We start from the raw sequence: 54636 nt of genomic DNA, 5'->3' as shown, positions 1-54636 counted from the left end.
TTACGCATCATCATAAAACCTCATTACTATCAGGAGAGTAAGTCGATCGCTATACGGGCCAGAGCCTGTGTGCCAGCGTGAATGCTGCGTTCGTCCGGCTGATAGTCGGAGTTGTGCAGATGGTCGTCGCGCCCCGGCGCGCCAGAGCCGATATGGATTTGACAGCCCGGCACACGCTCAGTAAACAGCGAGAAATCTTCCGCGCCAAAGCTGCTGCTGGGTTTTGCCACCACCGGCTTGCCGAACTGGTGCGAGAGGATCGGCTCCAGTGCATCAATCAGCGCATCATCATTCATCAGCGGCGGTACGCCTCGCTGATAATTGACCTCAATCCGCGTATTGAGCGACAGCGCGACACCGGCACAGATGCGGCGGAAAGCGTCTTCCATGTGAGCGCGCGCCTGCGGTGATTTAGCGCGGATGGTGCCCTGAATCAGGCAGCTGTCGGAGATGATGTTATGGGTGGTGCCGCCGTGGATATGGCCAATCGTCAGCACAGCAGAGTTCGCCGGATCGAGCTCGCGCGACACAATGGTCTGCAGCTGAGTCACCAGACTGGCGGCGGCAATAATCGGATCGGTACCCATGTGCGGCCGGGCGGCGTGGGTGGATTTGCCGTGGATCACCAGGTCGAATTCATCGCTGGACGCGGTGCTGGCACCGCGCGTCAGGGCGATTTCCCCTGCGGCCAGCTCTGGCTTATTGTGCAGCGTGATTGCCACATCAATGCCGTCCGCTGCGCCGGCAGCAATCATGGCTTGCGCGCCGCTCTCTGGCGTCTCTTCCGCCGGCTGAAAAATCAGCCGCACCGTACCGCGCAGCTGGCTGCGCAGGTCCGTGAGGATCGCTGCAACGCCGAGCAGCGTAGCCGTGTGGATATCGTGGCCGCAGGCGTGCATTTTACCCGGCCAGATGCTGCTAAACGGCAGGCCGGTTTGCTCATGAATCGGCAGCGCATCCATATCGGCGCGCAGCAGCACGGTCTTGCCCGGCTGCGCGCCGGCAATGTCCACCATCACGCCGGTGCGGCCCACGCCGGTTTGCGGCGTCAGCCCGAGGCGCAGCAACTCCTGCTCCACAATGGCTGCAGTGCGGATGGTGTCGAAACCAAGTTCCGGATGTGCGTGAATATCGCGCCGGATGGCGATGAGGTGCGCCTGCATGCTTTCACTTCTGGCGCTGATATCCCTGGCTAAAAGAATTTTATGATCGGTCATGGTGGTAATACGGTTATGCAGGCTGTCGCCTGGCCGTTATGGCATTTTTATGAAATTCAGCGTTTTATTTATTCACAGCCCTCAGCAGATTGCAACGCACAATTCCTTCCCTTAATTGCTGAATTTGCGTGATATTTTTCTAAAACCCTGCCTGGGCAGGATAAACCTTATAAAATGCATGCTCAGTCAGTTATAACATTCATAATTCGCAGGCGATCATCAGTTTTACTGATTTTGTTATTGAACATAAAAGCATCGCGTTGCTCAGCCATCAATCTTTGCTCTGCTCCGCCTGACTGAGTAGCCACGCACGAACCGCACTCACCGTTGCCTGCTCACGCGGACGACGCGGAGCCACCAGATACCAGCCGGCATCAACGGGCATCTCACGATGCCAGGCGGGAACCAGCCGACCGCTGGCCAGATCGTTCTGCACAAAATGCGGGCTGGTCAGAGCGATACCCTGACCACTCAGCGCCGCTTCCAGCGCCAGCGCGGTCTGGTTGAAGCGCAGATGATGCTGATGCTGCAGCGACTGGCCGGGGAACATAAACGCCAGGAACGCTGGCCACAGGTGATGGCCATCGTGCAGCAGCGGATAGCGCAGGCAATTTTCTGGCTGCGCCGCATCGCCGTGTTGTGCCAGCAGCGCCGGGCTGACCACCGCCAGCACCGTCTGGCTAAACAGCAGCGTGGCCTCCAGCCCGCTACCAAACGGCGGCCGGCCATAGCGCACAGCCAGATCGACGCCTTCATGGTGAAACTGCACCAGCCGTTCAGAGGCCAGCACGCGCAGGTCGATATCCGGCCAGGCCGCGGTAAATGCCGGTAAACGCGGCAGCATCCAGCGGCTGGCAAAGGTCGGCGTTACGCTCAGCGTCAGGCGATCCGGCTCCGGGCGCAGCGTGCGCGTCGCCTCATCAATCAGCTCAAATGCCTGGCGAATGTGCACCGCATAGCCTGCACCGGCAGCGGTCAGCGCCAGCGAACGCGGCAACCGATCGAACAGTTTCAGGCCAAGGCTGGCCTCCAGGCCGCGAATATGCTGCGCCACCGCACCCTGCGTCACGCCGAGCTCTTCAGCGGCGAGGCGAAAATTAAGGTGCCGCGTCACGGCTTCAAATACCCGTAGCGCATTCAGCGACGGTAATGCCTGAAAGCCCTGATTCATCCTGTAGTTTTCCTATCGTCAATTGCCAGCTGAGCTGACTCTCTGCGGCATCTCCCGGCCATTATACTGGCATGACAGGATATTTAATTGATGAGGTTACTCACATGACAGTAGAAAAAGTTGCGGTGATTGTCGCAGGTGGCAGCGGTATGGGCGCAGCGGCAGCGGAGAAGCTGGCCAGCGAGGGTTTCAGGGTCGCGATTCTTTCCTCCTCCGGCAAAGGCGAGCTGCTGGCGAATCGTCTGGGCGGGCTCGGCATTACCGGTTCGAATCAGTCAGTAGACGATTTGCAGCAATTGATTGATGCCACACTGGCGCGCTGGGGACGTATCGACGTGCTGGTTAACAGTGCCGGTCACGGTCCGCGCGCGCCGATCCTTGAATTAAGCGATGATGCGTGGCAGCAGGGAATGGAAACCTACTTCCTCAACGTGGTGCGCGCTGTACGCCTGGTCACGCCGATCATGCAGCAGCAGGGTGGCGGCAGTATCATTAATATCTCATCGGCATGGACGTTTGAACCCACCGACATGTTCCCGACCTCGGCCGTGTTCCGTGCCGGTCTGGCTTCTTTCAGTAAAATCTTTGCCGACACCTACGCAGCTGAGAATATTCGTATCAATAACGTCCTGCCAGGCTGGATTGATAGCCTGCCGAAAACGGATGAACGGCGCGACAGCGTGCCCATGCAGCGCTATGGCACGGCTGCAGAAGTGGCGGCTACCATTGCGTTTCTTGCTTCGCCCGGCGCGGCTTATATCACCGGGCAAAATATTCGCGTGGACGGCGGCGTCACGCGCAGCGTGTAACCGGCTTTGCTGTGCCTGATGGTCACAGCGGCATCTGATGTCCGCTGTGGGTATTGCCTGCCTGCTAAGGAATTTCTCAGCCTGTTTTCAAGACTGGTCTTGTCGTTTCGCGGCCTTATAACACGTCAGAATGTGCTTATTCGCTGACAGAATTTTCTGTTCTCAGCTGCCGGATATTCCCTGTAAAACTTTCTGATTTGAGGTCGCTATGCCACTGCTTCTTCGTATGCGTCTGCACACGGTGCTGACTCCCGAACGCCATCTGATCTGGCGTTTCCTGCTAACAGGTTGTGCATTTTTCTGGATTCTGCTGGTGGTTGCCGTGATGGGGCTGCGCTGAACAGTTGCTGGCTGTTGTGAGGGATGATTATGGTATTAATGTTATCGCCGCGCCTCAGTGCGCTGCTGAGTTTTTCCCGCCGGTTACTGTGCCAGCTGGCACTGGCTGCCAGCCTGCTGTTCTGGATTGGCGTAGTGGCAGCAATCTTCATCGCGTACTGACCTAATGTGCCTGTAGCCGCGCGGATAATTGTTCCGGCGGCAGCAGCGCAAAGGCGCGTTTCATCACCCGCGCCTCGTCAGCCGGGGTGCGACCAAACATCCGCTTAAACTCCCGGTTAAACTGTGAATCACTTTCGTAACCGACACGTGCGGCGGCACCGGCGGCGGTGAGATTATCGCGAATCATCATCAAACGCGCCTGATGCAGCCGCAGCGACTTGAGATACTGGATCGGCGAGGTCTGCGTGACGCTTTTGAAATGCAGATGGAAGCGCGGAACGCTCATGCCCGCTTCGCTGGCCAGATGCGGCACATCCAGCGGCTGCTGCCAGTCAGCATGAATACGCTGCAATGCCCGCGCGATGCGGCCAAAATGCCCCTGATAGGTCAGCGCTGCGCGCACCGCACCGCCCTGCTCACCCAGCAACACACGAAAGCAAATCTCTTCTACCCGTGCTGGGCCTAAAACCTGCGCTTCCAGCGGATCGCTCAGCGCCTGCAACAGGCGCAGCGTGCTGTCCGCCAGCGTCTCATTTACCGGCGTCGAAATAATGCTGGCTGGTGTCTCCGCCAGCGGAATGTCTGCCGCTGCGACCTGCGTCACCAGCCGTGCCAGCGTGGCCGCATCCAGACGGATAGCCAGTCCCAGCAACGGTTCGGCGGAGGTCGCTTCAGTCTCAGCGGAGAACGGCAGCGGCACCGACAACACCCGATAGTGCTGTGCGTCGTAGCGATACATTTTGTCGGCAAGAAACGCCCGCTTCGAGCCCTGACAGATAATGATGATGCTCGGCTCATAAAGAACCGGCGTGCGCGCCCACTGCCGGTCGGCACGCATAAAGCGCACGCTGTCGAGCAGTGAAGCAGTATAACCTTCCTGCGGTGCCAGCTGGCGCAGCAGCGCGCAGGTCTGCTGTTGTACGGTTTGCGACATAACGGGTTTCCGGTGAGAGGTTCAGGCAAAGCATAGCCAGGTTTCTTCCCTGCTCACAACGGTGACGAGAGAATCAGGCAATGATACGCCACAATCCGGTCTGTTCGCTTTAGCCGGCGTTTTCCACAATAGCCTCGTCAACCAACACGAGGAAACCATCATGGCTCATTCTAATGCGAAAGTGATTATTCTGACCGGCGCCAGCAGCGGCATCGGCGAAGCGATAGCGCGTCTGCTGGCCAGTCAGGGGCATAAACTGGTGCTCGGCGCGCGCCGTACCGATCGGCTGGCGATACTGTGTGATGAACTGCGTGCCAGCGGCGCGCAACTGGATTATCTGGCCACCGACGTAACGCAGCGAGCCGATACGCAGCAGCTGGCCGATTTTGCCCGCGATAAATATGGTCGGGTTGATGTAATGATCAACAATGCCGGCGTTATGCCGCTGTCGCCGCTCAGTTCGCTGAAGGTGGATGAATGGGATCGTATGCTCGACGTCAACGTGCGTGGCGTACTGTACGGCATCGCTGCCGTGCTGCCAGTCATGGAATCGCAGCAAAGCGGCCATATCATCAATATCGCCTCGATTGGTGCGCTGGCGGTATCGCCGACGGCAGCGGTGTATTGCGCCACAAAATTCGCCGTTCGCGCCATTTCGGATGGCCTGCGTCAGGAATCGCGCCAGCTGCGGGTGACGGTCATTAATCCCGGCGTGGTGGAATCGGAACTGGCGGACACCATCACTGACGAGACCGCACGCGTGGCCATGCAGAGCTATCGTCAGATTGCGTTAAAACCCGAAGCCATTGCGCAGGCGGTGAGCTGGGCCATTAATCAGCCTGGCGAAGTTGATGTCAATGAGATCACGGTGCGCCCTACTGCCAGCGCGCATTGAGGCTAATGGAGCGTGGCGATTTCAGGCTGAAATCGCCCTGGCCTGCGCGTCTGGTGACAGCGCGCGCAGGCCATCACGCTTACAGCCAGCCCGCTTTTTTCAGCCGCCACCACATAACGAAACAGATCACCAGCGTGACCGCCAGCGCCGCCGGATAGCCAAAGTGGCTGTGCAGCTCTGGCATGTCAGAGAAGTTCATACCGTACATACTGAAGATGATGGTCGGCACAATCAGGATTGCCCCCCAGCCGGCCAGCTTTTTATTCACCTCACTCTGCTGTACCGAGACCAGCGCCAGATTCACCTGCATGGCGCTGGCCAGCGTTTCACGCATGTCTTCGGCATCAATCATGACGTGGTGCGCGTGATCCTGCACATCGCGCAGATAGGCGCGCAGATTTTTCGGGATGATATCTTCATGGAAGCGCACCAGCTGCGGGCAGATCTCTGTCACCGGCATCGCCGCATTGCGCAACGACAGCAGCTGACGCCGCAAGTGGTAGACATTCTCCAGCGTGACGCTGTCAAAGCGGGTGGTGAACATGCCGTCTTCCAGGTCAGCAATACGTTCACTCAGCGATTCGGTGATTTTGCTGTAGTTATCGACGATAAAATCGAGGATGCAGTAGAGCGCATAGCCGGGTCCCTGGCACAGCATGGCATGATTTTTTTCGGCTTTAGCGCGGATCGCTTTATAGCCCTCAACCGAACCGTGACGCACGGTAATCAGAAAATTTTTGCCGAGGAAAAAGTGGGTTTCGCCAAAGCTGATGCGCTGGCGATCTTCCATGTGTGCGGTTTTCACCACGATAAATACCGATTCGCCGTACTGCTCAATCTTAGGCCGCTGATGCGCCACCAGCGCATCCTCAATCGCCAGCTCATGCAGGCTAAACTCCTCCTGCAGCGTTTGCATGAACGCCGGATCGGGTTGATACAGGCCAAGCCAGACGAACGATTTTTCCTCTTTCAGCACTTCGCTGATTTGATCGACTTCGACATGCTCTTCGCGTTTGCCGTGGCGATACACCACGCAGTTAATCACCATTTTCGCGTTGTCCTTGTTGTACTCACTATCCCTAATCATAGCTGCAAAGCAGGTGCCAGTGCGCCGTCATCTTTGCGCCGGTCGTCTCGCCGCCGCTTACGGTACGCCAAAATAGCGCAGCAGCGCCGTCATCACCGCCGCACCGATGATTACCAGGATCAATGGCGCGCGACGCCAGGCGAGAAACACCGCGAACAACACGCCGGTCAGTCGCGCAACGCCGGCGAAATCGGTGCCCTCAAACAGCGCGGTGGTGACAGCGACAGCCAGCAGCAGCACCGTTGCCGCGTCGGACAGCATGTTGCGCACCCGTTCCGACATGTGCATCCGGCTGCCCAGCCGGTAACCGGCAAAGCGAATCGCATACGTGCCTGCAGCCAGCAGCGCGATGCCGGCAATCACTAAACTATTTTGCATCTTTGCGCTCCCGCCAGCTCAGCAAACCGAGTAAAGAAAACAGCACCGGCATACCGGCTGGCACAAAAGGCGTTGCCAGCACGGAAAGTAGCGCCCCGAGGGTGGCCGGAATGCGCGTGCGACGCTGGCGCAGCGCCGGGAAAATCAGCGCGATCAGGATGGCCGGAAACACCGCGTCCAGGCCAATCGCCGACACATCAGGAATAAAGCGTCCAATCACCGCACCGGCAATCACCGTGAGCGGCCAGATGGCAAAAATACCCAGTCCGCAAACCCAGTAAGCCGCCCGACGCTGCGCCAGCTTCGGCTGTGAAATACCGAACACCACGCTCTCGTCATTCATGATATGGCAGCCCAGCAGACTGCGTCCGCCCTGCCCGACCAGGTCTTTCACCGCAATGCCAAACGGCAGATGACGTGCGTTGACCAGTAAACCGGCTGCGGCAGCGGTTAGCGGACTGCCGCCGCCTGCCACGATGCCGATAAATAAAAACTCGGATGCCCCCGCCAGCACCAGCGTCGAGAGCGCAATCGGCACCCAGAGCGGAAAGCCGTCGGCAGCGGCGAGAGAACCATAGGAAAGGCCAACGATGCCGTCGGCCAGACAAACAAGGAAGATCGCTTTCAATACGCCGCGATCAAGCGGTACGGCACCCAGACGCATCACAATTTGATCTCATAACGAACAAGAAAGACGTTATAATGAACGCACCGTACGTGTTTTACAAGATGAACAAAACGTTCGATATAAAGAACAGGAGTAATTGTGACCCCGCCCATTGCTATCATTGCCGCCGGACTGGTGCGCGAACGCCAGCGTGCCGGACTTTCGCTGACAGAAGTGGCGCGCCGCGCTGGCATCGCCAAGTCAACGCTGTCGCAACTGGAGGCAGGCAACGGTAACCCCAGCATTGAGACGTTATGGTCACTGTGTGTGGCGCTGAATATTCCCTTTGCACGGCTGATGGAGCCGGAAGTGAAAAAGATGCAGGTGATTCGGCGTGGCGAAGGCATGGTGGTGTCAGCAGAGTTAGCAGACTTTCAGGCCGCGCTACTGGCCAGCTGTCCGCCGGGCGGCCGCCGCGATCTGTATCTGATCACCAGCCAGCCCGGCGCACCGCGCGCCTCTAAACCGCATCCACCGGGTTCAGTCGAACACATCATCCTGGCACGCGGCCGCGCGCGGGTTGGCCTGATGGAAGCGCCGGTCGAACTGTTCCCGGGCGATTATATTTGTTATCCCGCCGATGAACCGCACATCTTTGAGGCGCTCGAAGCAAACACCATGGCGGTACAGTTGTCAGAGCAGAATTAAAGAAATTTCGCTGCGCCTGACTATCACAATTTCCTATGACTAATTCGGATGATTGCGCTGCGGCGCGGTGGCATGCTGTCAGCATCATTGGCAGAACAGCAGGAACATATGGACATTATTCCCGCGCAGCCGCATCACGCGGCGGCGATACAGAAGATTTACGCCTGGCACGTGCTGCACGGCACCGCAACATTCGAAACGGAACCGCCGGCGGAGAGTGAAATGCTGCGGCGCATTAATGACGTGCATGAGCGCGGCGGTTACTGGCTGGTGGCTGAGGAGCAGGATCAGGTGCTGGGTTACTGCTATCTCGCGCCGTATCGTCCGCGTTATGCCTACCGCTTCACGCTGGAAGACTCTATCTATCTCGACCCGCAGCAAACCGGACGCGGCATCGGTAAGGCGCTGCTGCAAAAAGCGGTGGCGCTGGCCGAAGCCGCTGGCTTTCGCCAGATCATCGCGATTATCGGTGACAGCGCCAACCAGGGCTCGCTGGGAGTACACCGGGCGCTCGGTTTTGAGCACACCGGCGTGATGAAATCGGTGGGTTACAAACATGGCCGCTGGCTGGACACCGTGGTAATGCAGCGGAGTCTCGGGCCGGGTGACAGCCAGCCGCCCGATCGCTAAGCCGCTTCCATGGCGATCACCCGATGCGTGCCTTTCTCCAGCAGATCGCGGTCATGACTCACCAGCAGCACCGCGCACTGCTGCTCACGCGCCAGTTCCACGATCAACTGCCATGTTTGCTGCTGCACCAGCGGATCGAGGCGTGACGTCGGCTCATCGGCAAACAGAAATACCGGCCGCAGCAGCATCACCCGCAGCAGCGCGAAGCGCTGCAGTTCGCCGCCGGAGAGCGCCTCTGGTCGCCGCGTCAGCAGCGCGGGATGCAAGGCCAGCCGCGTCATGAGCGCATCGCGCTGTGCCGGCGGGAGAGCGTGACGCCGCAGCACATCGTTGATGCTTTGCCCCAACGTGCGCTGTTGCGGAAACAGCGCGGAAGGATCCTGATAGATTTTCTGATATTTCAGCGCATCCGCATCAGCGTGGTGCGTTACGCGGCCCTGCTGCGGCGCGAGCAACCCCAACAGCACGTCGCCGAAGCTGCTTTTGCCGCTGCCGCTGGCACCGTGCAGGCCAACGATTTCACCGGCGTGCAGCGTGAAATCGCGTGGCACACCCAGCCTTTTGCCCCCGCGCGCCAGCACAATGTCATGGGCGCTGATCACCGGCCTGGCACCGATCACCGTTTGTTGTCGGGCGGGCCAGACGGCCGGATCGGCAGCCAGCAGCGCGCGCGTGTAAGGCTGCTGCGGTGACTGCAACACCTGCTGCGCCGGGCCCTGTTCAATCACGCTGCCTTTATGTATCACCAGCACGTCGCCACCCAGCTGGCGTGCCAGGGCGATGTCGTGGGTGATGGTTAACAGCATGCCGCCATCGGCCACTTCACGCTGTAACAGCTGGCTGACTTCATCGCGGCGCGCCACATCCAGCCCTTTGGTTGGCTCATCGGCAATCAGAACCTGCGCGCCACCGGCACGGGCTGCCGCAAACGCGGCGCGCTGTGCCATGCCGCCGGAAAGCTGCCACGGATAACGCCGTGTCGCCGCGGCCAGGCCAAGCTGCTGCAGATCCTGCTGCGCCGCTGCAGCGCTGGCGGCGGTTGGCAAACCGCGCACGAAGCGATGCCCTTCCGCCACCTGTTGCTGAATCGCCATGGTCGGATCGAGCGATAGCCACGGCTCCTGTGGCAGCGAAGCCAGCGTATTGCCCCACAGCCGACGCAGCTGCGCCGTATCCTGCGGCAGCTGATAGCGTCTGCCGTTGATCATCACCTCACCGCTGGCCAGCAGCGATGGCGGCAATATCCCCATGATCGCCTGCGCCAGCAGACTTTTCCCCGATCCGGTTTCGCCGAGCAGCGTCAGCGGCTGACCGGGTTGTAGCCGCACATCCACCGGCTCAACCAGTGTTTCAGTCGCTGTGGCAACGCTCAGCCCGGTGATCTGTAATCCCTTCATCATCGCTCCTTTTTCATCAGCAGATTGAGGCTGATCAACAGTAAAAACAGTGCGGCTACCGGCTGCATCAGCAGCCACGGCGCTTCCCACGCAAACGGCAGCAGTTCGGTCATCATCAGGCCCAGCTCCGGCGTGGGCGGACGCACGCCAACGCTGATAAAACCGAGCGCCGACACCGCCATGATGGCGCTGCTGAAAGAGAACAAGGTTAGCGTCAGCAGCACCGGTGCCAGCGCAGGCCACAGATGATGACGAAAACGATACCAGGCAGAGAACCCGAGCAGTTTGCTGGCCTGCATACCGGGCGCCTGCACAATTGGCCGCAGCGTGGCACGCGTGACGCGGAAAAATTCCACCCACAGCACCAGCGAAATGCCCAGCCACAGCATCTGGGGCGCGTCTGGCGCAATGGCGGCCAGTAGCAGTACCAGCAGCAATCCCGGCAGCGCGAGGCACATATCGCCAACGATGCTCAGCAATCGCTCAGGCCAGCCACCGTACAGTGCACTGAGCACACCGGTGAACACGCCCGCTATCAGCGCACTGATCACGCACAGGGCTGCCAGCCCGAGTGACAGGCGCAGCGCGGCGCTGAGGCGCGTTAACATATCGCGACCGAGATGGTCGAAACCGAGCAAATGGCTGCGGTTCGGCGTCTGCAGCATCTGCAGCAAATCCTGCTGTAGCGGATCGCCGTGCTGAATCAGCGGCAGCACAAACGCGTAAGCCAGCAGCGCCGCCAGCAGTAGCAGACCCACCCAGCGTGAAAGCGTCATCTTCATGCGCGCGCCCCCGGGGATCGAGCAGATGACAACCGGCATCCACCAGCATGTTCAGCAGGACAAACAGCAGGCCGAGCGTCATGGCGCTGGCCTGAATCACCGGTACGTCACGCGCAAAAATGGCGTGCACCAGAGCGTGACCGATTCCCGGCCACGCAAACAGGGTTTCCACCACCACCACGCCTTCCACCAGCCAGACAAACTGCATGCCAAACCATGTCAGCACCGGCGCGCTCAGATTACGCAGGCCGTGACGCAACAGCAGGCGCGCGGGTGCCAGTCCTTTTTGCGCTCCCCAGCGATAGTAGCCGGACGACACCACCTGCCAGGTGGCTTCGCGCACCACGCGCACGCCGACGGCCGTCAGCGACAGTGCCAGCGTCAGTGCCGGCAACAGGAAATGGCGCAGCTCGCCGTGACCGGCGCTCGGCAGCCAGTCGAGTTGCAGCGCGAACAGCAGGATCAGCAACATGCCGAGTGCAAAATGCGGCACCGATTTCAGCAAGGCGGTCAGCCAGAACAGCGCACGGTCAAGCCGGCCGTTGGCGTGGCAACCGGCCCAGATGCCGAGCGGCAGCGTCAGCAGTAACGCCAGCAGCAGCGAGACGCCCGCCAGCGCCAGCGTCTGGCCCAGCTGCCAGCGCAGCTCATCCATCACCGGCTCACCGGAAACCAGCGAGCGGCCAAAATTAAACTGCAGAAGATCGAAGAGCCAGTGCAGCAGCGCACTGCCGCCGCTAAGCGCTCCATCCAGCTCCTGCTGTACCCGCGCCACCGCTTCGGCATCGACGCGATCGTAACCATAGCGCCCCGAGGCGATGCGCCACGCCATGTCGCCCGGCAGCGCCTGCACCAGCAGCCAGGTCAGTAATCCTACCGCCAGCACCACAAACAGCGCCTGCGCCATGCGCCAGCTGAGTTGTTTAATCATGGCTCCCCCAGTGCATCTGGCGCAGGCCGAAGTGGCGTTCAAACGGATCGAGTTTGACGCCCTGCAGCTGGCTGTTAACCGCCGCCGACTGCTGATACCAGGCCAGCGGAATCACCGGCAGATCCTGTTGCAGCGCACGGGTGATGACGCTGCGCGCCCCGGCGCGGGCTGCGCCATCGGTGGATTGCGTCAGCGTGTGGAGCGCCGCGTCGAAGCCTGCCGCATGCCAGTTCATCGCCCCCCAGTCACCGCCGTGGGTGCCATAATCCTGCAGCAGCGTTCCGGTCGGATCGGGCGTCAGGGCAAAGTTGCGCGCAAACAGCGCCAGCTGCAGACGGTTATTGTGGTGCTGCGCCGGGATCTCGCTGGCGTTGGTCGCGTTGATTCGCACGTCTATGCCGACCTGACGCAGCTGCTGCTGAATCACCATCGCCATCAGCGGCAGCTCAGGGCGATCGGGATAGGTCAGCAGCGTCAGGCTGAAGCGCTGGCCGTTGCGCGTCAGTACGCCATCCGCGCCGCGTTGCCAGCCGGCCGACTGTAATAACTGAGCAGCCTGCTGCGGCTGATAGTGCAGCGGCGTGAGTGCCGGGTTGTGCCACTCTGCCATGTTAGGGGGAAACAGCTGGCTGGCTGCGCCCGGATAACGCAGCACCGCCTGCGCCAGCGCGTTACGATCGATCGCCATGCTGATCGCCTCACGTACCGGCTGTTCCGCCAGCAGCGGATCGGCCAGATTAAGCTTCAGCATCAACGTGCGCGGCACCGGAATCGCCGGGATGTGCAGCGACGCTTTGCGTGCCAGCCGCTGCCGGCTGGCGGCATCAAGGTTAAACACGTAATCTGCATCACCGCTCTCTGCCAGCAGCGCTCGGGTTTCCGCGCGGCCGGTCGCCAGATAGCTGGCGGCGGCAATCGCCGGTTTCTCGCCCCAGTAATCCGCGAAGCGCGCCACCGTCAGCGACTGCGGCGGCTGGAAGGAGGTAAGCTTAAACGGTCCGCTGCCAATAATGCGCGTGATGTTGCCCTGCGCATCCCAGCTGGCCAGTGCGAGGATTTGCGAGCGGCTTTCCGCCAGGACTGACAGCAGCGGCGTGAAGGGTTCACGCAGCGTGATGGTGACAAGCTGCCCTGCCCCGCTGATGTCGGCGATTGGCGTTTTGTCCAGTAAGCCCGCTTTGCCGCGTGCGGTATTGAGTGATTTCACCACGGCAACCGCATCCAGCAGCGAGCCATCGTGAAAATGCACGCCGTCGCGCAGCTGGAACTGCCAGCGCAGCCCATCGTCAGAGACCTGCCAGCGCTGCGCCAGCGCCGCCACTGGTTCACCGCGTTCGTTCACTTCTACCAGCGTTTCAACCACATCCATGCGCAACAGAATGTCGCCGGAGAGCGCCGGATCGCTGCCTTTAATTTCAAACGGTGCGGCAATCCGCACCGGTTTTTCGGGGGTGGTCGCCGCCACAACGACGCAGGAAGCCAGGCCGAGCGCCGCAGCGATCAGCAAATTTTGCATTGATTTCATTAAATTTTCCGAATAAACCGTTACACTATCATCGAATAAATTACGTTATAACATAACAATTCACACTTTAACACACGGCGTTTGCAGGGAATTCGTCAGCCGCTTGTTGCCTTTTAACCTTCGCGACAGGTTAACGCTGCGCGCGGCAGCGTGGCTGAGGTATGCTTGAGAAGAACTCTAACCCGTGAGGAAACGCCGTTATGCCAGAGATTGTCGTTTATGCTGCGGAAGGCCGTAGCGTTGAGCAGAAGAAAAAATTACTCAAAGCCATCACCCAGGCGGTGGTGGATTCGTTTGAGATCGATGCTGATGTGGTCACCGTGTCGATTATCGAAACGCCGAAGCATCATAAATCCAAGGGCGGCGTGCCGTTCGACGAACGTTAAGATCAGCCCGGTTCAGGCGTACTGAATATTCATGGTGCCGCGCTCGCTGCGGTTGACGATGGCCTCGACCTGCCACGTCCGCTGAATCAGGGCAGGCGTCAGCACGGCGGCGGGCTCACCGCTCGCCACTACTTGCCCGTGCTGCAGCACCACCAGATGCTGGCAAAATTTTGCCGCCAGATTCAGGTCGTGCAGGGCCACAATCACCGTGACCGGCAGTGCGGCAATCAGCCGCATTAGCTCAAGCTGAAACTGAATATCCAGATGGTTAATCGGCTCATCCAGCAACAGGATATCCGGTTGCTGCGCAAGCGCACGCGCGATCTGGCAGCGCTGGCGTTCGCCACCGGACAGCCGCTGCCACGACCGCCCGGCCAGCGCATCCAGTTTCATCAGCGACAGCGCGTGCTGCACCGCCGTTTCATCTGCCGTCCGCCACGGGCTGAACGCGTTGCGATGCGGCGCCCGCCCCAGACGCACGATGTCGCTGACGCACATCTCAGCTTCCATTTCGGCATGCTGCGGCACGAAGGCCAGCGTACGGGCACGCTGCCGCCGGCTGAGTTGGTTCAGCCGCGTGCCGCCCATTTCCAGCCCGTTATAAGCACAGGGCTGAACGCCCGCCAGCGCACGGATGAGCGTCGATTTGCCCGAGCCATTAGGGCCGAGCAACCCGACCGTTTGTCCCCGCTGCGCCGCAAAACTGATGTCAGATAACACGCTGCGCGCCTGTAGCGTCACGCTCAGTTTATCCACCGCGACATACTTCATGATTTCTCCCGGTTGCGATACAGAATCAGGGCGAACACCGGGGCGCCGACTAACGCCGTCACCACGCCTATTGGCAGCACCTGATGGGTGATTAACGTGCGCGATACCAGGTCGGCAATCACCATGAAATGGCAGCCGCCCAGGAATGCGAGCGGAATCGTCACCAGATGACGCGGCCCGGCAATCATGCGGGTGATATGCGGGATCACCAGCCCGACAAAACCGACCGCACCAATCGCGCTGACAATCACCGCCGTCACTAACGCAGTGGTCAGCAGTAATACGATGCGCACCGCTGAAACCTGCGTGCCGAGTGTCGCGGAGACTTCCGCGCCAAATGAGAAGGTATCCAGCGCGCGCGCTTGGTAGAGCACAGTCAGCAGACCGGCGAGGGTTACGGCAAAACACAGTAATGCATCTGCCCAGCGTACACCGCTCAGGCTGCCGAGCAGCCAGAACATCACGCCGCGCGACTGCTCTGCATTGGCCGCCGTGCTGACAATGTAAGCGGTCAGCGCATTAAATAATTGCGTCCCGGCAATACCGGCCAGAATGATGCGCGCGGTGTTTTCCCGCATGCCGCCGGAGAGCAGAACAATCAGCATAAATGCAAGACAGGCACCGCCAAACGCGCCGGCACCGGTGGTGATGGCCCCGCCGCCGATGCCAAGCAGCATCACGCACACCGCGCCGGTTGATGCGCCGGCGGAAATCCCCAGCAGATAAGGGTCGGCCAGCGAATTGCGCAGCAACGACTGCAACACCAGCCCACACAGTGCCAGCCCGCCGCCGCTGCTCGCCGCCATCAGCGCGCGGCTCATGCGGTATTGCCAGACGATGCCGGCTTCCAGCGCCGGCAGGTCGTAATGCGTGATGCCAAGACCATTGGTGATGGCCTGCGCGGTCAGGGTAAAGCTGATCGCGACATCACCGGTCGCCGCGGCCAGCATCATCATCACCGGCAGGCTGAGCGCGCCCGCAGCAATCAGCAGGCCGGTGCGCCAGTAACAGACAGCGTGAGCGCTCATCGGGCAGGTGCGAAAGCAGCGATCTGCTGACCGATCAGCTCCACGGCCTCTACGTTGCGCAACGAGGGATTCAGTGACATGGCCGGTACCACCACAATGTGGCCGTTTTTCACCGCTGGCATTTCACGCGTCACCGGATCGCTTTGCAGAAAGTGTTTTTTAACCGCGACGTCATCGGCGGGATAGAGCCGCCGCGCCATGCTGGCAATAACGATGATGTCCGGCTGCGCGGAGACGATGTGTTCCCAGGTAACCGCCGGCCACTCTTCGTCTGAAGCGATAATGTTAGTCAGACCGAGCGTCTGGCTGATCCAGCCCGGCGCCCCTTTATTGCCGGCGACCCAGGGATCGCCTTTCAGGCGCGGGCTGGAAAACCAGTAAACCACCTTCAGCGGCGCTGACGGCGATTTGTGCAGCTGCTGCTGAACCTGTGCTATACGAGCGGCCAGCTGCTGTTTGAGCGCATCGCCACGCGCCGGCACATCAAAAATGCGCGCCAGCGCGCTGATTTCCGCAAAGATCACCTCGATCCCATACGGTGTGGTACGTGCACCATCGCTATTGGACGTGGTGGTGACGGCTTTGCCGATGCAGTCGGCAGGCGAAATCCAGGTTCGGATGCCGAGCTGTTCAAACTGTTCACGCGTGGCGACTTCACCCTGCGGCCCGACGTGCCAGCTGTACTGCGCCAGCACCAGTTCAGGGCGCTGCGCCACCACCGCTTCAAAGCCTGGGGCGTTATCGGCCAGCCGTTTAAGCTGGCTGCCCTGCCCTTGCAAATCGGCGGGCAGCGCGCCAAACCACACCGAGGTTGCGGCAATTTTATCTGCCAGACCGAGCGCCAGCAGCAGTTCCGTTTCATGCTGGCCAACGGTGACGACACGCGCAGGCGGATGAGCGAAGGTCTCCTGGACACCGCAGTTATCAACGGTGAACGGATAGTTACTGGCATTAGCATTGAATACAGGAAGCGACAGCAGCGCCGCAATAATCAGGGAGAGCGAGTTTTTCATTATGGTACTTTCATTGTTACGTTATAACATAACAATATGCATGACCAGGTGTGGACTGTCAATAAACAGGATTGGGCATACCGACCGGGACTGCGCGCATCATGAAGAGGATGACGTTAGGGTATGAGCAGGGCTGCAACAGCAGCCCGCCCAGTTCTGATAATTAAATCGGCTCTGATGATGTCATCGAATGAAGTAGTAGCTGAAACAGAGATTTTATTCAGGATGTTGTGCGGCTGGTTTTAAAGTCCGGGCCACATACCGCCATCAAGCCTTAAATTGGAACCCGTTATGTAACCCGACAACGGGCTGGCCAGAAAGGTGATGGCGTCCGCTATTTCTTTGAGCGTCCCTACGCGCGCCATGGGCACATTGGCATACAGGGGCAATACGGCCTGTTCAATATCTTCCCAGGGCGCGTCAGCTGAAAGCCCTGTATCTTTGGCCGTTTGACGAAACGCTTTTTCCAGGCTTGCACTATGAATAGTACCCGGTGAGAGAGTATTTACGGTTACGCCATCGTGTGCGACCGCTTTTGCCAGCGATGAGGTCATGGCAATAATCCCTGCTTTAGCAGCAGCATAATCCGGACGCCTGGCGGGAGGCATCAACGCTGCCAGGCTCGAAATATTAATGATTCTGCCCCACTTTTGTTCACGCATCCCAGGAAGAAAAAGATTAATGACACGTAAGGCTGAAAGGACATTTTTATCATACCCAGCCGCCCAGGTTTCTGGCAAAGAAGACGTCCAGTCCTCTGTGGGGCCGGAGCCACCCGCATTATTAATAACAATATCAACGGATTGTACAAGCGAACAGCCTTGCTGATAAAGCAGTTGAATATCTGCCTCACGGGTTAAATCTCCCGTTACTGCGTATGCTTGTCCACCTTGCTTTATGATATCGCTGGCGATATTTTCAGCTTTAGCTGGATCCCGGCCATGTATAATAACGCGGGTGCCCTCTGGCTACCGCTTCTCCAATACCTTTGGTGCTACCCGTTATCAGAGCACTTTTGCCGTCGAGTTTCAGATCCATTACTGTTCTCCAGAATACGTGAAAAATCTATTGGAAAATAAACTGATGAATGAATCAATTACGCACCTGAAAGTGCCTGTAGGCGATGAGGAGAAAACACGTTGTCTCGGACCAGAAGGTTCGGTCGCTTATGTCACGCAATGTTTAACTATTATTTCCGGCAGATGGACACTGCAGATTTTATTCAGATTATTTGCGGAGCCTGTGATGCGTCACTCGCAATTCATGAAGAGTATGTCGGAGATATCGCATAAAGTACTGACTCAACATCTGCGCAAGCTTGAACGTGATGGGCTGATAACCCGCACTGATTTTGGTGAACAGCCCCCGCGTGTTGAATACGCACTCACGCATATAGGCCATAATCTGATGCCCGTGCTGCTCTCAATGCGTGAATTCTCACGAGACAACCTGCCAAAACCGGGACAGGATTAATAGTGCAAAAAAAATTGCACTATTGGCAGCAGGGAAATAATCACGCATTCTCAGCAAGGTCGTCATCATGCAATTTAATGCCATTACTGATGAGGAGTATCAAACGTGATCCTGCTTTGCTTAAAATAGTCGGCCGACGAAATAATCCACGCCCAGAGCGGCATCATTTTCATCATCATTTCTTCGCCCGCGTCCGTGGCCGTATAGACGACACGCGGTACTTTTTCCTGATAATCACAACGGGAAATAAGGCCGTCACGCTCAAGCGTACGCAGTGTGCGCGTCAGCATTCGTTGTGTGACACCATGCAGTAAACGACCCATTTCTGCATGGCGCAACGGTCCATGGGTGACCAGAATATGCAATATACCCAGCGACCAGCGATTGCCGGCGTGTGAAAGAATTTCACGCTTTAATGTTTCATCATCGTGACTCAACGCCTCACAAAATTGTCTGGAAAACTGCAGCAGGGCTTCGCGATTAGGTTCCATCTCTCCTCCGGTATCACGGGTGTACCTGATTGAATCAGGGTTTGTCCGCTGTCAGGATGACGGATATAACCTAAGGAGACAAGCATGCTACCCGTTGATCAACATGTCGAAAATATTCTTATCCTCGGCGCAGGAGAATTAGGCATGGCGGTGTTAAACGCCATGGCTAAAAAAGTGCAGCAACATCCTCTGATCAAAATAAGTGTATTACTCAGAAGCGAGGCTGCGCATGCCACGTCCGGCCCACTTAAAACCCGGCTGGATGCGCTGCAAAAGCTAAATATCACCGTGGCGGAAGGCGACCTGCAGAAAAATAGCCTGAGCGAACTCTCAGCATTATTTCGCACTTATGATGCCATCATTAATTGCAGTGGTTTTGTCGGCGGGCCGGGAACGCAGCTCAGAATTACTCAGGCCGTGCTGAAGGCGGGTGTCGCCCGCTATTTTCCCTGGCAGTTTGGCGTGGATTATGACGTTATCGGCAAAGAGAGTGGGCAACCGGTGTGGGATGAGCAGCTTGAAGTGCGCCACCTGCTGCGCGCCCAAAGCAACACTGACTGGGTAATTGTTTCGACCGGTATTTTTACCAGCTATCTGTTTGAACCCGATTTTGGCGTGATCGATGCCGGGAATAAAACGGTTTATGCCCTCGGTGACTGGAACTATGCCCTGACACTCACCACGCCAGACGACATCGGGCAGCTGACAGCCGATATCTTCTTTCATCAGCCCGCTTTTCAGAACGACATTGTTTATATCGCTGGCGATACGCTGACTTACGCAGAGCTGGCTGACCTGATGCAATCTCACTGGCAAAGCGCGGTCAGGCGAGTATTACTTAGCCGGGAAAGGCTAAGGGAAGATGCAGAGCGTCATCCCCATGATACTGGCGCGGCCTACCGGCTGGCCTTTGCCCGTCCGGACGGTGTGGCATGGTCTAAACAGGAGACGTTTAACTACCGCGAGCACATTGCCACCACCAGCGCCGCTCAGTGGCTGACGAACCAGCCAGCGGAGTCCTGAGGATTTCAGGCGTAGCGGAATGTCCTCAGGCGCAACGCCTGGCCTGAGGGCTATCGGGCCCTTCGCCTGAAATCCCGGCGCTTTGACAAACCGGCAGGTTGCGTCAATACTTTCCCCCGCACCGCTATCCGCCAAAATCAGTACCAGTCTAAAACAGAAAACCCGAGCTCCACGCCTGCCCTATCGTTGCAGCCCTTCCCCAAGCATAGCTCATCTAATAAATTTAGGTGATTATATGTTTTTTAATTATTTTAATTGAAATTAATCATCTTCCTGCCGATAACGCCATTGCCATCAGGCAAAAGCGTGGACAACAACAACCAGGGAGATTCACCTTAATGAAAAAAATACGTGTTTTTTTGGAAGATATCAGAGTCAGCAGAAAACTCATGCTCGGGTTTGGTGTGCTGCTTATCCTCAGCATTGCTGTAGCTTCCTGTGGCATCAAAAATCTGCACGACATCGCGGAACGTGCGGAAAAACTCAGCCAGTTGAAAGGCATTAACGATCAGTTCGCGCAGGCTAAAGATGCCCGCCTGCAATACGTTAAAACCCACGATGAAAAATTCATTGCCGACAACGAATCGCGACTGCAGGCGATTGAGGGCAGTATCAACCAGCTGAAAACCTGGCAATGGGATAGCGCGCAGACCGCGCTGATTGCCTCTCTGCCAGCTGCGATGAACCTTTATCGTCAGCATCGTGCAGAAACGGTGAACGAAGTGCATAAGCGCCAGAGCATTCTGCAGGCGCTGCGCTTCAGTGACGAAACCACGGCGGTTGCCGCGCTGGCCAGAAACTACGTCAGCACACAGCAGGATACGGCAGCTGCGCTCAATGAAATCGCTAAATATCTGAATGGTATCAGTATTCGTGTAAAGCTGATGGCGCTGGACAACAGTGAAGAAAACCGTCTGGCTTTGTCAGGCTTTATAGCTGAAACGATTCAACTCATTGACCAGGCTCGACCACGCCTGAGCGCTGATGACAGCAACGCGCTGGATAAAATTGCCGTAACGCTGGCGGCCAGACGCGACAGCGTGCAGGACTACAACGCCTCCGCGGAAGAAGAAGTGGAAGCGACCCGCCAGCTTGCCATCGCGGGCCTGCATCTGACCAATACCAGTAATCAATTATTTACCCAGCAGCTGGCCGCCACGCACCAGGATATCGCCCGGGCAATTCTGTGGATGTCGCTGATCCTGGCGGCGGCTGTGGTAATCAGCATTCTGATTGCGGTGTTTATCACCCGGCAGATTACCCGTCCTTTAGCGGTAACACTGAACGTCGCGCGGCAGATTGCGCAGGGAGATTTGAGCGTACAGCTGCAAACTTCGCGTAAGGACGAACTGGGCGAGCTGATGCAGGCGGTCGGTGAGATGAGCAACGATCTGCGCGGCATCATTGGTAACATTCGCAGCGGCGTGATGCAGGTCAGCCACGCTTCCGCAGAAATTGCTGCAGGCAATAACGATCTTTCCGCCCGCACCGAGGAGCAGGCGGCCGCGCTGGAGCAGACGGCAGCCAGCATGGAGCAGTTAACCGCTACCGTGAAGCAGAACGTGGAAAACATTCATCACTCCAGCGAACTGGCGCGTGCCACTTCGGAGAAGGCTAATCAGGGCGGCTCGCTGGTCAAAGGCGTGGTTGAAACCATGGACCAGATCAGTGCCAGCTCCGGCAAAATCGCCGAAATCACCACCGTCATTAACAGCATTGCTTTCCAGACCAATATCCTGGCGTTAAACGCAGCAGTAGAAGCAGCGCGCGCCGGTGAGCAGGGACGCGGCTTTGCCGTGGTCGCCAGTGAGGTGCGCAGTCTGGCGCAGCGCAGCGCTCAGGCGGCCAAAGAGATCGAAACCCTGATTGGCGAATCGGTCGCGCGTATCAGCAGTGGTTCACAGCTGGTGGGTCAGGCCGGTAAAACCATGGATGAAATTGTACATTCCGTTGGCAACGTAACCAGCATCCTCGCCGAAATCGCGCAGGCATCCGATGAGCAGAATCGCGGCATTTCGCAGGTCGGCGTCGCTATCGTTCAGATGGACAGCGTGACGCAGCAGAACGCCGCGCTGGTGCAGGAATCATCGGCCGCCGCCAGCGCACTGCGCGATCAGGCATCGACACTGGAAGGCTCAGTCGCGCGTTTCGTGGTGCAGTAAGCGGATTTTCACTGACAGAGAGAGCGGGCGGGATGCCCGCTCTTGTCGGATCACGGCTCATCAGCGGGCTGCTGATCACAGCGAATCCGACTGCGGATGAAATAACGTTTGATGCGTTGTCCATACAACCCAACCGCCAGCCCGGTAATAATCAGTACCAGCGCCAGGATTTTCATCGGAGAAATAACTTCACCAAATATCATCATCGAACCGAGAATGCCGAATACCGGCACCAGCAGCGATAATGGCGCGACGGTGGAGACAGGATACTGTTTGAGCAATGAATTCCAGATCCAGTAGCCTAATAACGTATTGGGGTAGACCTGAAACAGAATGGATAATATCGCACGGGTATCCATATGGCTGATTAATGCGCTATAGCCCGCGCTGCCATTAATTAATCCGTCCAGCAGAAAAAGCGGAAGCGGCGAAAAGGCGATCGACCAGACCAGAAACGCGAATACCTGCTTCGTGCCGGCTTTTTTCATGATGATATTGGCAATACTCCAGGCTATGGCGCCTGCCAGCACCAGCAGCAACCCGGCAAACGTCACCGAGCCGTCGGTAATAAACACAATGCTCATCAATCCGCTGCACGCCAGCACAAAGCCAGCGATCTGATAGCGGCTGAGCTGTTCTTTAAACACATAACTGCCGAGCAGCAGAGTGAAAAAGGCACTGAACTGCAGCACCAGCGAGGCGATCCCCGCCGACAAGCCGGTTTTTATCCCCAGATTGACCAGGCCCCACAAGCCAATGCCGAATACCAGTCCGTAACCAATAAGGTAGCGCCACGGGACGTCAGGCTTTTTAATAAAGAAGAGCGCCGGGATGGCACACAGCGTAAAACGCAGCCCTGCCAGAATAAACGGATCGATGGCGTGCAGCCCTAATTTAATCACCGAAAAATTAATGCCCCAGATGGCGGTAATACCGATGGCCAGCAGCAGGTGTGATAATTTCATGATTGACGTGTTCCATACCAGAGAATAAGTGCGCAGGCACTGACCAGTGCCCCGCCGCCGCACACGGCATACCATCCCCAGTGCGCATAGAGTTGGGTGGCAGCAATAGCGCCTAGCGCGCTGCCTGCCGCATAAAAACACATATAGGCTCCGATAAGCCGGCTGGTGATAGCGGGTTTGCCGGCAATCAGCATGCTCTGGTTGATGACATGCACCGTCTGCACGGCGAAATCCAGCATGATCACGCCAATAACCAGCAAGAATAAAGAGGCCTGCGCGAAGGCGATGGGGAGCCACGAGAGCGTTAATAAAGCCAGTGCGCATCCGCTGGCGCGCTGCCCGATTCCCCTGTCAGCCCAGGCGCCACTTCTGGAAGCCGCCAGCGCTCCGGCTATTCCAGCCAGACCAAACAGCCCTGTTTGCGTATGGGAAAGCGACATGGCCGTGAGCGGCAAAACCATGGAACTCCACAACATGCTGAACGCGGCAAAAATCAGCAGAGCCAGCGCGCCGCGCTGACGCAACAAAGGCTCGGTGACGAAAAGACGCGGAACAGACCACAGCAGCCCGGCCACGGAAGTGGCTGTGTTCTGCGGACCGGCAGCAGGTATCACTTTCATCAGCAGCACGGTAATCAGCAGCATCAGCGCCGATGAGGTCATATACACCGCCCGCCAGCCGGCGATATCGGCGATGATGCCAGAGACCAGCCGCGCCAGCAGTATGCCCATCACGATGCCACTGGTGACGCTGCCTACCACCTTGCCACGCTGAGCCGGTGCCGAAAGGATAGCGCCCCACGCCACCACGGTTTGCGTCACCACCGCCATCACCCCCACCAGCAGCATCGCCACCAGCAGCGCCAGCAAACTCTCTGCTAACGCCGCCGCGATAAGGGCCAGCACCGACAGCAGCAGGTGCGTGACTACCAGCTTTTTGCGATCAAAGCGATCGCCGAGCGGCACCAGCAAGAACAATCCTATGGCATAACCCGCCTGCGTTGCCGTGATGACCAGGCCGATGGTGCCGGGCGAAACCTGCAGCGTTGCGGAGATGGATTCCAGCAATGGCTGGGCAGAATAGACATTGCCGACAGCCAGCGCGCAGGTCAGTGAGAACAGAAAAATGATGTGAGGCGACAGCACTGAGGTCGTCGCCGGCGAAAGAGGCGCCTCAGAGGTTGCAGGGGTATCACTGGTGCAAGTCATGTTGCATCCTTGTGTGGTTTTTTTTGAAACCGATTTATTCAATAAGTAGCAGCGGTAGTTTTTTTTTGCAACTTGTTTTGCTGAAGGCTAAGCTGCCGTCAGTAAATCAGCAGAGTGAGAGAGAAGATGGCCAAACAGGAAGCGCTCAGAACCAGCGAATGCCCGGTCGCCCGGACCGTGGAGGTGATTGGCGAACGCTGGTGTCTGATGATCATCCGTGAAGCGTTTGATGATGTGCGCCGCTTCAGTGATTTCCAGAAAAACCTTGGGCTGGCAAAAAATATCCTGGCGTCACGGCTGAAACTGCTGGTTGAGGTCGGCGTGCTTGAGAGTTGTCCGGCGTCAGATGGCAGCGCCTACAAGGAATATTTGCTGACCGAACGGGGACGAGCCGTTTTCCCAATCGTCGTGGCGATGCGCCAGTGGGGAGAGCGTTATCTGTTTGAAAAAGGCGAGACACACTCGGTTTTGCTGGATAACGCCAACGGTGAACCGTTAGCTGAACTGGCCGTGTATTCTGCCCGGGGAGAACGACTCGATCCCGCCGACTGTCATCGCCGGCGCGTCATAGCCGGTAATCGCGCCGAGCAGGCTTCGTCGATCGTGAAATAACCGGGGCTGAGGCGTCGCATCAAACCGATCCCGCTTGTTCAATCACCAGTACCCGGGCTACGCCCTGCGGATGTGCGACGTGTTCAGTGCCTTCGCTGGCATAAAAAATATCGCCGGTGGTTAATCGTTGGGTTCTCACTTCGCCCGCTTGTTTGTAGAACATGTCAACGCAACCATCCATAACGGCAAACACCTCTTGTCCATCATTGATATGCCATTTATAGGGTTGATCGGTCCAGTGCAGTTTAACGCTGGTGTTATCGAAGCTGGCAATATGCTGAGACTCCCAGGCTTTGGAACCCGTAAATTCTCTGCTGCTGTAAAAATTCATGTTTGCGTCCTGTGTGCTGCTGCGGTGATAGCTCACACATGAAATAGCAAAAGGCAGCGCCACGTACCAGATTCAGGGATTGGTTTGTCCTGATTTGGCACCAGCGCGTCCCGTTTTTGCTGCCGGGATGCCTGCTTAACGCACAATGCGTTCATTAAGCAGACTATTAAACCGGTGACCGGAGGGCATAACTGCGCGGCGGCGTTGCTGCCGTTCAGAAAGGAATGAAATGGCTGCGAATCACCGTGGTGGCGTCGGTAAAATGCACCACATCGGCCATGACTCTTTTGGTTTGTTCGGACTCCAGCGCCCGGTTGACATCCTGCTGACAGGCAAACGTGTAAACACCGATGGAGAGCCAGCCGCTGCGGTCTGAAGCGGGATAGAACGCTTCCGCCGAAATGAGCCCATAATCCTGCCAGCATGCCAGCGCCAGCGGCAGGTGCGTGTGGGTATAATAGTCGCGGTCAAAGCGATGGGTTTCATCGCCGACACATACCACCATCATCTGATGCATCCTTTTCTCCCGTTAACGCATGCCGCCTGACGCCACCATCACCTCGCCCGTCACCCATCCGGCATCGTCGGAAGCGAGATAAGCCACAATCGGCGCAATATCCTGCACCTGGCCAATACGGCCAAGCGGTGTCTGGCTTTCGTTCCAGCGCTGAAACTCCGATCCCATCGCGCCGGTGCTGTGCGTGCCTTCGGTTTCGATTAACCCCGGATTGACCGCGTTGACGCGGATGCCGCGCGGGCCGAGTTCGCGCGCCAGCACGCCGGTAATGGCATCAATCGCGCCTTTGCTGCCGCTGTAAATAGCGCTCTCCGCCAGAAATACCCGCGTCACGAATGAGCTGATATTGATAATGCTGCTGCCCTTGCCCAGATGTGGCACGGCGGCGCCTGTCACCAGCAGCGGCCCGAGCACATTGATGTCAAACTGCTTGCGATACAGCGCTTCGCTGCTCTCTTCAATCTTCGCAAACTGATACACACCGGCATTGTTCACCACAATATCCAGCCGGCCAAACTGCGCGAGGGTAGATTGAATGAGTGCCTCAACCTGCGGCTGATCGGTGACATCCGCTGCCAGCGCCACCGCCGTGCCACCGGCAGCCTCAATAGCGGCGACCACCTTATCCGCCCCGTTTTTATCGGCGGCATAGTTGACGACGATCTTTGCGCCGTCGGCGGCCAGCTGGCGGGCAATCGCCGCACCAATGCCTTTAGATGCGCCGGTTACGAGGGCGACTTTGTCCTGAAGCTTTTTCATGTTCTGCAATCCTCAATCAGTTCAGTCTGGATGGTGCCGTTATGGTGATAGCTACAAAGTTGTTTGAGAACTGCCATTTTTGTATATTCGACGTTCATTTTTGAACGGGAGCAAGCGCAATGGAATGGAGCGATGTACGGATCTTTCTGGCGGTGATGCGCAGCGGATCCTATGGCGAGGCCGCGCGCCGGCTCGGCGTCAGCCATCCGACCGTGGGTCGTCGCATTAAGGTGCTGGAAGCGCAGGCCCATCAGGCGCTGTTTCGCCGCACGCCGGATGGCCTGGTGTTAACCGATGCCGGTGACGCCGTGCTGGGCCTGGCAGAAAGTATGGAAAATGCTGCGCTGGCGATGGAGAGACGACTGGCGGGCAATCACCCGCGGCTGGAAGGCATTTTACGCATCTCCTGTGCCGAGTGGTTTGCCACCGCCGTGCTGGCGCCGGTACTGAGCGAGCTGACACAGCGCCATCCCGCTATCGTGCCGGAAATCATCGCCAGCTACCGTTTGCTCAATCTGTCGCGGCGCGACGCCGACGTGGCTTTTCGCATTGTGCCTTTTACCGAGCCGGATATCGTCCAGCGGCGCCTGATGAGCATGCCCTATGCGTTATACGGCACGCCTGAAAATGCCCGCGCATTGCAACACGATCCCGCATCAGTGGGGCTGATCCTGATGAATACCGCGCAAGCGCATTTTCCGGACGTCGTCTGGCTGCTCGATCAATTTCCACAGTCACGGCGGGCTTTTACCAGCACCAGCCGGGCGGTGCAGGCGCAGATGTGCCGGCGCGGCATGGGCGTGGCGGTGTTACCCCAGCCGCTGGGCGATGCCACCGCCGGACTGCAGCGGATTCCAACCCCACAGCCGCCGCCTTCGCGCGATGTCTGGGTAGGCTATCATCAGGATCTGCGGCACATGGACCGCCTGCGCGCCATGCTGGATATCGCCGATGCGCTGCTGATTGCGAAGTAACTGTCGCAGGGATTAGCGCAGCAATTCAGGCGGGCCGCAGACCCGGTAACGGCTCTATGCTGCGCAGCGCATTTTCCATCAGTCTGGCCAGCAGGTTTTGCGCATTCGGCTCAGTCTGGCTGCCACTTTTTTGTTCCAGCGTAACGCCCAGCGCGCCCAGCGGCGGCAAAACATTGCCAGCGCTCACCAGGTTAGCGGGCATGCCGACCCGCGTGCGCACGGTGATCCCCAGACCGGCCCGCACCGCCGCCCAGATGCCGCTCAGGCTAAGGCTGACAAACACGATTCGCCATGCAATGCCCGCCCGGTCCAGACTGTCGATGGCGCGCGAGCGCATCAGGCATGGATTATCAAACATCACCAGCGGCAGCGGTTCGCCCTGGCTTATCATCGCGCTGACGTCGCAGTCGGGGTGGGCGATCCACTCCAGCGGGAACTGGCCGATCAACACGCCTTTACGCTGCAGCGGTTGTGCCTGCCACAGCAGCGCCATATCAAGAGCATCGCTGTCCAGCGCTGCAAGCAGCTCCTGATTACGCGCCACGCGGGCGATGATCTGCAGCCCGGGATGGTGACGTGTAAATTCGCCCAGAATACCGGGCATCAGGGTGTCGCCAAAATCTTCCTGCATGCCAAGGCGCACTTCCCCCTGCAGCCCTACACCGCTGAAGGTGCACAGTGCTTCGTCGTTCAATGCCAGCAGACGACGGGCATAACCCATCATCACTTCCCCCTCACGGGTTAACGCCAGATGACGCCCGCTTTTCACCACCAGCTTGCTGCCACATTGTTGCTCCAGCTTTTTCAGCTGGGCGCTGACCGCCGAAGTGGATCGACAGAGCCGCACGGCGGCCTGCGCAAAACTGCCACACTCCATGCCGGTGACAAAACTGCGTAGCGCATCCAGATCCAGCGTCTGAGCTAACTTTTGCATAATCGTCCTGATTTATGGGATGAATGACGGTGTTTTATTTGATTTTCAGGATGGTTATGTTTCGCCACAATCGCGGCTGAGTCAATACGGAGAAACATCATGGCAAAAACACTTGATAGTAAAACGCTGGCGCGCATCGCGCCAAAGCTGGCCGAACTCAGTCAGCAGGTTCTTTTCGATGACATCTGGCAACGTGACGCGCTTACGCCGCGCGAACGCAGCCTGATTACGCTGGCCGCACTGACGGCGCTGGGGCGAGTGCAACAGCTACCGTGGCATATCGAATTCGCGCAACAAAATGGCCTGGCACGAGAAGAGATCGTCGAAGTGTTCACCCATCTGGCCTTTTATGCCGGCTGGCCGGCGGCGGTGTCAGCGCTAAGCTGTCTGGAAGAGGCGTAACCCTCATGCCTTTTACCCGCATCATACTGCGTCAGGGTTACAGCGACGCGCAATTAACGCAGATTTCCGACATCCTGCAACAGAGTCTGGAGGACGAATTTGCCGTTCCACCCGGCGACCGCTTTCAGGTATTTGAAGAACTGCCGGCGCGGCTAAGGGTGTTTGATCGCCACTATAAAAGCCGCGGGCGTTCAGAGGATTTTGTTCAGTTCATGATTACTGCGGGCAAGCCGCGCAGCCGCGAACAGAAGCACAAGCTGTGTCGCAGATTGTGTCAGCAACTCTCGCAATCGCTGGATATCGATCCGCAGGATGTGATGGTGATTATTCAGTTTAACACCGTCGATGACTGGAGCTTCAGCGACGGATGTCTGATGTCCGAAGAAGCGCGTATCCACGAGTAACATTGTCAGTATTGCTGGCAGCGCGGGTTAGCGCGCTGCCAGCAATCACTGTCCGGCTTCAGAGATGAACTGTGGAGATTAAAAAGAATACCTCATTGACGACCAGCAGATTGCAAAGCGGCGCGTTGGCGGTCGCGCGTGAAGATCTGCCACGTCACCGCGTCATCACTCAGGGTAAAAACAGCCGTGGCGAGGGTATTTTCCTCATCCGGATCCTGCGGCGACAGCCGGTAAATCGGCAATGCTGCATCCTGCTGATCCGATAAAATCGCCTTAGCCGCCGCGCCATCTACCGCCGTTTGCGTCGTCAGCCATGTATCCAGACGCTGCTGGCGCGAGCCGGAACTGGCGGTGACCACCTGTTCGACGGCGGCAAGCTGCGGGTGAATAAGATGGTTAGCGTGCCCGAAAGGCGCAGTCAGTGCGATCACTGAACAGCCTGAGCCTGTCGCTTCAATACTGATCAGGCGGCTATCGCCCTGCTGCCCCAGCGTGTGGTGAAACGCGCCGGCGCGCGGTATGGCGCTAAGTATGGCGATCGCTTCATCCAGCGTGGTCGCGTTCAGCGACGCGCGGGCAATGATCTGGCGCGGCACGCCATCCGGACGATGCTGTGCGCGAATGTTATTGACGGTATTAACGATGCCCTTCTCATTAACGGCAAAAGTGTGACCGCAAAGTGATGCCGGATAGGCGAAGCTGGTGAACGCGAGGCCGTCGTCCGGGGTCACGGTGACCAGCGCACAGTCATCGCGCAGCTGGGGAAAACCATCTTCGTTGTGCGCAATGATCAACTCCCCGCTGGCACTTTTTCCCGCCACCGTGGTGCAGCCATCCGAAGTAGAACGCACCAGATCGCCCCGGCAGTTCCACGCAAACACCTCGTCAATCGGTACCTGTAATCCTTCAGCCAGTCCTTCCAGCTCCTGCCAGATCAGCGGAAACTGGCGCTGGACCCGCGCGCGCATATTGCCGATTTGCTGCGTATCTTTCATGGCGGTGACCGTTTGCCAGAGACGGGTATGCCTGAGTTTGTTATGCCAGGTATCACGGCCAAAGTCACCGAGTTGCTGACCAATAACAAAAGCCGAACCACGGAAGTCGAGTTTTTTCATAGCGTTATTTCACTTCATTTCAGGATACATGTTGCAGAAATTCTTTCAGACGCGGATTACGGCTGGCAGTCAGCAGCATATCAGGTGGCCCATCTTCGGCAATGGTACCGCCATCAATAAAGATCAGCCGCGAAGCCACATCGCGGGCAAAGCCAATCTCATGCGTCACAATCACCATGGTCATGCCCTCTTCAGCCAGCGAGCGCATCACTTTCAACACTTCATGACGTAACTCCGGATCCAGCGCGGAGGTCGGCTCATCGAACAGCATCATTTTCGGCCTGACGGCCAGTGCCCGGGCAATCGCCACGCGCTGCTGCTGGCCCCCGGAAAGTTCAGACGGATAGTGGCTGGCGCGATCGCGCAAGCCAACGCGCTCCAGCAGCGCCAGCGCCTGCTCGCGCGCCGCGGCTTTCGTTTGATGACGCACGCGAATCGGGCCGAACATCACGTTTTCCAGCGCAGTCAGATGCGGGAACAGGTGGAACTGCTGAAACACCATGCCGGCTTCGCGGCGGATATCACATTCATTCGCATGCGGATCGGTGATATGCATTCCGGCGACCAGCAGCGTCCCGGATGAGATCTCTTCCAGTTTGTTGATGCAGCGTAACAGCGTTGATTTACCCGAGCCTGAAGGGCCAATAATCACCACCACCTCGCCAGCCTCAATTTTTAAATTGATATTATGCAGGACCTGCGTGGCACCGAAATTTTTCGACACTGCGTTAAATTCAACCATGCTCATAAAATATGGATCCTTTTTTCCAGCTGCTTCAGTAAAAAGCTCAGGCATAACGTCACCAGCAGATAAATCATGGCTACCGCCGTCCACACTTCCAGCGCACGGAAATTACCCGCAATGATCTCCTGCCCCTGACGCGTCAGTTCTGCCACGCCAATCACAATAAACAGTGAGGTATCTTTAATACTGATAATCCACTGGTTACCTAAAGCCGGAATCATGCGGCGTAACGCTAAAGGCATAATGACATACCATAGCGTACTGCGCTGCGATAAGCCCATCGCCAGACTCGCTTCTTTAAAGCCTTTATTGATTGAGAGGATCGCGCCCCGGGTAATTTCAGCAATGTAGGCACCGGAGTTAATCACAATGGTCACGATCGCGGCGGTGACGGGATCAATTCTTATCGGCAACACCATCGGTAGTGCAAAATAGATAAACATTACCTGCACCATGATGGGCGTACCGCGAATAAGCTCGACAAAAATAAGTGACAGCGTTTTGGCGATTTTTCCGCCCAGAGCACGGCAGGTTCCCGCCAGTAAGCCAATAATAAAACCGCCCAGCAGACCTGACAGCGAAATAATCAAGGTCAGCTGCAGCCCCTGCAGCAGTAGCGGCAGAGATTCCCAAATATATTTACTGTCAAAATTCATAATTTAACCTGTAAACGCTAAATAAGGCCGGAGGGCTCCGGCCTGGCAGGATTATTTCGGCTGCTTAGCAAACCATTTCACGTAGATTTTGCTGTAAGTCCCATCCGCGCGCAGGGCCTGCAGCGCGGCGTTGATCTTAGGTGTCAGGCTGCTGTTTTTCTGCATGGCAAAGCCATACTGCTGCGGCAGAATTGTGTCGTTTTCACCGCTGGCTTTGACTTTGCCATCGCCCGCCGTTTTCACGTAGTACAGCACATTGGGCGAGTCATGGACCACCGCATCAAGGTTGCCGGCCTGCAAATCCAGATAGGCGTTGTCGATATTAGGAAACTCAACATAATTTGCCTTGTATTTACTTTTCATAAAGCTGGCTGCGGCCGTGCCCTGTTTCAGACCCACTTTCTTGCCGGTTAAATCGCTGAATTTCTTAATGCTGTTATCATCGCTTTTGACAGCCATTAATAAGTCGGCATCATAATAACCGTTGCTGAAATCCACCACCTGCTTACGCGCATCGGTAATGGTAATGCCTGCCATCGCGACATCCAGATTCCGCGATTGCAGCCCCGGAATCAGGCCACCAAAGTCCATTGGGTGTAATTCATAGCTGATATGCATTTTCTTCGCGATGGCATCCCATAAATCAATGTCAAAGCCGACGTATTTATCACCTTGCTTAAATTCAAAAGGAACAAAAGCCGTATCAACCCCGACGGTTAATTTCTCCTGCGCCGCAGCGGTAAAACTGGCGGAACAGGCCACCAATGCCAGTGTAACTTTTAATTTATTTAAAAATGCAGACATAATAACCCTCAGCGTCAGTAATGTAGCGTGCAATGATTGTCATCCAGCGAAATAACCCGGCGGACATGGTCAAAGAAGGTGGTTAATATAATGGGCGTATCAGGTACGCCCGGAGTAATGCGACAACTTATGCAGGAAGCAAGTGATCCTGCGTAAAGGGTACCGGCGTCTGTGCGCCGTTCATGATCATCGAGAGAAAACTGTAATAGCCGTTAATGCCTATCAAATCCACCACGCCCTTCTCGCCCCATAATTCGATGGCTTGCTGCCAGGTGGCATCACTGATTTTCTGTTGCTGATGTAACTGCTGGCAAAACTGATAAATCACCCACTCATCAGGCTGCAAATCCGCGGGCTGACGTTTTTCATTGATGGCCTGCACTGCTGCAGCAGAAATCCCCTTTTCGCGCGCTATCGGCGCATGGATTGCCCACTCTACCGGCTGTGACCAGTGCCTTGCCGTCATTAAAATCGCCAGTTCCGATAACCGCTGGCCCAGCGCACTGCGATAGCGCAGATATTCCCCCATACGCTGTGCATGTGCCATTAACTCTGGGCTGCGCAGCAGCGGCTCAAACGGAGGTAGCAGCGCACCGCGCGGCCCGTTGATAATCTCTTCCGCGAGCGGACGTTGCTGCTCATCCCAGTCCTGCTCCGCCAGCGGCGGTAATCGGTTAATCATAATTTGCCGGTCTCTTCACGTATCACGGTGTTCAGCGTATCCACGACAAAATCCAGTTGTTGCGGGGTGACGATAAACGGTGGGGCAATTAAAATATGGTCGCCATATTGCCCGTCCAGCGTGCCGCCCATCGGATAGACCAGCAAACCGCGCGCCATACAGTTGGCCTTGATGGCTGCGTGAAGTTTCATCGCCGGATCGAACGGGGTTTTTGTGGCTTTATCACGCACCAGCTCCACACCGGCAAACAGGCCGCGGCCGCGCGTATCACCCACGTGCGGTAACTCCCCCAGCACGTCGCGAAGCGCCTTGTGCAGATAAGCGCCCTGCTGCTGAACCGCCTCCAGCAGATGGTCGCGCTCAATCACCTGCTGAACTGCTAACGCCGCCGCAGCGGCTGTCGCATGACAGATATAAGTGTGTCCATGCTGGAACAGACCGCTGCCAGCCTGCAGCGCAGACACGATCTTCTCACTGGCCAGCACCGCGCCGATGGGTTGATAACCGCCACCCAGTCCTTTGGCGATGGTGACCAAATCAGGTACCACGCCATCCTGTTCGAACGCGTGCAGTGTGCCGGTACGCCCCATTCCGCACATCACCTCATCGGCGATAAACAAAATGTCGTACTTTTCGCACAGGCGACGTACACCCTGCAGATAGCCCGGCGTCGGCGGCGTGGCACCGCTGGTCGCACCGACCACCGTCTCCGCGCAGAAGCCAATAATCGTTTCCGGGCCCGCATCGACAATCGCCTGCTCCAGCTCGCTCAATAGCCGCTGGGTATACTGCTGCTGGGTTTCATCGGCACGGCGATCGCGATACTCATTGCAGGCGGAAACGCGAATCACGTCGATTAACAGGGGTGCGAACTGACGCCGGCGCCATTCGTTGCCACCCACCGCCAGCGCGCCCAGCGTATTGCCGTGGTAGCTCTGTTTGCGGGCGATGAAACGGGTACGCGCGGGCTGTCCGATCTCAACAAAGTATTGCCGGGCCAGTTTCAGCGCGGTTTCCACCGCCTCAGAACCGCCCGACACAAAATAGGCATAGTTTAGATCGCCCGGTGCGGTGCGCGTTAACTGTTCGGCGAGCTGTTCAACGGTATCGCTGGTGAAGAAACTGGTATGCGCATAAGCCAGTTGATCGATTTGACGATGCATGGCTGCGAGGACGTCAGGATGGGCGTGGCCCAGGCAGGAAACGGCGGCGCCACCGCAGGCATCAAGATACTGTTTTCCCTGTGCATCAAAAATGTAGGCCCCGTGTGCGCGCGTAGCCACGGCGGGCACGCTGCGCAGACTGCGGTGAATGATACGGCTCATGCTGGTCCTGCTCCTGAATACGCTTCGTTGTTGAAACGTATCTTGCAGGATCCATTTGAATCACGTCAACGCAATAATGATTCAATCGAATTCAATATTCTTATGACAGATACAAATGAATCATCTGTCAGGATTTGCCGGCATGCACGTAAGCGCCGGAATCGATTAAATAGCGTTCGGCGTTTTCAATTTTACTGACCGCATCACGTCCATGACGGGCCACCAGCATCGCCAGCAGGCACTCGGCCAGGCCCATGCCAGAGACGACTGACGGGAAGAACGATGGGCTGTCCAGTGAAAACCGGAGCGAGCAATCAGCGGCCTGCGCCAGCGGCGAGACCGGTGAGTCGGTAATGGCGATGATCTTTGCGCCCGCCTGCTGCGCTGCGCGCAGTACATCAAGTGATTCGCGTGAATAAGGGGCAAAGCTGGTAAGTAACAGGCAATCCGCGGCAGCCAGTTCACGCGTGAAAACTTCGATATTGCTCGCCAGACCATCCACCAGTGACACCTGACGATTGAACAGCCGATACACATAAAATAATGACCAGGCGATCGGAAAGCTGGCGCGGAAGCCGCAGATGTAAACATTGTCAGCCGCATCGAGTAAGGTCACGGCCTGTTCCATTGCCTGGCGGTTTTCGTTCTGCGTAAAGGCCAGGTTGGTCTGATGGGCCTGAAACATCGCATCATACAGCTGCGGTTGCGTGCCGGCGGCCACCAGCTTTTCCGCTTTCGAGACATAGGTATCATTGCGCAGGCCGATGTCATCGATGAATGCGTCTTTGAGTTCACTCCAGCCGTTATAGCCCAGCCGTTTCGCCAGGCGCAGCAGCGTTGCCGGTTTCACCCCGGCCTGCTGCGCAAAGGTGCGCATGGATTGCACCACCAGTTGATTGGCATTCTGCAGTGAGAATTCGGCAGCCCGCTGTAGTTCTGGCGATAATTCACTGAACTCGCGGACGATAGTTTCCTTTAGATTCATGGCTACGATTCACTGGCTTTTACGTTCAGGTATCTAAACACATTTGAGATCAAGACTCTAGGCGCGGTTATCACACCGGAGTAACGGCCTGAAGCAGGGCGCGATGCGTCGCGCCGCGACAATCAGGCTGCTCATGGTGGTTTACTTAACTGAGCGGCCTGTTGCTTTGGAGGGCGAACCTGAGGTTAAAAATTTGCTTTATTGACGACTCAACACCAGTTTCAGTCCGGCAATGGCAAAACAGCAGGCTAATAGCGCATCTAATCCCCGGCGGATACGACGGTAAAACGCGTTCATTGCTGCAGTGGAAAATATCAGCGCATAGCCGCAAAATACCGCAACGCAAATCGCCGCACAGCCGAGAATAATCAGCGGTAAGGTCGAGGCTGCAGCGTCCGGTTTGAGCGCGACGGACATGATCGCGACCCAGGTTAAAATGGCTTTCGGGTTACCGACGTGCATCAAAATTCCCTGACGAAATAACGCGCCATACGCAACACGGTGATCGCTGATAACGGTTTTATCGGCAGCAGTGCGGGTTAACGCAGATTTACCGGCTTTGTATGACAGCCACAACAGATATAACCCGCCGCCGATTTTCAACACCAGCAGCAATTGGGCAAACGTCGCCAGCACGGTTAATACCCCGCAGGCCGCCAGCAGCGCCCACAGCATTGAGCCGCCAATTACCCCGCCCGCAAGCGCTAAGGCGGCACCGCGCCCTTTATTCATCGCCGTTCCCATAATCGCCATATTACTCGGACCAGGGCTGGCCGTTGCCACAAAATAAGTGGTGTAAATCAGCATTAATTCGTGTGAAAGCGCCATGATATCCTCTGCAGGTGAAATGTCCTGAACCTGTTATATCGGCTTGCTCAGAAATTTACACTGTCTTGTTGATATGAAGAAATGCCGGACGCTGTTCTATTCTGTGGACTGCTGCATGAGCCAGGCTCTTACTTTTACCACGGCAGAACGCAGCAGCGCTTCGTGGGGCGTAATAAGCCAGTACGCGTGTCCGGTATTCAGCGTATTTGGAAACGGTGCCACCACTTCACCGGATGTCAGGTTTGCCTGAACAAATCGCCTGCGCATCAGCGCTACGCCCATGCCGGCTAGCATCGCCAGCCACGCCCGCTGCCATCGCTATACAAGGGCCCTTTACCGGAATCAATATGCCCGACACCGGCTTCAGCGAGCCAGCGCTGCCAGTCTTCCCGGTGCATATCATGCAGTAACGTGACGCGACCGAGTGCGGCAAGTGCCGGCGGTTCTCCCAGCTGCTGCGCCACAGCAGGAATGCAGACTGCAAGGTAGTCGTCGTCGATCAACTTCTCACTCACGCAACCCTCACAGAAACCGTTGCCATGCCGTACGGCCAGGTCGATACCATCCGTGGCGAAAGACTGGATGCGGGAAGTGGCACTGATGCGCAGGTCAATATCCGGACAGGCACGTTCAAAATCAGCCAGTCGCGGCAGTAACCAGTGGGTCGCAAATCCGGTGGTGCAGGCCAGCGTGATGGTATTTTTTTGTGTCTCCTGCACCAGCGTTTCAGTGGCTTCACGTATCAGGCTGAAAGCCGAAGCAATCGAGTAGTAATAGCCCTGACCGGATGCCGTCAGCGCCAGCTTGCGTCCATTTCGCTGAAACAGGGGCAGGCCCAGCTGCCGTTCCAGTTCCCTGATGTGCAGGCTGATCGCGCCGGGCGTGACGTGCAACTCCTGGCCTGCAAGGGTCATGCTGAGGTGCCGGGCAACGGATTCGAACGCCTTCAGGGCGTTAAGAGAAGGCAGGCTATTTCGCATTGTTTAGTTTTCCTAAAAAACAGGCGGAAATTAAATCGTTTTTATTTCCGCTCCGTCAACGTTATTAATAGGCATATAGCACGCGATGCTGTGTCGTTTTTATTCCAAAACTGTTGAGTTATATTGAAATTTTAAGAGAGAGTACCGTTTCACGCACCACGCCTCCACACGGAAAAATGATCAGCGACCAGGCCCTTTATGGCGATTAACCTTTACCAGGCTTGAGTTTTTGTCGTTTCAGGGAGGCAATAAATGGAGACAGGATGCAGATGAAGGATATCGATGTTGGATTTACCCACGTTGCGTTTATGGTAAGGGATCTGGAGAAGAGCATGGATTTCTACCGCCGCTATGCAGGAATGAAGGTGATACACACCCGTGAACCTGACGTCCCGGCTGCCCGCAAGGTGGCATGGCTGAGCGATCATACCCGCCCTTTCGCGCTGGTTCTGGTGCAGGCGGATGACGTGTCAGATACGCCACTGGGTAAATTTGGACACTTAGGCATTGCCTGTGCGTCACGCGAAGAGATCGATCGTAAAACAGCGATGGCCGTCGCCGAAGGCGTGTTACGTAAAGCCCCTGAAGAGGCTGGCGAACCGGTGGGATATTACGTATTTTTTGCCGATCCAGATGGAAATACGCTGGAGCTGTCTTTCGGGCAACGCGTCGGGCTTGAAGCGATACGCACCGCTCCCGGTTTACTTTAACTCGCCTGCACGCAGGCAGCGGAGAACATATGGCGCTGACGTTGCCGATTTATACTCAACGCCTGGTGTTACGCAAGCTGGCATTGGCTGATTTGCCGCATCTGTCGCGCTATCGCAATCTGCCAGACGTTGCTCGTTATCAGAGCTGGGAAGAATTTACCCTGCAGGACGCTGAGAAATTATATACGCAGCAGGATGCGCTGCCGTTCAACAGCGATAACACCTGGTTTCAGCTTGCCGTAGCACACCAGGAAGACGAACGGCTGATAGGGGACATCGGAATTCATTTTTTTGATGAAGGAAGACAAGCTGAACTCGGCATGACATTTGATGCCGGATTTCAGAAACAGGGTTTTGCGCTTGAAGCAACGAGTGCCATCGTTACCCTGCTTTTTACGCAGTTTGCAAAACACCGGCTCACTGCCGTGGTAGACACACGTAACATTCGCGCCATAAACCTGCTGGAAAAGCTGAATTTTCGCCGTGAAGCGCACTACCGGCAGAATATTTTTTTCAAAGGGATGTGGGGCGATGAATATCTTTATGCGCGGCTGGCCAGCGATTAGCGCAGGCATTGCGTTAAGCCATCGCGTTGGCATGTTAAGGAGGCATAGTGACAATTAGCGAAGTAAGCAAGGAAGAGTATCACTTACTGATTCAGGTCTGGGAGGCTGCCGTCCGGGCAACGCATCATTTCCTGAATGAACAGGATATCCTGCGGCTTAGACAGCTTATTCTGGAAAATTATTTTGATGCTGTTGTTTTAAGAAAAGTGAGCGATGAAAACCATGACATTGTCGGATTCATCGGCGTGCAGGATGAGAATATCGAGATGCTTTTCGTCTCGCCCGCTCATCACAAAAAAGGGATCGGTGCACGGTTAGTCCATTACGCTATCCGTCATCTTTCAGCGAAGAAAGTGGACGTTAACGAACAAAATACCGCTGCGCTCGGGTTTTATCAGCATCTGGGCTTTCAGGTGACTGGACGGTCTTCCGTTGATGGTGAGGGGAAACCGTTTCCCCTCCTCCATCTGAAGCTGATGCAATAATCCGGCACAGGAATCAGGAGAAAAAATGAACGGAAGTTGTCTCTGTAAACGTGTGCGCTACGAATGCGATCGCCTGGCGGGCAGCATTACGCATTGCTGCTGTCATACCTGCAGGAAAGCGCACGCCGCCGCTTATACCTCCACAGCGCGCGTGCGGCGTGAGGATTTCAGGTGGACCCAGGGAGAAAAATTTCTGACGGCATTTAATTCTTCCCCGGATAAGTTGCGTTATTTCTGTTCAGTCTGCGGATCTCATCTGATGGCTGAAAGACCTCATCAGAGCCACGTGATTCTGCGTGTGGCCACGCTGGACGACGATCCCGCTCAGACGCCGGTTTCCTATATCTGGTGCTCGCACACCGTGCCGTGGCTAACAGAACGCGACGATGTGCCTCATTATGAGCAGGATAAAGAAACATGATGACTGGTCAAAACGCCGCTGGCTGCGCGCCGCATTAAAATTCAGTATTATAGCGGTTCCTGCCGCTGACCCGAGTGAGTGCCCTGCCCGCTATGACTGACCACAATGCGCTGTTGGCGCGGTTGACCACCACGCTGGCGACAGAGAGTCGCACGCCGCTGTATAAACGCTTTGCCAGTGCGATTAAGGATGCGGTGCGCGATGGCACGCTGGTGCACGAAGAGATCCTGCCGGGCGAGCGCGAGTTTAGCCAGTCGCTGAACATTTCGCGCATCACCGTGCGTAAAGCCATGGACGAGCTGGAAAAAGAGGGCGTCGTGTTCCGTTCCCGCGGCTACGGCACGCAGATTTGCAGCCAGTTTGAATATTCACTCAAAGAGCCAAAAGGATTGTCGCAGCAGGCGGTGCTGCGCGGTAAAACGCCGGACACCGTGTGGATCAACAAAAGCAAAATTGCCTGCAGCGCAGAGATCGCCGAAAAGCTGGGGCTAAGCACAGGCAGCGATGTCTATTTGCTGAAACGTATTCGCTATGTCGACCGCCAGGCGGTCTCGGTTGAAGAGTCGTGGGTACCGGCGCGCTACATCGCCGATGCCGATGAGATTGGTATTTCGCTGTATGACTATTTTCATCGCCAGCAGATCCTGCCGGTGAAATCCCAGAGCCGGGTCAGTGCGCGTATGCCGGACGAAGCCCTGCAGCAGCAAATTGCCCTGCCCGCCAATGTGCCGGTGCTGGTGATTAAGCAGCTGGCACTCGACGCACAGGGCAATCCGCTGGAGTACAGCATCAGCTACTGCCGCAGCGATATGTACGTGTTTATTGCTGAGTAAGGCGTTGCTGCCAGTAAGCGCGCAGTGTGGCACGATCGGGCGCACAGTCGCCGCCGCGCCGGGAAACCACATACGACGCCACTGCGTTGCCCAGCGCAACGCTCTCCGCCAGTGACCAGCCGGACGCTAATCCCGCCAGTAATCCGCCAGCATGGCTGTCGCCCGCGCCGATAGTATCGACCACCGTAGTCGCCAGTGCGGGCACCCAGCCCTGCGCCTCAGCGTCGATGTATCCGGCACCTTCGCTGTCCAGCCTTAACACCATTGCGCCGCCAAACTGCTGCTGCCAGCGCGCCATCAGCTGATGGGCGTCGAAAGGTTCAGATGCGCGCAGACGCTCATGCCACAGCAGCTCCGCTTCCTGCCTGTTCACTGTAATCAGTGGCTGCAGCGCCATGATGCGCGCAAACTGCGCCTCGCCGATGTCCGCCAGCCGCGGGCCAAAATCCACCAGCAGCTGATACGGCTGTGCCTGCTGCTCCAGCCAGTCGATCAGCACCTCGCCGCTTTTGCTGGTGAGCTGATAACCGGAGAGATAGATCCAGCGCTGCGCCGGCTGCGGCAATGTGCGCAACAGCGCGGCGTCCCACTGGTTTTCCACGCCACTGACGGAAAGAAAGGTGCGCTCGCCATCCGGCTCGACCAGCGCCAGACACCAGCCATTATCACCGTGCGCATTTTCCAGTACGCTCTGCACACCGTATTCCGCCAGCTTCTGTCGCACGATACTGGCCCAGATGCCGTTCCCCAGCGGCAGCGCGTTGATGGATGGAATGCCGAGACGATGCAGCGCAATGGCGACGTTAAGCGCACAGCCGCCAACGTTCACGCCCTGCTGATGCAGTTCGATGTCGCTGCCGCGATACGGCAACGTCCAGGCATCGGCAATCACATCCACTACCGCCGCCCCCACCACGCACACCGGCAACCGGCCCGCCAGTCGGGACAGATCGTCAGGCGTCAGCATAGGCGGCCTCGCGCTGCTGGCGGAAACGGACAAACGCGCGGCTGTAATGGGTGAAATCCAGCGCGTTAGCGGCATCCAGTTCCGCTTTTAGCTGCGCATCGATCGCGTCGATACCGTGCAGCGCGCCGCAAATGGCAACCGCCATCGCGCCGATGGTGTCCGTATCGCCGCCCAGATTGGCGCACAGAATGGCGCAGCGATTGGGATCGGTCGCCGCCAGTTCGACCATGGCAATCGCCGCCGGTACCGATTCAATGGTGCTAGTGCCGGTACCGACCAGATCGTAGATCTGCTGCATGGTCGATTCGGTGCCCCTGCCCTGCGCGACCACCTGCAACGCCAGTTCGATGCGGGCCGCCATCGCCGCACTGAAAGTGGTGACGCGCCGCTCCTGCGCCGCACGGGCAATCGCCGGCAGTTCGTCACGAATCGTTGCCCAGTCGCTACCGTCAATCGCGCGGGAGATTGCCCAGGCGATCGCGGTGGCACCGGCAATCGCCACGTCGGATTTGTGTGTCGGGCTGGAGGCCAGCGCGACAGCATCAATAAAAGCTGGCAGGTCACGCGCCGGCAGCAGACAGCCCAGCGGCGAGACGCGCATCGCCGCGCCGTTGGTCAGGCCGTTATTTTCCAGCTGCGCCACCGGCGTACCGTTTTTCAGCGCGTTAAGCGCGATTTTGGAGGTCGGCCCGAGCACATTTTTGTTAAAGGCATCAAACGCTTCCGCCCAGCGCAGAATATTGGCGCCGATGGTTTCCGCATCAATTTCGCCGTCGTGGCTGATAATGGCATCGGCCAGCGCCAGCGCCATTGAGGTGTCATCAGTAAAAGCCGCCCGGCCAAAGTAGCAGGCGGCATTGTTTTCTGCCGGGCCGGGCAGGAAGCGATCAATCCAGCCGAAGTGCTGTTTCACGCGGCTGCGCGGCCACAGTTCCGATGGCATGCCCATCGCATCGCCCAATGCCTGGCCGTAAAATGCGCCCAAAATCCGTTTTTCCTGGTGTGTCATCGTCATGGTTACATCTCTTATTTATGGCTGTCAGCGGTTGCTGAGTTTTCAAAAGCGGTTAATTCATCACTGCGTTTTTTGCCGTCGCGGAACAGGACGATAAAGGCGATGGTGATGATGACAATCATCACGCTGCCAAACATCCACATTCCCGCCCAGTTGAAGGTCTGACCGTTGCGCGGCTGGTCATACGCGAACATCTCCTGCATCAGATAGCCGCCGAGGCGGTAACCCAGCAGGCTGCCGATGCCCTGACAGGCCAGAGTGATCAGGCCCTGCGCAGCGTTACGCATCGCCACCGGCGCTTTCTTATCCACATAAATGTAGGCGGTGATGAAGTAGAAGTCGTAGCTGACGCCGTGCAGCAGAATGCCCATAAACAGCAGGCCGAAGGTCAGCAGGTTTTGATCGCCGCCGAACACAAAGAACACGTAGCGCAGCGCGGCAGTGACCAGGCCGAGCAGCAGCACTTTGCCGATGCCAAAGCGTTTGATGAAGAACGGCAGCGCCAGCAGGAAGAAGATTTCTGATACCTGGCCGAGTGTCATCCAGCCGGTGGCGTGGGGCAGACCGACTTCGGTCAGATATCCCTCAGCGAAGATGTAGTAGAACGCCAGCGGCATACTGAACAGAAATGAACAGACGAAAAATACGAGGAAGCTGCGATCTTTCAGCAGATGCAGCGCATCCAAGCCGAGCGCTACGCGCAGGCTGAACTTGCCGGTGCTTTTGGGTTCGGTGGCCGGCAGGGTCAGGGCGAACAGGCCAAGCAGCAGCGAACTGGCCGCGGTGATCAGCAACGGTACGTTGCTGGCAGAGATATCGCCAAAGCCAAGCAGCGGCGGCAGGAAACCGCAGGCGATGCCGGAGGCGATCCAGCCGATAGTGCCCATCACGCGGATGCGCGGATAGTCGCGCTCCACGTCACCGACGTGGGAAAACGCAATACTGTTGGTCAGCGCAATGGTCGGCATATAGGTGAGCGCATACAGCAGCAGCAGCGGAAAGAAGCTGCTGAAGTGCGTCTGCTGTGCGGCAAAGAACATCAGAATCGCGCCGGCGATTGTCAGCAGCGATAACACTTTCTGTGCCTGGAAGAAACGGTCAGCCAGCGAGCCGACCAGAATCGGTGACAGGATGGCAGCGATGGAGGTACAGGCGTAGCACCAGGCGATCTCAACCGGCGAAAAGCCGTTTTTGCTGAGAAATGCCCACAGCGGCACGAACCATGCCCCCCAGATAAACCACTCTAAGAACATCATGAACGACAGCTTTGGAATTGTAGTTTTCATCGAAATAGACTCCCCGGTGTTGGTAGAACCAATCTAGCACCAGAATAGATACCTTTATAATACCTTTAGCTGATAGTTTGAGCTATCCCACAAGATTTTTACCTTATGGATAACCGATAAGCGAGGAGGATTGGGTGCGGGTGGGCGTGACGGTCTGGCGGGGTGTGGAGCTGCATTCTGCGGCTGTGAGGCGGTCGCCATGAATGGCGACCCTACGGCGATAATTGCAACGAAATGCGCACGGTTTTGTAGGGTGCGCACCTGGTTATGCAGATTATGCAACCAGGTCGCCATGAATGGCGACCCTACGGCGATAATTACAACGAATTCGCACTGTTTTGTAGGGTGCGCATTGACGCGCACCTGGTTGTGCAGATTATGCAACCAGGTCGCCATAAATGGCGGCCCTACGGCAATAATTACAACGAATTCGCACTGTTTTGTAGGGTGCGCATTGATGCGCACCAGGGAATTACAAGTACTTCTAACGCGAAGGTATCTTCTACCGGTTCACCAGCTTCGCTGGCAGCGCGACCACCAACAGCGAGCTGAGCAGCAGACACACGGCGAAGAACCACAGCGCGCCGTTGCTGCTGCCGGTGAGATCCAGCGCCACACCCATCACCGAATTACTCACCAGTCCGGCGATATTGGCGATCGAACAGGCCAGAGCAAAACCCGCTGCCGCTGCCGTGCCTTTCAGGAACGTAGCGGGCAGACTGAAAAACACCGGCACCGCCCCGATAATCATCGCCTGTGCAATTGAGAACAGCAGCACGGTCATCGCCACGTTATGAGCAAAGAAGGTGCTGGTGCCCATCGCTGCCGCGCCAATAATAAACGGAACAATAATATGCCAGCGGCGTTCACGCAGGCGGTCTGAGCTGGCACCAATCGCTAGCATACCAATCAACGCCGCCAGGCTGGGGATCGCCGTCAGATAGCCAATGGTGGTGATATCGGTGGTGCCGGCATTCTTGATAAAGGTCGGCATCCAGAAACCCATGGCGTAAGCGCTGAGCAGAATCGAGAAATCGATGCCGCCGAGCATCACCACGCGAATATTCAGCAGACCATCGCGCAGGCTGTGTTTCAGCCCTTTGGCGTCACCTTCGTCGCGCGCCAGTTCGCGCAGCACCGCCTGCTTCTCACTGCTGCTGAGCCAGCTGGCGCTCTCGACGCTGTTCGGCAGCAGCCAGAACGTCAGCACACCCAGTAATACGCTGGGCAGACCTTCCAGCAGAAACAGCCACTGCCAGCCGCGCATGCCGTAAACCTCATGAAAATGCCCCATGATCCAGCCGGAAAGCGGTCCGCCAATCAGGCTGGAGAGCGGCAGGCCAATCATAAACAGCGCAATGATGCGGCTGCGGCGCCACGAGGGAAACCATTTGGTGAGATAGAACAGCACGCCAGGCAGAAAACCGGCTTCGGCCGCGCCGAGGAAAAAGCGGATGATGTAGAACTGGGTCGGCGTTTGCACCAGCAGCGTGGCGGTCGAGAGCAAACCCCAGGTAATCATAATGCGCGCGATCCAGATCTTTGCGCCGACCCGCTGCAGGATCAGGTTGCTCGGCACTTCAAACAGGATATAGCCGACAAAAAACAGCCCGGCACCCAGACCAAACGCGGTCTCGCTCAGCGCCAGATCGCTCGCCATCTGTAGTTTGGCCAGGCCGATATTGATGCGATCTAGGTAGGCCGCGAGATAACACAGGCAGAGAAACGGAATCAGCTTCCAGGTGATTTTGCGATAAATCGAAGCGGTGTCTTCGCCTGCCAGCGCAGCAGGACGGGTTGAAACGTCAGTCATGGTGTTCTCCGGGCGCAATAACCCCGTCGTCGGGGAGATGTTGTTATGCGTCTCAGCCGCAGCCGAAACGGACTGTTTGTGCGCACTCCGTGCAGGTGAAACGCGCCCTTAACGGGCGCTGAACTTCCCGAGATACTCCAGCGCCGCGGCTTTACTTACCACGTCGCCATATTTACTGTCGATATCAAACAAATTGGCCTGATGCGGCGCATCATGGCGATCGCCCACGCATTCGCGCACCACCATGGCGCGAAAACCGTATTGCAACGCATCCACTGCGCTGGCGCGGATGCAGCCGCTGGTGGAGCAGCCGGCGATCAGCAGCGTATCGATGCCCTGCGCCACCAGCATCGATGCCAGAGACGTGCCAAAAAACGCGCTGGCATACTGTTTTGTGATCACCACTTCTGCGGCAAGCGGCTGCACCGCCGGACAAAACGCGGCGAGCGGATTGCCCTCCACCATGTCACGCATCACCGGGGCTTTCTGCACCCAGATCCCGCCGTCCTGCTGATGCTGCGGGTGGTAGCGAATCTGCGTATGGATCACCGGAATCGCGCACTGGCGCGCCGCCGCCAGCAGGCCCTGTGCAGCGGCCACCGCCTCCACCACGCCCGGGGCAAATAGCGCGGCGCCCGGGGTGGTGTAACCCTGCAGAAAGTCGATCAGCAGCAGCGCCGGACGCTGACCAAAACCGATGCGGTTACCCCAGACACCGGCGTAGTTATCACTGACACTCTGGCTCATGGTTTCTCCTTACCACGCACCGGACAGCAGTGCGCCCGCGCCCGGCACCACCGGCTCCAGCTCCAGCGCCTTCAGCAGAGCGTACGTGGTGGCAATGGCGGCCGTAATTACCGGCTTGCCGGTCTGCGCCTCCACTTTTGCCACCGCCGGCAGCGATGGCATCTGCACGCAGGCCGACAGCACCACCACATCAACTTCCGTCAGCGTCATGTCCGCCACGATGCCGGGTAAATTGGCCGGGTCGTGGCGGGCGACGGCGAGGTTATCGGCAATTTCCAGTGCGCGCCACTGCTTTACCTCAATCCCCTCGCGCTGGATGTAATCCACCACCAGCTCGGTCAGCGGCTTCATGTAGGGCGCCACCAGCGCGATCTTCTTCGCGCCCATAATATGCAGCGCATCGACCAGCGCGCCGGCACTGGTGATCACCGGTGCCAGCGCCTCGTTGTCGCGCGTGACCTGCGTCAGACGCTGCTGCGACTGGCGATGATAGCCCGGGCCCATTGCCATGATCGCCACCAGACAGGCATAGCCAAGCACGTCAACGCGCGCGTCGGACAACTCCAGCGCACAGCGGTCGGACTCTTTATCCATCGCCGCCAGTTCATCTTTATTGACGTGCTTCATGCGCATACGGCTGGAGTGGAAGGTAAACCGCTCCGGGCGAATTAGCTGGCGCGCCTGCAGCATGGCGGGAATTTCGGTTTCCATGGTGATGTTGGAACTCGGCACAATCTGGCCGATACGATACGAACGCGTCATGGCTGCGTCTCCGGAGTCAGTGAGGGGCCAAGGAAGGTGCCAAAGGCGTTGAAGAAGCCGTGAAAATCATCCCACGGGATCATGTGACCGGCGCCGGCTACCCGGCTGATCTCAATGGTCGGCAGCAGCTCGCGGATTTCGGCTTCATCTTCCGCCTGAATGACGCCGCCCTTGCCTGCCACCATCAGCAAGGTTTTTGCCGGCAGCTGAGGGAAATATTGATGGATATCGAGCTGGTGAAAATCGTCATAGGCGCGACGGATGGCCGGCGTATAGCAGGTATGCAGCCACTCGGCGCGCAGCTGACGCTGGTCATCGCTCCAGGCCGGGCAGTATTGCTTCATGGCTTCAGCATCCATGCCGCGCTGCGCGTCGCGAATGGAATCTTCATACCACGGCCACTGACCCGGATAGAGACGCCGGCCCGGTCCGGAAACCGGCGGATCGATCAGCGACAGCGACAGCACGCCGGCTGGCTGTTTCACCGCCGCACGCATGATGAAGCGCGCGCCCATCGAATGGCCAACCAGGTGATAGCGCGTCAGCCCCAGCGCATCCGCGAAGGCGTTGATGTCATCGGCGCAGCTCTCCATGCCGTAATCCAGTCCTTCACCGCTGCTGGAGAGCCCGCGACCGCGCACGTCCAGTACCCAGGTATCAAAATGCTGCGCAAAAACTTCCGCCACAAAACCCCAGGTGATCGCCGGGCTGGTGATACCCGGTACGAGGATCAGCGCGGGCCCGCTGCCGCCGTAGCGCAGATAGTGCTGGCGAATGCCGTTGGCCTGTACCTGACCGCCGTGCATAAAACGGCTCATGAGGTCACCTCGCTTTTCAGCGGCGCGGCAAACACGTCGTAGCCGTAAACCCAGGCCGGATCTTCCTGGGTACGCAGGAAAGTATTGGCGTTAGAGACGGCCTGCACGCGCGACGCGCGTTCTTTGCGGTTGGCTTCATACAGGCGGAACGCGGTGCGATAATCATCAAGACCGGTCTCCGTCAGGCAGCGCGACAGCATGGCGGCATCTTCGATGGCCATCGCAGCGCCCTGCGCCATGTGCGGTTTCATCGGATGGCAGGCATCACCCAGCAGCACAATGCGCCCTTCGCTCCATACCGGCAATGGCTGACGGTTGAGCAGCGGCCATTTGGTGACCGATTCGCTGCACTCGATCAGCGCCTGTACCACCGGATGGTAGTGACCAAAGGTTTCCAGCATCTCCTGCTGACTACTTTCAACGAAGCTGCCTTTGATATCCCACGCCGGGTGCGGCACCCCGGAGACGTAATAATATTCGTCGCGCGCTTTGGTGGTGTAATAAACCATCAGATGACGATCTTCAGACCACCACTTGACGCAATCTTCAAAGCTAAGGTTGTATTTGCGCAGTTGTTCGCCACGGATTAGCGCACGGTGCGCCACCCAGCCGCTGTAAGTGGGCGCTTCCACCCCCAGCAGATGCTCACGCAGTTTTGAGTTGATGCCATCCGCGCCAATCACGATATCCGCGCGCGCTTCGCTGCCGTCCTGAAAACGCAGCACCACATCGCTGCCGCTGTCCTCGACGCTGCTCAGGCACTTGCCGAACTGGACACTGCCCGGCTGCAGACTGGTCATCTGCATGGCCTGCAAATCGCCCCGGTGCACCGTGACATAAGCCGCACCGTACTCTTTGCGCGCATAAGCGCCCAGCGGAATACGTGACAAATACTCCCCGGTCTCGCCGTCGCGGCTGAACCAGAAATCGGGGTGCGAAGCCAGATCCTCCAGCTGCTGTTCGATGCCCATGCGGCGAAACACCTTGAGCACGTTCGGCCCCATGTGGATGCCGGCACCCAGACGGGAGAAAGCCGGGCTTTGTTCATAAACCGTGACATGAAATCCCGCTTTCTGTAACAGCGAGCCGGCGGCAAGCCCGCCCAGCCCGGCGCCGATCACCGCGATGCGTTTCATATTGCTCATATTTTCCTCTCACACTGACGCTGATTTGAAGGTATGCACGCGGATAAACGATCAAACCCGACGCTGAATTTATAGTGCATACGCTTTAATTATTGAGGTTATGACACTGTTAAAAGCAACCGTATTTACAGTGAAAACTCGATAACATGATGTTAATCACAGCCTGATGATAAGGTTAAATAGGCTTTTCTTATGTCAAAAAGAAATGCTTGCACTGTTCTTCGCAACACGTCTATAACAAACACATAAAGCGTGTTCGCTATAAATAGCTGAAGTTTTGCGCAGCAAATTGTCTGACATCTAACCCTGAGAGGAAACCGCTATGGCAGTAAATCAGAGCCAGTTAGGCCAGATGTTCGAGCAGGTTTTACGGCTGTCGAAAGTCGACGCCAGCCAGAGTGTCGCCATCCTGAAAAGTCACTATTCCGATGCACGCACCGTGCAGGCCGCCACTGATGCTGCACTACGATTGGGCGCGAAGGTGTACTGCATTGAGCTGCCGGCCTTCAATCACCCGACGGCAATGGGTAACGACATGACCGCCTACTGTGGTGATACCGCGCTTACCGGCAACATTGCCGCACAGCGCGCGCTGGAAGCGGCGGACCTGATCGTCGATACCATGATGCTGCTGCATTCGCCGGAGCAGGAGCAAATCCTGAAAACCGGGACGCGAATTTTGCTGGCCGTCGAGCCGCCGGAAGTATTGGCACGAATGTTGCCAAACGAAGAGGACAAGTCGCGCGTGCTGGCCGCGGCGGCAGTGCTGGAAAAAGCGCGCATGATGACGGTGAAGTCGCCGGCCGGCAGTGATTTTCGTGCCCCGCTCGGCCAGTACCCCACGGTAACGGAATATGGCTACGCGGATGAGCCAGGCCGCTGGGATCACTGGCCGAGCGGCTTCCTGTTTACCTGGCCGAATGAAGATCAGGCTGAAGGCGTGCTGGTGCTGGACGTCGGCGACATCCTGCTGCCGTTTAAATCTTACGCGCGTGAACGCATCACGCTGGAGATCGAGAAAGGTTTTGTCACCCGCATTCACGGTGGCTTTGAAGCCGAGTATCTGCGCGATTACATGCGCTACTTCAACGATCCGGAAGTGTACGGTATTTCCCACATCGGCTGGGGGCTGCAGCCGCGCGCACAGTGGACGGCGATGGGATTACACGACAAAAACGACGGCATGTGTATGGACGCGCGCGCCTTTTACGGCAACTTCCTGTTTTCGACCGGACCGAACACCGAAGTGGGCGGTAAGCGCAAAACGCCGTGCCATATGGACATTGCTCTGCGCCGCTGCGACATCAAAGTGGACGATTTGCTGGTGGTGGCGGAAGGTGAAGTGGTGGCACCGGAGGCCTCACGCGCGCGTTAATCGTGCGCAGGGAACGGCTGTCAGCGCAGTGACAATGCATTACACTGCCTGACAGTTTCCGGGAAAAAGGATAAAGGCATGTCGCACCAGCAGGATCCGCGCGCAGACCAGCGCTATGACTATACCGAGCAGGTTGGCCATCTGTTGCGCAAGGTGTATCAACGCCATGCGGCGATTTTTCAGCAACACGTCGGTGATTCACAGATCACCGCCGTGCAATTTATTACCCTCTGTGCGCTGCGCGATCGCGGTCCGAGCGCACAGAACGATTTAGTGCGCTATACCGCCGTCGATCAGGCCACCATTCGCGGTGTGGTTGAGCGTCTTAAGGCGCGCGATCTGGTCAGTCTGGGGCCCGATCCCACCGACAAACGCAAAGTGATTGTCATGCTGACCGATGCAGGCCACCGCCTGATTGACAGCACGACAGACAACGCGATGCGCATCACCGAAATGACTTACGGGCAGCTAAATCCGGCCGAACGGGTCGCGCTGATTTATCTGCTGAAGAAAATGCTGGACGATACGAGCCAGCCCTAACCCGGGGCGCTTAGCCGCCTCGCTAAGGCGGTTAATAATGAAAATGCTGGCACATCAGACTGCCACACCGGTTTCACCTGCATCCACGTGCCATTACGCCCTTGAGGTGAACGGTGCGACTCACCCCATCAGCAGCTATCGCGATACCTCGCTGCTGCTGGTGCTGCGTAATCAACTCCAGCTTAACGGACCCAAATATGGCTGCGGCCTGGGTGAATGCGGTGCCTGCACCGTGCTGATCGATGGCGTTGCCGCGCGTGCCTGCGTCATCCCGGCGTATGGCGTGCGTCAGCGCGCTATCACCACACTGGAAGGCCTGGGCAATCGCGAAGCACTGCACCCGGTGCAGCAGGCGTTTATTGAGGCGCAGGCCGCACAATGCGGTTACTGCCTTAACGGCATGATCATGACCACCGCCGCGCTGCTGCGCGCTCAGCCCTGCCCTGATGACCGGCAGATACGTGCAGCGCTAAGCGGTAACTTGTGCCGCTGTGGCACCCATCAGGAGATCCTGTGCGCGGTGAAGCGCGCCATCACCTTATGCCTGCAGCAGGCGGAGGCGGCATCATGAGTGCGGCTAACGTCCCCACGCAGCAGCAGTTGCTGGCAGCCAGCGACATCCTGTTGATTGTCGATGAGATTCAGCCGCCGCCAGGGCTGGTGCCCAAAGGTCAGACGCCGACGCTGAAAGCCAAAGAGCGCGCACTGTTTCTGGCTATTGACGGTTCTGGCCGCGTCTGGGCCTTCAATGGCCATGTTGATCTCGGCACCGGGGTGAAAACCGCGCTGACGCAAATCGTCGCCGAAGAGCTCAATCTGCGCATGGATCAGGTGCAAATGGTGCTGGGCGATACGCTGCGCGTGCCCAACCAGGGCGCCACCATCGCCAGCGCCACCTTGCAAATTTCTGCCGTACCGCTGCGTAAAGCGGCTGCAACGGCGCGCAAGTGGCTGTTACAGCAGGCCGCCGCGCGCTGGCAGCTGCCGGTGGAGAGCATCACGCTGGACAGCGGTTTCCTGCAGCACCCCGGCGGTGAGCACCTGTCATTTGCCGAACTGGTGCAGCAGCAGCGCAGCATCGTGCCGATTGATCATCAGGTAACACTCAAGCCCGCCAGTGAATATCGCCTGGTTGGTACCAGCTCGGCGCGGGTGGATATTCCCGCCAAAGCCACCGGTGAACTGACATGGGTGCATGACCTGCGCGTGCCCGGTATGCTGCACGGCCGGGTCATTCGTCCACCGTATGCGGGCTATGACACCGGCAGCTTTGTCGGTACCTCATTGCTCAGCATTGACGAAAGCTCGATCGCGCATCTCGAAGGCATCGTGAAAGTGGTGCAGATCGCGGATTTTGTCGGCGTGGTGGCCGAGCGCGAGGAGCAGGCTATCGCCGCGATGGACGCATTACAGGTGCGCTGGAAGCCGTGGGAACACAGCCTGCCGGACCTGCGCGATATCGAACAGGCTATTCGTGATAATCCCCGCACCTCGCGCGTGGTGCATGACAGCGGTGAAGTGGATGCCGCGCTGGCGAATGTCGCGCAGCGTTTTACCCGCAGCTATGTCTGGCCTTATCAGCTGCATGCGTCGATTGGCCCTTCCTGCGCGGTGGCCGACTATCAGCCTGATTCGCTGCAGGTGTGGAGCGGCACGCAGAACCCGCACCTGCTGCGCGCCGATCTGGCATGGCTGCTGGAGAGGCCGGAAGAGACCATTGAAGTGAACCGCATGGAAGCCGCCGGTTGCTACGGTCGCAACTGCGCCGATGACGTGGCCGCCGATGCGGCGCTGCTGTCACGCGCAGTAGGCCAGCCGGTGCGGGTCCAGCTGACGCGCGCCCAGGAACACGTGTGGGAGCCGAAAGGCACTGCGCAGCTGATGGAGGTGGACGGCGGGCTGGACGCGCAGGGCAATCCGCAGGTGTATGATTTCACTACGTCTTATCCGTCCAACGGCGCACCCACCCTGGCGCTGCTGCTGACCGGCCGCGTCGATCCGGTGGCGCTGGCGTATGAAATGGGCGATCGCACCTCCATTCCACCTTACGATTTTCCCCATCTGCGCGTCACCATTGAGGACATGGCGCCGATTGTACGCGCCTCGTGGATGCGCGGCGTTTCGGCCCTGCCCAACACCTTTGCCCATGAATCCTATATGGATGAGCTGGCCCACGCGGCAGGCGTCGATCCGGTGGAGTACCGGCTGCGCTACATTCAGGACGATCGCGCCGCCGAGCTAATGCGCTCCACCGCTGCACGTGCAGACTGGACGCCGCGCACCGCCATTCAGCAGACCGCCAGCGAACCCGGCATTTTGCGCGGACGCGGTTTTGCCTACGCACGCTATATTCACAGCAAATTTCCCGGCTTCGGCGCCGCCTGGGCTGCCTGGGTCGCGGATGTCGCGATTGATAAGCAGAGCGGCGAGATCGCCGTTACGCGCATCACCGTGGGCCATGATGCCGGCATGATGATCAACCCGGAAGGGGTAAAGCATCAGATTCACGGCAATGTCATTCAGTCCACCAGCCGGGTGCTCAAAGAACAGGTGACGATTGAAAGCAACCTGATCACCAGCCAGGAATGGGGCAGCTACCCGATCCTGACGTTTCCGGAAGTGCCGGATATCGACGTGATGATGGTGCCGCGCCCGCACGAACCGCCGCTCGGCGCGGGGGAATCCGCGTCGGTGCCCAGCGCCGCGGCCATCGCCAATGCGGTATTTGATGCCACCGGTATCCGTTTTCGCGAATTGCCCATTACCGCTGACAAACTGCGTCAGGCGCTGAACGGCCCCGATCCGCAGCCGGAGCCACAGCTGGCGGCACCGGCCCAAGCCGTCCGCCGCCGCAGCCGAAAATGGGCGCTGGGTGGCGTAACAGGATTGCTCGGCCTCGCCGCTGGCGTGGCGATTAACGCGCTGCCGTGGCGCGCACCGATTGCGCCCGTGACACCCCCGGCCGCCGGAAGCTGGTCGGCAGAGATGCTGGAACGTGGCCGTCAGGTGGCCGCCGCCGGTGACTGCGCGGTATGCCATACCACGGAAGGCGGTGCGACCAATGCCGGCGGCCTGAAGATGGAGACGCCGTTTGGCACGCTGTACACCACCAACATCACGCCGGATAAACAGACCGGCATCGGCAGCTGGTCATTTAACGCCTTCGATCGCGCCATGCGCCAGGGTATCAGCCGCGACGGTCATCATCTCTATCCGGCGTTTCCTTACACCAGCTTTCGCCAGCTGAGCGAAGGCGATATGCAGGCGCTGTACGCCTGGCTGATGTCACAGCCGGCGGTACAGCAGGCACCAGCAGAAAACCAGATGCGCTTCCCCTATAACCTGCGCTTCCTGATGGCGGGCTGGAACGCGCTCTACCTCGGGCGCGGCGAATACCAGCCTGACCCCCGCAAAAGCGCCGAATGGAATCGCGGTGCCTATCTGGTGAACGGGGCCGGACACTGCGGTGCCTGCCACTCGCCGCGTAATCTGCTGGGCGCGGAAAAACGCGGGGACAATTTCCTCGCCGGTGGCTGGGTGGACGGCTGGGAAGCGCCCGCTCTCAATCAGCTGAATAAAGCCCCGCAGCCGTGGACGGCGCAGTCGCTGTATAACTACCTGCGCAGTGGTTACGATGCGCAGCACGGCGTTGCCGCCGGACCGATGGCACCGGTGGTAAGCCATCTCGCCACCCTGCCGGAAGCCGATGTGCGCGCCATGGCCAGCTATCTGGCGGATATCAATGGTCAGGCAGCGCGCCCTGTCGCTGCACCGGCGGCAAAACCGGCATGGAACACTGCCGCAGGGGAACGGCTGTTTAAAGGCGCCTGTCAGGCCTGCCACAGCGCCAGCGAGGGCGGACCGCAGTTGTTTGGCGTCAGCCCATCGATGGCCAACAGCAGCAGCATAACCAGCGCGACGCCGGATAATCTGTTACAGGTGGTATTGCACGGTATCGACAAACCGGCAACCGATGCGCTCGGTTATATGCCCGGCTTTGCCGCCAGT

Annotated in this window: 61 protein-coding genes and 2 pseudogenes (2 of these 63 running past the window's edge); 23 read left to right on the top strand and 40 right to left on the bottom strand. The window is 57.8% G+C overall.

Annotated features, from left to right (window positions below; genetic code table 11):
- From C1N60_RS21665 to C1N60_RS21655, 3 genes are all read right to left on the bottom strand, one after another.
- On the bottom strand, positions 1-14 hold the 5' end (the start) of the coding sequence (locus tag C1N60_RS21665) for a transporter substrate-binding domain-containing protein (RefSeq protein WP_241493834.1). It extends 835 nt beyond the left edge of the window; the window shows 14 of its 849 coding nt (coding positions 1-14); it begins with the start codon at positions 12-14; its stop codon lies beyond the left edge, outside the window.
- Positions 15-29: 15 nt separating this feature from the next.
- Entirely contained in the window at positions 30-1217 is a 1188-nt protein-coding gene (locus C1N60_RS21660) for a M20 metallopeptidase family protein (RefSeq protein WP_132463332.1), read from the bottom strand.
- Positions 1218-1488: 271 nt separating this feature from the next.
- A complete protein-coding gene (locus tag C1N60_RS21655; RefSeq protein ID WP_058781031.1) occupies positions 1489-2388 on the bottom strand; it encodes a LysR substrate-binding domain-containing protein in 900 nt (299 codons plus the stop codon).
- Between the two features lie 104 nt (positions 2389-2492).
- Here C1N60_RS21655 and C1N60_RS21650 point away from each other — a divergent pair, with 104 nt between their 5' ends.
- The 3 genes from C1N60_RS21650 (at position 2493) to C1N60_RS21640 (ending at position 3698) form a co-directional block, all read left to right on the top strand.
- On the top strand, positions 2493-3197 hold the full coding sequence (locus tag C1N60_RS21650) for an SDR family oxidoreductase (RefSeq protein ID WP_394521991.1): 705 nt from the start codon (positions 2493-2495) through the stop codon (positions 3195-3197).
- 208 nt (positions 3198-3405) lie between these two features.
- A complete protein-coding gene (locus tag C1N60_RS21645) occupies positions 3406-3537 on the top strand; it encodes a hypothetical protein (RefSeq protein WP_394521990.1) in 132 nt (43 codons plus the stop codon).
- Between the two features lie 29 nt (positions 3538-3566).
- Positions 3567-3698, top strand: a complete 132-nt coding sequence (locus C1N60_RS21640; protein ID WP_255467574.1) for a hypothetical protein — start codon at positions 3567-3569, stop codon at positions 3696-3698.
- Position 3699: 1 nt separating this feature from the next.
- Here C1N60_RS21640 and C1N60_RS21635 read toward each other — a convergent pair whose 3' ends face one another.
- Positions 3700-4632 (bottom strand): AraC family transcriptional regulator, encoded by a 933-nt coding sequence (locus C1N60_RS21635; protein WP_394521989.1) that lies wholly within the window; start codon positions 4630-4632, stop codon positions 3700-3702.
- A 160-nt stretch (positions 4633-4792) separates the two neighbouring features.
- On the opposite strand from C1N60_RS21635, the gene C1N60_RS21630 reads away from it, so the two are divergent.
- Complete coding sequence (locus C1N60_RS21630; protein WP_058758975.1) at positions 4793-5527, top strand: SDR family oxidoreductase; 735 nt, start codon at positions 4793-4795, stop codon at positions 5525-5527.
- 79 nt (positions 5528-5606) lie between these two features.
- On the opposite strand, the gene corA is transcribed toward C1N60_RS21630, so the two are convergent.
- From corA to C1N60_RS21615, 3 genes are all read right to left on the bottom strand, one after another.
- Positions 5607-6575: a magnesium/cobalt transporter CorA gene (gene corA / locus C1N60_RS21625; RefSeq protein ID WP_021508858.1), complete on the bottom strand. Its 969-nt coding sequence runs from the start codon at positions 6573-6575 to the stop codon at positions 5607-5609.
- Positions 6576-6671: 96 nt separating this feature from the next.
- Positions 6672-6992: an AzlD domain-containing protein gene (locus C1N60_RS21620; RefSeq protein WP_021508856.1), complete on the bottom strand. Its 321-nt coding sequence runs from the start codon at positions 6990-6992 to the stop codon at positions 6672-6674.
- Positions 6982-7656, bottom strand: a complete 675-nt coding sequence (locus tag C1N60_RS21615; RefSeq protein ID WP_058758973.1) for an AzlC family ABC transporter permease — start codon at positions 7654-7656, stop codon at positions 6982-6984. The genes C1N60_RS21620 and C1N60_RS21615 overlap by 11 nt, the downstream gene beginning before the upstream one ends.
- A gap of 102 nt (positions 7657-7758) precedes the next feature.
- Here C1N60_RS21615 and C1N60_RS21610 point away from each other — a divergent pair, with 102 nt between their 5' ends.
- Both C1N60_RS21610 and C1N60_RS21605 read left to right on the top strand, forming a co-directional pair.
- Positions 7759-8307: a helix-turn-helix domain-containing protein gene (locus tag C1N60_RS21610; RefSeq protein ID WP_058770363.1), complete on the top strand. Its 549-nt coding sequence runs from the start codon at positions 7759-7761 to the stop codon at positions 8305-8307.
- 108 nt (positions 8308-8415) lie between these two features.
- On the top strand, positions 8416-8937 hold the full coding sequence (locus tag C1N60_RS21605) for a GNAT family N-acetyltransferase (protein ID WP_058776198.1): 522 nt from the start codon (positions 8416-8418) through the stop codon (positions 8935-8937).
- Here the strand turns inward: C1N60_RS21605 and C1N60_RS21600 are convergent.
- From C1N60_RS21600 to C1N60_RS21585, 4 genes and pseudogenes are all read right to left on the bottom strand, one after another.
- Complete coding sequence (locus C1N60_RS21600; protein ID WP_394521999.1) at positions 8934-10334, bottom strand: ABC transporter ATP-binding protein; 1401 nt, start codon at positions 10332-10334, stop codon at positions 8934-8936. The genes C1N60_RS21605 and C1N60_RS21600 overlap by 4 nt on opposite strands.
- Positions 10334-11110: an ABC transporter permease gene (locus C1N60_RS21595; RefSeq protein ID WP_394521998.1), complete on the bottom strand. Its 777-nt coding sequence runs from the start codon at positions 11108-11110 to the stop codon at positions 10334-10336. The genes C1N60_RS21600 and C1N60_RS21595 overlap by 1 nt, the downstream gene beginning before the upstream one ends.
- Before the next feature lie 10 nt (positions 11111-11120).
- Positions 11121-12047 (bottom strand): annotated as a pseudogene (locus tag C1N60_RS21590) (ABC transporter permease); the annotation flags it as partial.
- Positions 12040-13572 carry an ABC transporter substrate-binding protein gene (locus C1N60_RS21585; protein ID WP_394521988.1) on the bottom strand — a complete coding sequence of 511 codons (1533 nt, stop codon included), beginning with the start codon at positions 13570-13572 and terminating at the stop codon, positions 12040-12042. The pseudogene C1N60_RS21590 and the gene C1N60_RS21585, both read right to left, overlap by 8 nt.
- 200 nt (positions 13573-13772) lie before the next feature.
- Between C1N60_RS21585 and C1N60_RS21580 the strand changes: the two genes are divergently transcribed.
- Positions 13773-13958, top strand: a complete 186-nt coding sequence (locus C1N60_RS21580) for a tautomerase family protein (protein WP_021508848.1) — start codon at positions 13773-13775, stop codon at positions 13956-13958.
- Positions 13959-13970: 12 nt separating this feature from the next.
- On the opposite strand, the gene C1N60_RS21575 is transcribed toward C1N60_RS21580, so the two are convergent.
- From C1N60_RS21575 to C1N60_RS21560, 4 genes and pseudogenes are all read right to left on the bottom strand, one after another.
- Entirely contained in the window at positions 13971-14729 is a 759-nt protein-coding gene (locus C1N60_RS21575) for an ABC transporter ATP-binding protein (RefSeq protein ID WP_058770368.1), read from the bottom strand.
- On the bottom strand, positions 14726-15757 hold the full coding sequence (locus C1N60_RS21570) for a FecCD family ABC transporter permease (RefSeq protein WP_394521987.1): 1032 nt from the start codon (positions 15755-15757) through the stop codon (positions 14726-14728). Before C1N60_RS21570 ends, C1N60_RS21575 begins: the two co-directional genes overlap by 4 nt.
- Positions 15754-16770, bottom strand: a complete 1017-nt coding sequence (locus C1N60_RS21565) for an ABC transporter substrate-binding protein (RefSeq protein ID WP_394521986.1) — start codon at positions 16768-16770, stop codon at positions 15754-15756. Before C1N60_RS21565 ends, C1N60_RS21570 begins: the two co-directional genes overlap by 4 nt.
- Before the next feature lie 242 nt (positions 16771-17012).
- Positions 17013-17808 (bottom strand): annotated as a pseudogene (locus C1N60_RS21560) (SDR family NAD(P)-dependent oxidoreductase).
- Between the two features lie 45 nt (positions 17809-17853).
- On the opposite strand from C1N60_RS21560, the gene C1N60_RS21555 reads away from it, so the two are divergent.
- Complete coding sequence (locus tag C1N60_RS21555; protein ID WP_394521997.1) at positions 17854-18243, top strand: winged helix-turn-helix transcriptional regulator; 390 nt, start codon at positions 17854-17856, stop codon at positions 18241-18243.
- Between the two features lie 83 nt (positions 18244-18326).
- Here C1N60_RS21555 and C1N60_RS21550 read toward each other — a convergent pair whose 3' ends face one another.
- Positions 18327-18734, bottom strand: a complete 408-nt coding sequence (locus tag C1N60_RS21550) for a winged helix-turn-helix transcriptional regulator (RefSeq protein WP_058781023.1) — start codon at positions 18732-18734, stop codon at positions 18327-18329.
- 84 nt (positions 18735-18818) lie between these two features.
- Between C1N60_RS21550 and C1N60_RS21545 the strand changes: the two genes are divergently transcribed.
- Positions 18819-19757: an aromatic alcohol reductase gene (locus C1N60_RS21545; RefSeq protein WP_394521985.1), complete on the top strand. Its 939-nt coding sequence runs from the start codon at positions 18819-18821 to the stop codon at positions 19755-19757.
- A gap of 338 nt (positions 19758-20095) precedes the next feature.
- Positions 20096-21919, top strand: coding sequence for a methyl-accepting chemotaxis protein (locus tag C1N60_RS21540; protein WP_058776132.1), 1824 nt, complete (start codon positions 20096-20098; stop codon positions 21917-21919).
- Between the two features lie 50 nt (positions 21920-21969).
- Here the strand turns inward: C1N60_RS21540 and C1N60_RS21535 are convergent, their stop codons facing one another.
- Both C1N60_RS21535 and C1N60_RS21530 read right to left on the bottom strand, forming a co-directional pair.
- Positions 21970-22884: an EamA family transporter gene (locus C1N60_RS21535; protein ID WP_058776133.1), complete on the bottom strand. Its 915-nt coding sequence runs from the start codon at positions 22882-22884 to the stop codon at positions 21970-21972.
- Positions 22881-24092 (bottom strand): MFS transporter, encoded by a 1212-nt coding sequence (locus tag C1N60_RS21530; RefSeq protein ID WP_394521984.1) that lies wholly within the window; start codon positions 24090-24092, stop codon positions 22881-22883. Before C1N60_RS21530 ends, C1N60_RS21535 begins: the two co-directional genes overlap by 4 nt.
- 126 nt (positions 24093-24218) lie before the next feature.
- Between C1N60_RS21530 and C1N60_RS21525 the strand changes: the two genes are divergently transcribed.
- Complete coding sequence (locus C1N60_RS21525) at positions 24219-24704, top strand: winged helix-turn-helix transcriptional regulator (RefSeq protein ID WP_394521983.1); 486 nt, start codon at positions 24219-24221, stop codon at positions 24702-24704.
- 19 nt (positions 24705-24723) lie between these two features.
- Here the strand turns inward: C1N60_RS21525 and C1N60_RS21520 are convergent, their stop codons facing one another.
- The 3 genes from C1N60_RS21520 to C1N60_RS21510 form a co-directional block, all read right to left on the bottom strand.
- Positions 24724-25035, bottom strand: a complete 312-nt coding sequence (locus tag C1N60_RS21520) for a hypothetical protein (RefSeq protein ID WP_058758957.1) — start codon at positions 25033-25035, stop codon at positions 24724-24726.
- A 214-nt stretch (positions 25036-25249) separates the two neighbouring features.
- Positions 25250-25552: an EthD family reductase gene (locus C1N60_RS21515; RefSeq protein WP_021508836.1), complete on the bottom strand. Its 303-nt coding sequence runs from the start codon at positions 25550-25552 to the stop codon at positions 25250-25252.
- A gap of 12 nt (positions 25553-25564) precedes the next feature.
- Positions 25565-26311 carry an SDR family NAD(P)-dependent oxidoreductase gene (locus C1N60_RS21510; RefSeq protein WP_058781016.1) on the bottom strand — a complete coding sequence of 249 codons (747 nt, stop codon included), beginning with the start codon at positions 26309-26311 and terminating at the stop codon, positions 25565-25567.
- A 119-nt stretch (positions 26312-26430) separates the two neighbouring features.
- Between C1N60_RS21510 and C1N60_RS21505 the strand changes: the two genes are divergently transcribed.
- Positions 26431-27285 carry a LysR family transcriptional regulator gene (locus tag C1N60_RS21505; protein ID WP_394521982.1) on the top strand — a complete coding sequence of 285 codons (855 nt, stop codon included), beginning with the start codon at positions 26431-26433 and terminating at the stop codon, positions 27283-27285.
- A gap of 25 nt (positions 27286-27310) precedes the next feature.
- Here C1N60_RS21505 and C1N60_RS21500 read toward each other — a convergent pair whose 3' ends face one another.
- Positions 27311-28231 carry a LysR substrate-binding domain-containing protein gene (locus C1N60_RS21500; RefSeq protein WP_374710388.1) on the bottom strand — a complete coding sequence of 307 codons (921 nt, stop codon included), beginning with the start codon at positions 28229-28231 and terminating at the stop codon, positions 27311-27313.
- A gap of 87 nt (positions 28232-28318) precedes the next feature.
- Between C1N60_RS21500 and C1N60_RS21495 the strand changes: the two genes are divergently transcribed.
- Complete coding sequence (locus C1N60_RS21495; protein ID WP_021508832.1) at positions 28319-28621, top strand: carboxymuconolactone decarboxylase family protein; 303 nt, start codon at positions 28319-28321, stop codon at positions 28619-28621.
- 5 nt (positions 28622-28626) lie between these two features.
- A complete protein-coding gene (locus C1N60_RS21490) occupies positions 28627-29025 on the top strand; it encodes a tautomerase family protein (RefSeq protein ID WP_241798134.1) in 399 nt (132 codons plus the stop codon).
- A 92-nt stretch (positions 29026-29117) separates the two neighbouring features.
- Here C1N60_RS21490 and C1N60_RS21485 read toward each other — a convergent pair whose 3' ends face one another.
- The 10 genes from C1N60_RS21485 to C1N60_RS21440 form a co-directional block, all read right to left on the bottom strand.
- Positions 29118-30140 (bottom strand): C45 family autoproteolytic acyltransferase/hydolase, encoded by a 1023-nt coding sequence (locus C1N60_RS21485; protein ID WP_394521981.1) that lies wholly within the window; start codon positions 30138-30140, stop codon positions 29118-29120.
- A 19-nt stretch (positions 30141-30159) separates the two neighbouring features.
- Positions 30160-30882, bottom strand: coding sequence for a glutamine ABC transporter ATP-binding protein GlnQ (gene glnQ, locus C1N60_RS21480; protein ID WP_031279957.1), 723 nt, complete (start codon positions 30880-30882; stop codon positions 30160-30162).
- 2 nt (positions 30883-30884) lie between these two features.
- Complete coding sequence (gene glnP, locus C1N60_RS21475; protein WP_021508828.1) at positions 30885-31541, bottom strand: glutamine ABC transporter permease GlnP; 657 nt, start codon at positions 31539-31541, stop codon at positions 30885-30887.
- Between the two features lie 51 nt (positions 31542-31592).
- Positions 31593-32345 (bottom strand): glutamine ABC transporter substrate-binding protein GlnH, encoded by a 753-nt coding sequence (glnH, locus tag C1N60_RS21470; protein WP_058781013.1) that lies wholly within the window; start codon positions 32343-32345, stop codon positions 31593-31595.
- Between the two features lie 127 nt (positions 32346-32472).
- Positions 32473-33027 (bottom strand): carboxymuconolactone decarboxylase family protein, encoded by a 555-nt coding sequence (locus C1N60_RS21465; RefSeq protein WP_176428143.1) that lies wholly within the window; start codon positions 33025-33027, stop codon positions 32473-32475.
- Positions 33024-34352, bottom strand: a complete 1329-nt coding sequence (locus C1N60_RS21460; protein ID WP_058758950.1) for an aspartate aminotransferase family protein — start codon at positions 34350-34352, stop codon at positions 33024-33026. Before C1N60_RS21460 ends, C1N60_RS21465 begins: the two co-directional genes overlap by 4 nt.
- Before the next feature lie 127 nt (positions 34353-34479).
- Positions 34480-35337 carry a MurR/RpiR family transcriptional regulator gene (locus tag C1N60_RS21455; protein ID WP_394521980.1) on the bottom strand — a complete coding sequence of 286 codons (858 nt, stop codon included), beginning with the start codon at positions 35335-35337 and terminating at the stop codon, positions 34480-34482.
- A gap of 198 nt (positions 35338-35535) precedes the next feature.
- Complete coding sequence (locus tag C1N60_RS21450) at positions 35536-36165, bottom strand: LysE family translocator (RefSeq protein WP_058776142.1); 630 nt, start codon at positions 36163-36165, stop codon at positions 35536-35538.
- 96 nt (positions 36166-36261) lie between these two features.
- Positions 36262-36432: a type 2 periplasmic-binding domain-containing protein gene (locus C1N60_RS21445; protein ID WP_394521996.1), complete on the bottom strand. Its 171-nt coding sequence runs from the start codon at positions 36430-36432 to the stop codon at positions 36262-36264.
- Positions 36433-36452: 20 nt separating this feature from the next.
- A complete protein-coding gene (locus C1N60_RS21440) occupies positions 36453-37079 on the bottom strand; it encodes a LysR substrate-binding domain-containing protein (RefSeq protein ID WP_394521979.1) in 627 nt (208 codons plus the stop codon).
- 335 nt (positions 37080-37414) lie between these two features.
- Here C1N60_RS21440 and C1N60_RS21435 point away from each other — a divergent pair, with 335 nt between their 5' ends.
- From C1N60_RS21435 to C1N60_RS21415, 5 genes are all read left to right on the top strand, one after another.
- Entirely contained in the window at positions 37415-37855 is a 441-nt protein-coding gene (locus C1N60_RS21435) for a VOC family protein (protein WP_031279954.1), read from the top strand.
- Between the two features lie 35 nt (positions 37856-37890).
- On the top strand, positions 37891-38421 hold the full coding sequence (locus C1N60_RS21430; RefSeq protein ID WP_058781103.1) for a GNAT family N-acetyltransferase: 531 nt from the start codon (positions 37891-37893) through the stop codon (positions 38419-38421).
- A 47-nt stretch (positions 38422-38468) separates the two neighbouring features.
- Positions 38469-38906, top strand: a complete 438-nt coding sequence (locus C1N60_RS21425) for an acetyltransferase (RefSeq protein ID WP_088517457.1) — start codon at positions 38469-38471, stop codon at positions 38904-38906.
- Positions 38907-38931: 25 nt separating this feature from the next.
- Positions 38932-39327, top strand: coding sequence for a GFA family protein (locus C1N60_RS21420; RefSeq protein ID WP_211727192.1), 396 nt, complete (start codon positions 38932-38934; stop codon positions 39325-39327).
- Positions 39328-39419: 92 nt separating this feature from the next.
- On the top strand, positions 39420-40160 hold the full coding sequence (locus C1N60_RS21415; protein ID WP_058758945.1) for a GntR family transcriptional regulator: 741 nt from the start codon (positions 39420-39422) through the stop codon (positions 40158-40160).
- Here the strand turns inward: C1N60_RS21415 and C1N60_RS21410 are convergent.
- From C1N60_RS21410 to C1N60_RS21375, 8 genes are all read right to left on the bottom strand, one after another.
- Positions 40147-41127: a PfkB family carbohydrate kinase gene (locus C1N60_RS21410; protein ID WP_166710594.1), complete on the bottom strand. Its 981-nt coding sequence runs from the start codon at positions 41125-41127 to the stop codon at positions 40147-40149. The two genes, C1N60_RS21415 and C1N60_RS21410, sit on opposite strands and share 14 nt — an antisense overlap.
- Positions 41114-42136 carry an ADP-ribosylglycohydrolase family protein gene (locus C1N60_RS21405; RefSeq protein ID WP_031279951.1) on the bottom strand — a complete coding sequence of 341 codons (1023 nt, stop codon included), beginning with the start codon at positions 42134-42136 and terminating at the stop codon, positions 41114-41116. The genes C1N60_RS21410 and C1N60_RS21405 overlap by 14 nt, the downstream gene beginning before the upstream one ends.
- 17 nt (positions 42137-42153) lie before the next feature.
- A complete protein-coding gene (locus tag C1N60_RS21400; protein WP_031279949.1) occupies positions 42154-43428 on the bottom strand; it encodes a nucleoside permease in 1275 nt (424 codons plus the stop codon).
- A 502-nt stretch (positions 43429-43930) separates the two neighbouring features.
- Positions 43931-45241, bottom strand: a complete 1311-nt coding sequence (locus C1N60_RS21395; protein ID WP_394521978.1) for an MFS transporter — start codon at positions 45239-45241, stop codon at positions 43931-43933.
- Positions 45242-45349: 108 nt separating this feature from the next.
- The gene (locus C1N60_RS21390; protein ID WP_215801011.1) at positions 45350-45988 is read right to left on the bottom strand and encodes an isochorismatase family protein; all 639 of its coding nucleotides are present in this window, start codon (positions 45986-45988) and stop codon (positions 45350-45352) included.
- Between the two features lie 9 nt (positions 45989-45997).
- The gene (locus tag C1N60_RS21385; protein ID WP_394521977.1) at positions 45998-46750 is read right to left on the bottom strand and encodes a maleate cis-trans isomerase family protein; all 753 of its coding nucleotides are present in this window, start codon (positions 46748-46750) and stop codon (positions 45998-46000) included.
- Entirely contained in the window at positions 46747-47568 is an 822-nt protein-coding gene (locus tag C1N60_RS21380; protein WP_021508810.1) for an alpha/beta fold hydrolase, read from the bottom strand. The genes C1N60_RS21385 and C1N60_RS21380 overlap by 4 nt, the downstream gene beginning before the upstream one ends.
- A complete protein-coding gene (locus C1N60_RS21375) occupies positions 47565-48713 on the bottom strand; it encodes an FAD-dependent monooxygenase (RefSeq protein WP_058780991.1) in 1149 nt (382 codons plus the stop codon). The genes C1N60_RS21380 and C1N60_RS21375 overlap by 4 nt, the downstream gene beginning before the upstream one ends.
- A 322-nt stretch (positions 48714-49035) precedes the next feature.
- On the opposite strand from C1N60_RS21375, the gene C1N60_RS21370 reads away from it, so the two are divergent.
- The 4 genes from C1N60_RS21370 to C1N60_RS21355 all read left to right on the top strand — a co-directional run.
- Entirely contained in the window at positions 49036-50088 is a 1053-nt protein-coding gene (locus C1N60_RS21370) for a 2,5-dihydroxypyridine 5,6-dioxygenase (protein WP_058770414.1), read from the top strand.
- 78 nt (positions 50089-50166) lie between these two features.
- The gene (locus C1N60_RS21365) at positions 50167-50628 is read left to right on the top strand and encodes a MarR family winged helix-turn-helix transcriptional regulator (protein WP_021508807.1); all 462 of its coding nucleotides are present in this window, start codon (positions 50167-50169) and stop codon (positions 50626-50628) included.
- A gap of 43 nt (positions 50629-50671) precedes the next feature.
- The gene (locus C1N60_RS21360; protein ID WP_370445697.1) at positions 50672-51199 is read left to right on the top strand and encodes a (2Fe-2S)-binding protein; all 528 of its coding nucleotides are present in this window, start codon (positions 50672-50674) and stop codon (positions 51197-51199) included.
- On the top strand, positions 51193-54636 hold the 5' portion of the coding sequence (locus C1N60_RS21355; protein WP_394521995.1) for a molybdopterin cofactor-binding domain-containing protein. Its footprint extends 126 nt past the window's final position; 3444 of the gene's 3570 nt are visible here — the first part of the coding sequence; its start codon is at positions 51193-51195; its stop codon lies beyond the right edge, outside the window. Before C1N60_RS21360 ends, C1N60_RS21355 begins: the two co-directional genes overlap by 7 nt.

The sequence above is a fragment of the Pantoea sp. SGAir0184 genome (genome assembly GCF_043544755.1).
The sequence above is the reverse complement of the archived record's forward strand: the minus strand, read 5'-3'. Positions and strand labels throughout refer to the sequence as shown.

Coding starts and splice junctions, on each gene's coding strand:
- C1N60_RS21640 (WP_255467574.1), top strand. CDS start 3,567: ATGGTATTAATGTTATCGCCGCGCCTCAGTGCGCTGCTGAGTTTTTCC.
- C1N60_RS21595 (WP_394521998.1), bottom strand. CDS start 11,110: ATGACGCTTTCACGCTGGGTGGGTCTGCTACTGCTGGCGGCGCTGCTG.
- C1N60_RS21505 (WP_394521982.1), top strand. CDS start 26,431: ATGGAATGGAGCGATGTACGGATCTTTCTGGCGGTGATGCGCAGCGGA.
- C1N60_RS21385 (WP_394521977.1), bottom strand. CDS start 46,750: ATGACGCGTTCGTATCGTATCGGCCAGATTGTGCCGAGTTCCAACATC.
- C1N60_RS21535 (WP_058776133.1), bottom strand. CDS start 22,884: ATGAAATTATCACACCTGCTGCTGGCCATCGGTATTACCGCCATCTGG.
- C1N60_RS21585 (WP_394521988.1), bottom strand. CDS start 13,572: ATGAAATCAATGCAAAATTTGCTGATCGCTGCGGCGCTCGGCCTGGCT.
- glnH (WP_058781013.1), bottom strand. CDS start 32,345: ATGTCTGCATTTTTAAATAAATTAAAAGTTACACTGGCATTGGTGGCC.
- C1N60_RS21510 (WP_058781016.1), bottom strand. CDS start 26,311: ATGAAAAAGCTTCAGGACAAAGTCGCCCTCGTAACCGGCGCATCTAAA.
- C1N60_RS21450 (WP_058776142.1), bottom strand. CDS start 36,165: ATGGCGCTTTCACACGAATTAATGCTGATTTACACCACTTATTTTGTG.
- C1N60_RS21650 (WP_394521991.1), top strand. CDS start 2,493: ATGACAGTAGAAAAAGTTGCGGTGATTGTCGCAGGTGGCAGCGGTATG.
- C1N60_RS21465 (WP_176428143.1), bottom strand. CDS start 33,027: ATGATTAACCGATTACCGCCGCTGGCGGAGCAGGACTGGGATGAGCAG.
- C1N60_RS21600 (WP_394521999.1), bottom strand. CDS start 10,334: ATGAAGGGATTACAGATCACCGGGCTGAGCGTTGCCACAGCGACTGAA.
- C1N60_RS21435 (WP_031279954.1), top strand. CDS start 37,415: ATGAAGGATATCGATGTTGGATTTACCCACGTTGCGTTTATGGTAAGG.
- C1N60_RS21490 (WP_241798134.1), top strand. CDS start 28,627: ATGCCTTTTACCCGCATCATACTGCGTCAGGGTTACAGCGACGCGCAA.
- C1N60_RS21455 (WP_394521980.1), bottom strand. CDS start 35,337: ATGAATCTAAAGGAAACTATCGTCCGCGAGTTCAGTGAATTATCGCCA.
- C1N60_RS21540 (WP_058776132.1), top strand. CDS start 20,096: ATGAAAAAAATACGTGTTTTTTTGGAAGATATCAGAGTCAGCAGAAAA.
- C1N60_RS21630 (WP_058758975.1), top strand. CDS start 4,793: ATGGCTCATTCTAATGCGAAAGTGATTATTCTGACCGGCGCCAGCAGC.
- C1N60_RS21485 (WP_394521981.1), bottom strand. CDS start 30,140: ATGAAAAAACTCGACTTCCGTGGTTCGGCTTTTGTTATTGGTCAGCAA.
- C1N60_RS21530 (WP_394521984.1), bottom strand. CDS start 24,092: ATGACTTGCACCAGTGATACCCCTGCAACCTCTGAGGCGCCTCTTTCG.
- C1N60_RS21415 (WP_058758945.1), top strand. CDS start 39,420: ATGACTGACCACAATGCGCTGTTGGCGCGGTTGACCACCACGCTGGCG.
- C1N60_RS21615 (WP_058758973.1), bottom strand. CDS start 7,656: ATGCGTCTGGGTGCCGTACCGCTTGATCGCGGCGTATTGAAAGCGATC.
- C1N60_RS21575 (WP_058770368.1), bottom strand. CDS start 14,729: ATGAAGTATGTCGCGGTGGATAAACTGAGCGTGACGCTACAGGCGCGC.
- C1N60_RS21445 (WP_394521996.1), bottom strand. CDS start 36,432: ATGCGCAGGCGATTTGTTCAGGCAAACCTGACATCCGGTGAAGTGGTG.
- C1N60_RS21565 (WP_394521986.1), bottom strand. CDS start 16,770: ATGAAAAACTCGCTCTCCCTGATTATTGCGGCGCTGCTGTCGCTTCCT.
- C1N60_RS21550 (WP_058781023.1), bottom strand. CDS start 18,734: ATGGAACCTAATCGCGAAGCCCTGCTGCAGTTTTCCAGACAATTTTGT.
- C1N60_RS21655 (WP_058781031.1), bottom strand. CDS start 2,388: ATGAATCAGGGCTTTCAGGCATTACCGTCGCTGAATGCGCTACGGGTA.
- C1N60_RS21555 (WP_394521997.1), top strand. CDS start 17,854: ATGAATGAATCAATTACGCACCTGAAAGTGCCTGTAGGCGATGAGGAG.
- C1N60_RS21410 (WP_166710594.1), bottom strand. CDS start 41,127: ATGCTGACGCCTGACGATCTGTCCCGACTGGCGGGCCGGTTGCCGGTG.
- C1N60_RS21400 (WP_031279949.1), bottom strand. CDS start 43,428: ATGAAAACTACAATTCCAAAGCTGTCGTTCATGATGTTCTTAGAGTGG.
- C1N60_RS21375 (WP_058780991.1), bottom strand. CDS start 48,713: ATGAGCAATATGAAACGCATCGCGGTGATCGGCGCCGGGCTGGGCGGG.
- C1N60_RS21525 (WP_394521983.1), top strand. CDS start 24,219: ATGGCCAAACAGGAAGCGCTCAGAACCAGCGAATGCCCGGTCGCCCGG.
- C1N60_RS21515 (WP_021508836.1), bottom strand. CDS start 25,552: ATGCATCAGATGATGGTGGTATGTGTCGGCGATGAAACCCATCGCTTT.
- C1N60_RS21580 (WP_021508848.1), top strand. CDS start 13,773: ATGCCAGAGATTGTCGTTTATGCTGCGGAAGGCCGTAGCGTTGAGCAG.
- C1N60_RS21495 (WP_021508832.1), top strand. CDS start 28,319: ATGGCAAAAACACTTGATAGTAAAACGCTGGCGCGCATCGCGCCAAAG.
- C1N60_RS21520 (WP_058758957.1), bottom strand. CDS start 25,035: ATGAATTTTTACAGCAGCAGAGAATTTACGGGTTCCAAAGCCTGGGAG.
- C1N60_RS21545 (WP_394521985.1), top strand. CDS start 18,819: ATGCTACCCGTTGATCAACATGTCGAAAATATTCTTATCCTCGGCGCA.
- glnP (WP_021508828.1), bottom strand. CDS start 31,541: ATGAATTTTGACAGTAAATATATTTGGGAATCTCTGCCGCTACTGCTG.
- C1N60_RS21365 (WP_021508807.1), top strand. CDS start 50,167: ATGTCGCACCAGCAGGATCCGCGCGCAGACCAGCGCTATGACTATACC.
- C1N60_RS21390 (WP_215801011.1), bottom strand. CDS start 45,988: ATGAGCCAGAGTGTCAGTGATAACTACGCCGGTGTCTGGGGTAACCGC.
- C1N60_RS21570 (WP_394521987.1), bottom strand. CDS start 15,757: ATGAGCGCTCACGCTGTCTGTTACTGGCGCACCGGCCTGCTGATTGCT.
- glnQ (WP_031279957.1), bottom strand. CDS start 30,882: ATGGTTGAATTTAACGCAGTGTCGAAAAATTTCGGTGCCACGCAGGTC.
- C1N60_RS21370 (WP_058770414.1), top strand. CDS start 49,036: ATGGCAGTAAATCAGAGCCAGTTAGGCCAGATGTTCGAGCAGGTTTTA.
- C1N60_RS21645 (WP_394521990.1), top strand. CDS start 3,406: ATGCCACTGCTTCTTCGTATGCGTCTGCACACGGTGCTGACTCCCGAA.
- C1N60_RS21660 (WP_132463332.1), bottom strand. CDS start 1,217: ATGACCGATCATAAAATTCTTTTAGCCAGGGATATCAGCGCCAGAAGT.
- C1N60_RS21620 (WP_021508856.1), bottom strand. CDS start 6,992: ATGCAAAATAGTTTAGTGATTGCCGGCATCGCGCTGCTGGCTGCAGGC.
- C1N60_RS21380 (WP_021508810.1), bottom strand. CDS start 47,568: ATGAGCCGTTTTATGCACGGCGGTCAGGTACAGGCCAACGGCATTCGC.
- corA (WP_021508858.1), bottom strand. CDS start 6,575: ATGGTGATTAACTGCGTGGTGTATCGCCACGGCAAACGCGAAGAGCAT.
- C1N60_RS21420 (WP_211727192.1), top strand. CDS start 38,932: ATGAACGGAAGTTGTCTCTGTAAACGTGTGCGCTACGAATGCGATCGC.
- C1N60_RS21405 (WP_031279951.1), bottom strand. CDS start 42,136: ATGACACACCAGGAAAAACGGATTTTGGGCGCATTTTACGGCCAGGCA.
- C1N60_RS21360 (WP_370445697.1), top strand. CDS start 50,672: ATGCTGGCACATCAGACTGCCACACCGGTTTCACCTGCATCCACGTGC.
- C1N60_RS21635 (WP_394521989.1), bottom strand. CDS start 4,632: ATGTCGCAAACCGTACAACAGCAGACCTGCGCGCTGCTGCGCCAGCTG.
- C1N60_RS21460 (WP_058758950.1), bottom strand. CDS start 34,352: ATGAGCCGTATCATTCACCGCAGTCTGCGCAGCGTGCCCGCCGTGGCT.
- C1N60_RS21605 (WP_058776198.1), top strand. CDS start 8,416: ATGGACATTATTCCCGCGCAGCCGCATCACGCGGCGGCGATACAGAAG.
- C1N60_RS21395 (WP_394521978.1), bottom strand. CDS start 45,241: ATGACTGACGTTTCAACCCGTCCTGCTGCGCTGGCAGGCGAAGACACC.
- C1N60_RS21440 (WP_394521979.1), bottom strand. CDS start 37,079: ATGACCCTTGCAGGCCAGGAGTTGCACGTCACGCCCGGCGCGATCAGC.